Raw genomic sequence first — 49,345 nt, forward strand, 5'->3', positions numbered from 1 at the left:
GTGCCTTGGCGCTTTTTGGACGCCGGTCAGTTGACCCTGCGGAGCCTCCTTCTTGCCGGCGTCCAAAAACCAGCACAATAACAGACTCATGCACCGCAGCAGTGCGTCCTCGGCGGACACCGGTTGGGCGATCGAGAGCCCCAAACCCCTTAATCCATGACACGAGCGTTGAAGCCGACAACGAGGCTTTCGCCGATTGTGTCTGGCTCTCTGACATCAAGGCGGCGTCACGCTCGGCCTATCCTGGCGTTAACCATAAGGAAGCCTCTCGCACCGGCGGCCGTACGCTTAATGCTCGTTTAATATTTTCGTACAAACATAGACGATCAGCGCGGAGATAAATACGCAGAGAGAATACCGGCAGAAATTTATCCTCTAGGGTGATTGCATGAGAGCGTCTCTCATCATCGCGCTGGCTGCGACCTTGGTTGGCTGTAGTCGCGAACCGCCGCGTCAAGCGGCCGCGGAAGTGTGCGCGGACGAACGAGAGTTCGCCTGCTCCAACAGGACGGCTGCCGATCAGCCGATGAAACTCGCGCCGTCCAAAACCAATCTCCCAATAAAATCGACCAAATCTACCATCGCAACGAAGACCGAAAAGCCGCGGCCTCATCGTGTCCATGACAGGGCTCACCTCGCCACCAAGAAGGCCGTCGTCGAGGCAAAGGCAGAGCGCCCGACAACTCCCGTCCCGCCTCCTGCGTTGGCGACGCAACCCGAGCCAAAAAGCAACGCCACCATCGGCGCGGGTTCTGGTACGACAGGGCTAAGCATCACGGATTCGCGGCCCACCGTGGATACCGCCCAGAATTCCAAAAGCAGAACGATACACGAGCAGGTGGCAGCCGCTACCGCGGTTGCGGAGCGAATGACCGTCGCGACCCGAACGGCAGCACGCGACGGTGCCGAACCAACCGTAGGTGCGTTTCCCGACGACGCGGACCCCCTTGTTGCCGTTGTAATGGTTCGTCCGGAGATGCCGTCGGTATTCGCTCTTACCGCCAAGAACGTTGCGATGGATAACAGGTACACGGCATCGAGCGCTGATATCAGGTTCGCGATCGTGGCAGCAGGAGGTCCAGTGTTCCAACTGAGCACAGGACAAACAGCGGCGATCGATCGACTGGTCAATGGTGAGGTGCCGGCTGCGCTCCTGGCGCTGGTGTCTCCGGACGCAGCGGAGGCATTTCCTGAGATCGCAGGTTTCAAGATTTACGCCATCCCGCTCTCGTCGCGCTATCTGAAGCCCAGGCCTTAATCAATGCGGCTGGGTCATTTTCACCCGACCGACCGGGATTGTCAGCTGGGTGAAGCGCGCCTTAAGTTATAAGCCGTCGATGACGATCAAGCGGGGCGACTTCCGCTTTGCCTTCGGAAACCGTTTATAGTGCTCGCCCTGGGGCCTCGTCACGGCGCGGGACAGGCCGCTCCGGTCTTCACCCAGGCTTCGACCAGCGCACCGGCCTGGGCCTGCGTGCCGGGCACCGGCGAGCGGCCGAAGCCGGGCTTCCAGGCCCAGCCGACCAGCGTATCCTTGCCGATGTGGTCGATCAGCTCCTCCACCTTGCGGCCGCCGTTGCGTGCGGGATCCCTGATCTGCGCGCAGATCTCGCCGATCGTCTTGCCTTCCCATGCCATCTCGCGCGGTGCAAGGTGCCATTCGGGATGGCCGGGGATGCGGCCGGGCTCGAAATTGGCCTTCTGGTGGCAGGTATGACAGCGCATCGCCTCCAGGCCGTGGCCGTCGGCGCCGCGCGTGACCGGCGGCTGATGGAGACGCGGATTGTCGCCTTGCCGCGGGCTGTCGCCGGCGGGATGGCAGTTGGTGCAGCGCGGATGCGTCAGCACCTTGCCGAGCTCGGTGAAGATCGCGGCCGAGCGCTTCTCAGTGTCGGCAATGTTGGCGAAGCTCTCGGGCGAGGCCAGAGCATGGCTCGCGGTCTCGGAGGCGGCAAAGCCAGCGCAAAGGCTGCTGGCGAGCGCCGCGATCGCAGCCATCATCTTGAAGCGCGCGTCGGAGATCATGGCTCGTGTCACTTGGTAGCCATCAGGTAGCGATTTGAATCGGCGAGGATCACGTCGCGCACGGCCTCGTGATACTTGACGTAGCCGGTACAGCGGCAGAGGTGGCCGTCGAGCGCGTCGGCGATCGTCTGCTCCAGCGCGTCGCGGGCGACCGGCTTGCGTGCCAGGCGCTCGAGCAGGACCTGGCCCTCATTGAGAAAGCCCGCCGTGCAGTAGCCGCACTGAAACGCGAAATGATCGATGAAGGCTTTTTGCAGGGCCGAGAGCTCGCCGTCTCTGGCATGTCCCTCGACGGTGCGGATCGACTTGCCGTCGAAATTCACGGCCGGCGCGATGCAGGTCGGGCTGGTGTAACTGTTGCCGTCGGGTTCGTCGACGATGATGGCACAGCTCAAACATTGCGCGGCGCCGCAGCCGAATTTCGTGCCGGTCATGCCGAGCATTTCGCGCAAGAAATCGTTCATCGAGAGGTCGTCGCGCACCTCTACCGGACCATGCTTCTGGCCGTTGATGGTGAGGCTGAGGATCGTCACGCGAGCACTCCCTTCAAAAGGCTTTGCGTCACCGGCAGCGCGCGGAAGCGGTGGCCGGTGGCATCATGGATGGCGTTGATGAGCGCCGGCACGATCGGGATCATGACGACCTCCGCCATGCCCTTCGGCTCTTCGTCCGGCGTCAACGGTTTCAGCATCTCGATCTCGAGATCGCGCAAGGGGAGGTCCGAGCCGCGCGCGACGAGGTAGCGCCCGAGATTCCATTCGCCGTTGCCCGGGCCGCCTTCGAAGGGCGGCAGCGTTTCGAGCAGCGCGTAGCCGACGCCCATCGCGAAGCCGCCATGGGCCTGGCCCATGACGACCTCGGGCACGAGCGCGGTGCCGCATTCGAACACGCTGTAGGCTTTTGCGATGCGCAAGCTGCCGGTCGCGCGCTCGATCTCGACACGGACGACCGTGCCGCACATCGAGGTGTAGGCGGTGCCGATGCGATTGTTGTCGGTCGGGGGAAACTTGACGCTGGTGCGGTTGATGCGTTCGAACTTGCCGTTGCCGCGGCGGATCGCGAGGGCGTCGATGTCGGCGCGGTATTGCTCGCCGAACAGCGGGAAGCGGGCGCGCGACCAGGCCCAGCGGGAAAAGCTGTGCGCGACGGCGCCGGTGACGTAGCCGCGCGCATGGGCGGTTGCGGCGAGCGTGGGCAGCGCCAGCGGCTCCTGGCCGGGCATGATGAGCTGGCCATTCTCCCAACGCGCGCTAGCCCATTGCCGTGCGCGCGGATCGGTCTTTGGGATATGCCAGAGCTCCAGCGCCGCCGGCCACAGGCCGAAGCGGAAGATGACGCGGGCAGCTTCCGCAGACGAATGCGTGCCGACATGCGCGCCGATCGAGGCTGATGTCGCCGAGCTGATCGAGGGCACCCAGCGCGGATTCCTTTCGGCTGCATCCTGAGTCTTCTGATCCATCGTGTAGGGATCGCCGGAGGTGACGAGCCCGAGGGCGTCGTAGCTGTCGACGCGGGCGACCGAGACCTCGTCGGCGATCGTGCCGAGATGGCTCGCCACCCGGTTCGCCAGCGCCGTGCCGATGCCGTTGCCCATCTCGACGTGATCGCAGAAGATCGCGATCTTGCCGTCGGCGGTCAGCTCGACGCGTCCGAGCGAGCAATCCGCGCCGGAGCCGTAGTCCTTGGTCACGCAGGCAACGCCGGTACCGATCAGCCGGTCGGATGAGCCTTGCTTGAACCGCGCGCGCTGTTGCCAGATCGGATGCTTTTCGAGCTTGTCGAGGATTTCGGGCGTACGGACCGAAACGATGTACGGATTTCCCGTCATGGTCCGGCCGTTCTGCTTCAAGGCATTGCGACGGCGGAATTCGATCGGGTCGAGCTTCAGCTCGCTTGCCGCCTCGTCGATCAGCACCTCCAGCGCGGTCATGGTTTGCAGCGTGCCGTAACCGCGCATCGACCCTGCGGTGACGCCGCGCGAATGCAGTGCCACGGTCGTGACGTCGACCTTTGGAATGTCGTAGATGCCGATTGCACCGGTGGCGGCAACCACGGCGACGTTGGCCGAAAAATTGGCGAGACCGCCGCCGTCGAGCACGTGATCGGCGGCGAAGGCCTTGATCTTGCCGGTCGTGCGATCGATGCCGATGCGCGAGCGCATCTTGATCGGGTGGCGCTTGATGCCGCCCTGGAATTGCTGGTAGCGGTCATGGGCGAGCCGCACCGGCTTGCCGGGAAAGCAGATCGCGGCGAGCGCGACATAGAGAATGAATGGCGTGTGATCGCGGCCGCCGAAGCCGCCGCCAACATGGGCGAACTGCGCATTGATATGCGCCGGCCTGTAGGGCGCACGGGCCTTGGCCAAGAGATGCGCGATCGACTCTGCCGCCTCGTAGGGTGACTGGACGCCGAGCACCAGCTCGAGATTGCTGGCCTTGTTGTCATACCAGGCGAGGCCGCTTTCGGGCTCGAGGAACATCGGATCGACCGACTGCGTCTCGAATTCGCGGTCGAGCACGAGCAGCGAAGCATCTTCCGCCGCAAGCTCCGCGCGGATTTGCTCGCCATGTTTGGCGGCCTTGGTGTAATCGGCCGGCATCTCCTTGGCGAGCGGCGACCACACCGGCAGCGCGGCGCTCTGGACCTTCTTGGGAGAGACCCAGCCGGCCTGGATCGGCGAGTAGATATCCGGCTTCTCAGGTGCGCTACCTGCCACGCGGGTGAAGCGGAAGGAGCCGTAATCAGGCGCGATCACCGGCCCGGTTTCCTCGCCGAATTTGACGAAGGTGCCATCGCGCAGCACGAGGCGCGCCTGGTCGAAGGCATCGAACTTTTCGAAGATGAGGAGCGCGACCGGCTGACCCAGATAGAGCGGCGTCTTGCCGACGGGACAGAAGAGATCACCGGCATAGAATTCGGGCACCTGCGTGCCGATCCGGTCGAGATCGAGGGCCGTAACGACAACGGACGGCTTCAGTGCGCCCGACAGGCGGGCGAGATCCATCCCGGTGTAGACATGCGTGGCGTCGTTGGCGCGAACCAGGATCGCGTGCGAGGTGGCTTTTGGCCAGCCCGGAAGGTCGTTGGCGCGGAAATCGGAGGCGTAGAGCTTTGCGCCCGTCACCTTGGCGACGCCGTCGACGCGGCCGGCACCCTTGATCGCAGGATTGAAATTGCCGCGTCCGGGAAGCGTCTCGTGCGAGGCGAAGGGAGACTCCTTCGCCAGACCGAGATGTGACAGGCTGACCGAGATGCCGCCTGCCGATAACCACTTCACGAGCTCGCGTCGCGAAGGCCGCATGTTCTGATCCTTGTACAAGATTTCGAGGACATCACGATGCTGACGGCATCGGTGCCCGGAGGGTACGCGCCAACGCTCGCGTGAAGCTGTCATGATTCGTCATGCAGGCATAGAAACGGCAGGGCGTTTACATCAGATGAAGACGCTGCGTGTCACATGTGCGCGGATTGAGAATTCCATTTCCGCTTGCCTAGCAGTCGAATCAAATTGATTGAGGGAATTGGATGACGAGGGGCGGGAACTCACATGCAGCAGAATTCGAACGATCTCTCTCCGGTTAGCACGTCGACCGGAATGACAAGGCGCCAACTGCTCGATTGCGGTCTCAAGATGGGCGCGCTGTCATTGTTCGCTGGCGCCGCGAACGCCCAACACGCGATGCACGACCATGCCGACGCCTCGCACGCCGCGGACATGTCGCCGACGACGGGCATGGTACCGGAAACGACGGTTCCGGCCATAGATCAGAAGCTGGTCGAGCCCGAGGTGCGCAGGTCCGTCAGTGGCGTTCTGAGCACCACCTTGCGCTGCGGCTACGCCTATCGCCAGATCGGCGGCGTCAGGCTCTATGTCAGATCTTACGAGGGCGGCAGTCCGGGACCGACCTTGCGCATGAAGCCGGGCGAGACGCTGCGGATCAAGATGATCAACGATCTGCCGCCGAACCGCGACGGGCTCCCCGCCGACATCAGCCACCCGCATCAGTTCAACAACACCAATTTCCATTTCCACGGCGCGCATGTCAGCCCAAGCGGCATCGCCGATAACGTCATGCGTTCGATGGCGCCCGGCCACAGCTACAATATCGAGATCACGCTGCCGGCCGACCACACCAAAGGCACCTACTGGTATCACCCCCACCACCACGGCAGCGCCGACATCCAGATGTCCAGCGGCATGGTGGGCGCTGTCATCATCGAGGGCGATTTCGCCGACGTTCCGGAGATCGCGGCCGCGCGCGAGCGCCTCCTGGTGCTGACCCAGGTCGTCTTCGATGCCAACGGCATGGTGGAGAATTTCGAGACGCTATTCCCGGAGACGGCGACTCGATTCCTCGCGATCAACGGCCAGCGGCGGCCGGTCGTCGAGATGCGCCCCGGCGAGGTGCAGCGCTGGCGGATCCTCAATGCCGCCTATCAGGACGACATGCTGCTCGCTCTGGAGCAGCATGATCTGCACGCGATTGCATATGACGGCATCCAGCTCGGCGCCGTGCAACCGTTGAAGCAGCTCCTGATCGCGCCGGGCCAGCGCGCCGACATCCTCGTGAAAGCTGGCAGCCCGGGTACCTATGCCTTCAACGCGGCGCCCTACGATCAGGGGCATCCGTCTCCGGTGGGGCCGCTGGCGCGCATCGTAGTGTCGGGCGCGCCGATGGACATGAAACTGCCGAAGGCTCTTCCGCCGGCGCCGCTCGCGACCATCAAGGACGCGGAAATTACCAACCGGCGCAAGGTGGTGCTGTCGGCGACCGCGCCCGAAGCCGATGCCGCGGGCCATTGGCAGGAGTTCGGCTTCTTCATCGACGGCAAGAAGTTCGATCCCGCCCGTATTGATCACCGGGTCAAACTTGGCGCGGTCGAGGAGTGGAGCATCGTCAACACGCACGAACATGACGACCATGTCTTCCACATCCACACCAATCCGTTCCAGATCGTCTCGGTCAACGGGAAAGCCTTGGCGGCGCCGGAATGGCGGGATTCCGTGATCGTGGAGCGCCAGGGCGGCGAGGTCGTGTTCCGCTCCCGCTTCCTCGATTTCACCGGCGTTTTCATGCTCCACTGCCACATGATGAACCATGAGGAGATGGGCATGATGCAGACGGTCGAGGTCTACAAGTCCTAAACCCAGGGGCGGCTTGCGGGAATTTGGTGTCTCGCGGGGGGAATCCGGGTGCGGCCGGGCTTCCCCTGGCGACCGGCATGGCCTATTTACGCTGCAACGCAAAACTCCCCCAAAAAAGACCCCATGATCCGCCTCGACAACGTCAGCAAGCAAGCCGGCCACCAGATCCTTTTCATCGAAGCCTCTGCAGCGCTCAACAAGGGCGAGAAAATCGGGCTCGTCGGCCCGAACGGCGCCGGCAAGTCCACCCTGTTCCGCATGATCGCCGGGCAGGAGCTGCCCGATGAGGGCCAGGTCTCGATCGATCGCGGCATCACCATCGGCTATTTCAGCCAGGACGTCGGCGAGATGAGCGGCCGCAGCGCCGTGGCTGAAGTCATGGACGGCGCAGGCCCGGTCAGCGTGGTCGCGGCCGAGCTGCGCGAGCTCGAGGCCGCGATGGCCGATCCGGACAAGGCCGACGAGATGGACGAGATCATCGCGCGCTATGGCGAGGTGCAGCATCGTTTCGAGGAGCTCGACGGCTATGCGCTCGACGGACGGGCGCGTGAAGCGCTGTCCGGCCTCGGCTTCAGCCAGGAGATGATGGAGGGCGACGTCGGCGCGCTTTCCGGCGGCTGGAAGATGCGCGTGGCGCTGGCGCGCATTCTCCTGATGCGTCCCGACGTGATGCTGCTCGACGAGCCGAGCAACCATCTCGATCTGGAAAGCCTGATCTGGCTGGAGAAGTTTTTGCGCGACTACGAGGGCACGCTGCTGATGACCTCGCACGATCGCGAGTTCATCAACCGCGTGATCTCCAAGGTGGTCGAGATCGATTCCGGCTCGCTGACTACTTATTCCGGCGATTACGAGTTCTACGAGCAACAGCGCGCGCTGAATGAGAAGCAGCAGCAGGCGCAGTTCGAGCGCCAGCAGGCGATGCTCGCCAAGGAGATCAAGTTCATCGAGCGCTTCAAGGCGCGCGCCTCGCATGCCGCGCAGGTTCAGAGCCGGGTGAAGAAGCTCGACAAGATCGAGCGGGTCGAACCGCCGCGCCGCCGCCAGACAGTCGCGTTCGACTTTCTGCCTGCGCCGCGCTCGGGCGAGGACGTCGTCGCGTTGAAGAATGTCCACAAAGGCTATGGCAGCAAGCGGATCTATGACGGGCTCGATTTCATGATCCGTCGCCGCGAGCGCTGGTGCGTGATGGGCGTCAACGGCGCCGGCAAGTCGACCTTGCTCAAGCTGGTGGCCGGTGCGAGCGATCCCGATCAAGGCACGGTGGCGTTAGGGGGCAGCGTCAAGATGGGCTATTTCGCCCAGCACGCGATGGATCTGCTCGACGGGGACCGCACCGTGTTCCAGTCGCTGGAGGACGCGTTCCCGACCGCGGGGCAGGGGTCCTTGCGCGCACTCGCCGGCTGCTTCGGCTTCTCCGGTGACGACGTCGAGAAACGCTGCCGCGTGCTCTCCGGCGGCGAGAAGGCACGCCTCGTGATGGCAAAGATGCTATTCGACCCGCCGAACTTCCTGGTGCTGGACGAGCCGACCAACCATCTCGATCTCGCCACCAAGGAGATGCTGATCGCGGCGCTATCGGATTTCGAGGGCACCATGTTGTTCGTCTCGCACGACCGGCACTTCCTCAGCGTGCTCTCCAACCGCGTGCTGGAGCTGACGCCCGAGGGCATCCACCAATATGGCGGCGGCTACACCGAATACGTCGCCCGGACCGGCCAGGAAGCGCCTGGATTGCGGTCGTAGACGCGGCCCTCGCGTCGAGTCTCTTGAAGCGCTTAGCGACCGATCTTTCCTAGCTTCTGAGCGATCGTCGCGATCGTCCCTCCTACCGCCGTGCCGATGAAGGTCACAGTTATTTCGGGAGGGAGTTTGCCCATCGCGGTGAGCGGTGCGAGCATCAGGATCACCACAGCGCTAAAAATGAGGATGCTGTAGATGACCTTTTCCGTCGCGAATCTCGGCGGGTTGAGCTGCGTCATCAAGAGGCGGGTTTCCTCGATCAGCTTGAATTTCTCATCGAAGGAAAGCTCGGCGATACCGATGGAATCGATGATCACTGCTCTTTGCCGCAAGAGTTCTTGGATACCCTGCTTGCCGGCCTCGCCGATTTTCTCTGTGCGGCCGTAATCTGGGGGCGAGGTTGAAGAGGGCGACTCCTCTTCTTCCATTCGAATTTGAGGCGGCCCCGGATAAAAGCCGATTCTCCATCTTGGTCCGAGTGGATCGCTACTAATCATGATCGGATCTCCTGATACTCAGGCCTGTTGGCCCATGTCGCCGCATCCCGAGTACACGTCGCTCGGGGATCATGAAGCGAGGAACTCCGTCACACGGATCGTCTTGATCAAGTGCTTCTTGATTTGAAAACGTGCGCTTCCGTCACGTGTGCGGGCGCCTATTGGTTGCAAAATATCGATCGTGCCATGTTAGTGCGAACCCGAGTTGCCGGCAATATGGATGCGGCGCCGCGGAGATGCTGATCAAGGTGCTGTCGGTATTGCGGAGCTAGCATTCCCGTACGTGCCTTGACGCGTTGATGGCGCTCGCTACGCTCGCGCCGCTTTTGGAATGCGGAGTAGCTCTAATGGGCGGCTTGGTGATCGCGGGTGGTCGGGTGGTCGATCCGGCCAGCGGGATGGATGCTGTCGGCGACGTGGCTGTCATGGATGGCCGGATCGTTGCCGTCGGCACCGCCCTTGGCGGCGCGGAGCGGACGATCGACGCGACCGGCCTGGTGGTGGCGCCCGGCTTCATCGATCTGCATGCGCATGGCCAGTCGATCCCCGCCGATCGCATGCAGGCGTTCGACGGCGTGACGACGACGCTGGACCTCGAGGCCGGCGTGCTGCCAGTCGCAGCCTGGTATCGCAAGCAGGCGGCGAAAGGGCGCGTGCTCAACTATGGCGCCTCAACCAACTGGGCTTTCGCACGCATCGGCGCGATGACGGGCTCCAACTCGGAAAGCTCGCTGGAGGCGTTCGGCAATGCCATGCGCGATCGCCGCTGGATCGACAACGTGGCAAGCGACACGGAGGTCAACGGCATCCTCGATCGTCTTGCGGGTGGGCTCAACGAAGGCGGCATTGGCATCGGCATCCTGAACGCCTATGCCCCCGGCGCCGGCGTGCAGGAGCTCACCGCGGTGTGCCAGCTCGCGGCCACCCAAGACGTTCCGACCTTTACCCACGTCGCCTTCATGTCGCGTGTCGATCCGGAAAGTGCGGCCGAAGCCTATATCCGCCTGATCGGCTATGCCGGCGCCACCGGCGCGCATATGCACATCTGCCACTTCAACTCCTCCAGCAAGACCGACATCGAACGTTGCGTGAAGCTGGTGGCCAAGGCGCAGGCGCAGGGCCTTCCGATCACGGTCGAGGCTTATCCTTACGGCACCGGTTCGACCGTGCTCGCGGCCGCGTTCTTCAGCGACCCTGAATTCGAGGCGCGCAACGGCACCGGCTACGACTCGGTGCAGCGGGTCGCCGATGGCCGTCGCTTCCGCGACCGGCAGGAACTGCTGGCGGCGCAGGCCGCAGAGCCCTCCACGCTGGTGCTCTGGCACATCCTCGATATCGAGAACAATGCGCATCATCGCGATCTCCTGGACATGTCGGTGCTTTATCCCGGCGGCGCGATTGCATCCGACGCCATGCCCTGGACGCTTTCCGATGGCCGCACCTACACCGGCGATGCCTGGCCGCTGCCCAAGGACGCACGTCCCATCCGCGCTCTGCAGGCTGCTTCACCCGCTTCATCCGTGAGTGGGTGCGCGAGCGCCGCGCAGTGTCGCTGCTGGAAGGCATCCGCAAATGCGCGCTGATTCCAGCGCAGATTCTCGAGCACAGCACGCCCGCGATGCGAGCCAAGGGACGGCTTGCGGCCGGCACTGACGCCGACATCGTGGTGTTCGACTACGAGACGCTGACCGACCGGGCGGAATTCTCCGCGATGAACCGTGCGTCGGAGGGCGTACGCCATCTCGTGGTGAGTGGCCATCTGCTGATCACCGATGGTGTGCTGGATGTGGCGGCAAGGCCCGGCCGGCCGGTGCGCCGGCCCGTCACCGAGGCTTGAGGCGTGTCCGTCCCGGTTCTGCTCGTGGCGGGCTTCCTCGGGGCGGGCAAGACCACGGTCGTGAACCATCTCTTGGCGCATGCCGGCGGACGGCGGATCGCGGCGGTCGTCAACGATTTCGGTGCGATCAACATCGACGCTGAGCTGATCACGGGCGCCGCCGACGGCGTGGTGAGCCTCGCCAATGGCTGCATCTGCTGCTCGCTCGAAGGCGATCTCTTGCGCACGCTTGCCGTGCTGCTGCGGCGTGATCCGCGCCCGGACGTGATCGCGATCGAAACCAGCGGCGTGGCCGATCCGGCGGATGTCGTGCGCAACCTGATGGACCCCCTGATCTTTCGCGAAGCGCCGCTGGAAACCGTGCTGTGCGTGGTGGACGCGACTATGCAGGTCACCATGTTGGACGACGCATTGCTGCGGTCGCAGCTACGGGCGGCCGACGTGGTGGCGCTGAGCAAGGTGGATCTGGCAGACAGCGCCGGCGCCGCGCAGATGCGGGATGCCATCCGCGCGATGCGCCCCTCGGCCGTCCTGGTCGATTCTGTCCATGGCGAAGTGCCCGCGGCGCTGCTGTTCGCGCCCGACGTCGATCGCGCGCCAGCGCCGCGCCAGCCGGGACCGAAACGACCGGCTGCCGAGCGGTTCGAGACCATGAGCTGGACGGCAGACAGGCCGATATCGCTGCCGCGATTGCAGGCGGCGATCGGACGCCTCGCGCCAAAGCTCGCGCGGGCGAAGGGGCTGTTCGAGACTGCCGAGCAGCCCGGGCGGCTGATGGTTTTTCAACTTGCCGGCGGTCGGGCGACGCTGGCCGCGGGCGGGACGCTGTCAGCGGGGACGCCGCGGACGCGGATCCTCTTCGTTGCCGAACTCGGCGTCCTCTCGCGAGAGGAGATCGATCGGATCATGGAAGGCTGCGTCGACGCTGCAGGTGCGTGACGGACTCCGGCGACCGTTTCAAGCGGGATGAGGTTGCTCAAAAACAAGATACGCCCGCGGTGGCGGGCGTATCGGGATCGAGGGTTAATCGCGCCGTGTCTTAAGCGCTCGTCTCGCACTTCTTCATAAAGCTGTTCTTGGCGGCACCGGCGAGCGGTTTGCCGTCCGAGCCAACCGCCTTGGGCGCGCACGCGTCTTCCTTGCACTTCTTCATGAACGAGGTCTTGGCGGCGCCGGCCAGCGGCTTGCCGTCCTTGCCGACGGCCTTGCTTTCGCAGGTATCCTCCGCGAAGGCCGAACCGGCCGCGAAGGTGGCGACGACGGCAGCCAGGAAAATCCGCTTCATGATGGGTGTCTCCCTAAACAATGGTTCGGGAATAGGAACTCCGAATCGTGGCGCAATCAAGCAAGATCAGGCGCTCAGCCTGGTGACCGTTTCAATTTTTCCAGCGTGCAACTGCGGCAATCGCCTTGGTCTGCACGTCGTTCAACGCGGCCTGGTTCGCGGCGACCGACTGACGCCGTGGCGAGGGATCGTCGAAGTCATGAGTCGCGCCCGGATAGACCGTGACGTCGATCTTGCTGCCGGCCTGGTGCGCCCGATCGGCGGCCTGCTGGCAGAACGTGGGCGACACCTCCTCGTCGTCGGCCCCCAGGAACATGGCAATCGGCGCGGTCGTGGAGATCGTCGGCTGCAACAGCGCCTTCGGCCCGCAACCCGGATAGAAGGCAAGCGCGCCGCGAAAGCCGGCTGCCGGGTTCGCGCCTTGCCGGATCATCACGTTCAGCGCGGTGCTGCCGCCGTTCGACCAGCCCTGGAGGAAGATCTGGTTGCCGATCACGTCGCCGCGGCTGCGCAAATAGGCAAGCGCGCCCTCGGCATCGAGCGGGCGCACGGTCTTCTCGTTGACGTCATCACGATCGGGATCGTCATGGGTGAAACGGCCAAAACCGTAGGCCTTGCCGCGCGGACCAAAACTGTCCGGCAGCAGCGCGAGATAGCCGCGTGCTGCCCAGTACTGGCCCCACATCGCGTGCCGTTTCGACAAGGTCGCGGCGTTGCAAGGCGAGGAGACCTTGGGGCCAACGACGGTGCAGTCCGCGTTGACGTTGCTGGAATAGGGGCCGCCGCGGCCGTGCAGCAGCACGATGGCGGGCGCGGGACCCGCCGCCTGCGGGCGGAATAAATAGCCGACGAGCTGCGTGCGGCCGTCGGCGCTTTGGAAATAGACAGTCTCCGGTGCGGCTGTCGCATCTGAGATCAGCCACAGTGAGGTGGTCGCGGCAAAGACAATGCGGGTGAAAAAGGCTGTCATGCTGGTCGGAATCCCCGGTCTTCCGGCAGGAGACGCTGGTAGAGGCGAAGATTCAACTCCGCCGCTCTCATGTGCCACGAACGAGCAAAGCCCTGAAATCGGCACGCGCGCGCTGGGCCTCGAGGCGCGCAACCTCGGAGGCTTCACCCATGCTGAAATAGCCGTGAATCAGGCCGGCGCCCTCGTGATGCCTGACGGGAACGCCGGCAGCTTCCAGCGCCCGCGCGTAGGCCGCACCTTCGTCGCGCAGCGGATCGAACCAGGCCGTCGTGACTACGGCCGGTGCAACGCCGGCGAGCGATTTGGCCCGCAGCGGCGAGACACGCCAGTCCTGCGCGTGCGAGGGATCGGCGAGGTAATGGCCAGCAAACCACTCCATCACCGCGCGTGACAGAAAGTAGCCATCCGCGTTTTCGATGCGCGAGGGAAAGCGCGCGTTCTCGACCGCATCAGCATAATTGCCGACCGCGTCGGTCGCGGGATAGACCAGAAACTGTCCGGCGAGCCTGATGCCGGCGTCTCGGCAGGCGATTGCGGTGACTGCTGCGAGATTGCCGCCGGCGCTGTCGCCGGCGACGCCGAGGCGCTTCAAGTCGCCGCCAAATTCCGCGATGCGCTCGAACACGTCGCGTGCTGCGGCAAAGGCATCCTCGAATGCGCCGGGAAAGCGCGTCTCCGGCGGACGCCGATAGTCGACGGAGATCACGACTGCGCCGGTCTCGATCGCGAGGAATCGCGCCTGCCGGTCATGGGTGTCGAGACCGCCTGCAACCCAGCCGCCGCCGTGGAAGAAGACCACCGTCGGCGATGTCGTCGAGCCGACGCGATAGACGCGTGCCGCGAGCGCTCCCGCGCCGCCCTTCACCTCGATATCGCGAACCTCGTCTACGGGCGGGGGCGGCACGGCCGCACGCGCCGCTGCGAGTGCAAGCAAGGACTCGCGGGCGCTCTGCGGTGTCATCGTCACGGGATCGCGCAGCGGCAGCGTCGGGATGATCTGGGCAATGACGGGATCGAGCGGTGCGGCCATCGGCAGGTCTTTCAAGGGGCTTGCAACGGTTCTTGGTCTTGCTTGCGCGCTAGCATAGGTTTCGAGCGCAGCTTGGGCAACCGGCGGCAACGTCACGACGACACGTTTGCCGCCAATGCCGTGCGATCCGATCGCGAGGAGAGCAGCGAGTTCGTGCGTTTCGTCGGGTTCGCTGACTAGAGGTTGTGTGCTCGAGACGCGCATTGCGGTTTGCAAACAGAATATTCTTCTGCCGAAATTTTTGGTGCGGACTCCCAACCGGCTCTTGCAATCTCGACTCGTCAGGAGGAACAATAAGCGCTGTGAAAGGTTTGTTGCTGGCGCGAGGGAATTCACATGCGGCGGCTGGCTAGCCTGGTGCGATGGTTGCTCGGACCGCGAGTGCGGTATCCCGTTGATGATGATCCAAGTCTCCCTTTCTCCCCCGAAGAATTCGGCCGGTTGATTTGCAGCGGCAAACATGAAGATATGAAGCGGCTGGCGGAGGGCTTGGCGTGCCGGTCGATCCCGCGTCGCGCCAAATATCGCGCGACGCATTGAGACCAACGCGCATTTAAGCCAACGCGCATTTAGACCAAAGCAATGAAGGCGGCGATGCGCGATCAGCGGGTCAGCGCGACCTGCTTGAACGAGGCGACCAGCGCCTTCTCCAGCTTACCCTGCATTCCCAGAAGAACGCCGTAGGCCTCCTCGCGCGGCATTGTCTGCCGGTACGACCGGTGCTCGATCAGCGCGGCGAAGATGTCGGAGATGGTGAGAATTCGAACGACATCCGTGATGCTATCGGCGCAAAGCGCGTCCGGATATCCGCTGCCGTCGAGATATTCGTGGTGATGACGGACCGCATCGAGGATCTCGGGCGAGATATTGGCGTAATCCTTCAGAACCTCGTATCCCGCGACCGGGTGGGTCTCGATCAGCGAGCGCTCCTCGGCGTCGAGGCGTCCCGGCTTGTCGAGGATCGCCAGCGGAATCTTTGCCTTGCCGATGTCGTGAAACATGGCCGCCGAGTACAGCCGTTCCAGGTCGTCTTTCCTGACGCCGAGACTTAGGCCAAAGTCGATGGCGACACCGGTGACCAGCAGGCAATGCTGGTAGGTTCCCTCGTGATGGCGCCGTACCGTCGTGAGCCATTCCGACAGGCCGTGTTCTGCGATGCGGTTGGCGATCTTGCGGCCGGCCTCTCTTGTTCCGTCGACGTCGATGGTCTCACCGAGCATGACCGAGCTGAACATCGAGCCGATGGCGGTCGCGGCCGCTTCGACGGCATCATCCGGCTGCGACTGGCCATCTGCGGACGTGGCATCGGACTGCGGCGTCCCGAGCAGCGCGGCAAGGAGCTTGGCCTGATTGGGCGCGCCCGGCAGGACGTGCGTGGCGCCGAGGGCGTAGGCCTGCGAGATGCAAACGTGGGAGGGCGGCTCGACCAGAAAGATGCGTTTGCCCGCCTTGGCCAGCCGTGCAGACCGTTTCTTCAGCGCAGCAATGTTGCCGACGTCGCGAAGATCTGCGCGCACGACGACGGCAAGCGGTGAGTGCGGCAGCCGTGCCTCGGCATCGAGCCGCTCACCCGCCACGGCGAATTTCCGTTCGACGATCGAGCAAATTCCGGAGAGTTTGTCCGAGCTGTCTGCCAGCACGTGCACGAAAGCCGCCCGAGACTCCGGGACGCTGCTTTGAGCTTTGACTGGTGCGACGAAACTGGAACCTGGCACGGCTGTGGCTTTCGGCGACGGCTATTTGCTCGCGCCCTTCGCCGCGTGTTCGCTGTCGACCTTCGTCGGTCCTTTCTTCGTTCCCCCCTTGATGAAGTGAATCCCAGCCATAGTTCCGTCGATCCAAACCAGTTCGCAGCGGCGATAGGCGAGGCCTGTCGAGGACAGCAGCATGAAGAATTCCCTCGCTTGCAGAACGTCGAGAGTTCCTTCGACCTCGATCTTGGCGCCGCTGTCCGAAACATCGAGCAGCACGCAGGCGCGGCGCCAGGTGCCGTCCGCTCCCATCAGATTGACGGGTTGCTTGTGATCCATCCGAACGCGGTGTGATTTGCGACCGTCAAATTTCATCGGCTGGCCCCCGATTTCCCGCGCTTGTTGTTGTCAGTGGTCACGGCGTCGGCGCTTGCGGCCATTTCGCCCCAGCGCACCGCCCACTGGCTTGTTGAAAGATAGAGCTCGTCGAACAGTTTTTGGGCGCGCTCGCGCTGCTCGTAGGAAAGGCGCGGACCGCCGCGATTGCAGAGGATGGCGAGCGTCGTCTGCCAGTTCAGGCGGGAGGCGCGGCAGGCCATGACCAGTGCTTCGCAATCCTCGTCGGTGATGATCTTTTCAATCACGTCCATCGGCGCGCCCGACAGCACCGAGAGCGAGGCGATCAGATTGGCTGCCTCGCCCCGGATCGCGAAGCGGTTGACGGTTGAGTCGTTGAGCTTCCCGACGCGGTTGAGCGCGACGACGGAGAGCCGTGCTTCCGCATAGTCGGTCGATGATGGAAGCTTCGGCCGTGCCGCGGGCGGTGTCGGACTGAGCACGGTCTCGATCCGCTCGCGCAAAGCGGGGGCGGCAGCATCAAGTATGGAGGCCCTCGCGTCCGGGCTCAGCCGGGGGAAGAGCCCGCGGACAATTTTGTCGGGCGTGTCGGACCGGAATGCCAGCGCCCTGGCGATCTCGTTGTCATGTTCGGCCCTGGCGATCAGCATGGCGTAGCCCGTGGCGGAAAAAGCGGCCCCCGGATTGTTCACCAGCGCGCGACCGACATTCTTGCCGCCACGCTTCAGCAGGATGTCCGTCAGGACCGGATCAACCGAGTTCCTTCCAGAGATCGCCAGCAGATGCTGCTCCCCGCGCGAGGTCGCAATCGTTTCTAGGTCGTTTGCCGAAATCGTGCGCGATTTGAGAAGGAGCGGGCCCGCAACCATCGGGTCGTCATGGAAGGCAAGACGGCGCGACGTTTCCCTTGGAGCCAAACTCAGATCGACCAGCGCTGTGCTCAGCTGTGTGAGTGCCTTCGGCTCGATGCGTTCCGCAATGCGAAGCAGGACCTCGTCCAACGCGCTGATTTCGGGCTCCTGAAGACGATCGCGACCTGCGACGAGCAGGTCGGTCGTCCGCCGGAGCATGCGGACGCGGCGCTCGTAGGCGCAGCCTGCAATGGTGCTCTCGAGCTCGGCAACAATATCGGCAGGCAAAATGGCATTCATGGCGGGCCTGATCCGCTAAAAAACGACGGTGCTTCTACGGAGGCAATTGCGCGCCAAAGTTGTTAAACATCGGTTATGGTGGAGGCGTCGACGGTGCCATCGCACCGTCCTCCGAATTTGAATCGATATCGAAATTCGGCAAACGCAACTGCGGTATTTTTGATTTCTGCGCGCTCAGGCAAGCGCGCCCGACGGAACCGAAGATACAGTTGAGCGAATAGCCGGATTAGGGGACCGTTGTTGAACTGATTTCTTGATTCGCGATGAATGCCATTTTTTGGGATGCCGATGTCGGCGCCAAAGATATTTCGATTTGACGATGTCGATGAATTCCGCAGTGCGATACGAACCCTGGATGTGGAGTTCACGCCGCTCGTGCGGAAGATTGCGGCCGAGCAGACCATCCTGAATCTGCCGGGTTGCGACGTCAACTTCACGAAATCCTTTCCACGTATCGTGGATGCGCAGCTCGTGAAGAACTGCACCGCGGTTGGCTTCACGATGGACGACCATGAGGTTCCCATCCGTTTCAACGGAGCGCACCGGGATCGTGCGGCCATCGTGATCGGCGGCGGTGGCGCCGTCTTCAACATGGTCGAGGAAGTCGAGCGGCAATACGCCTCTGTGATGTTTACGCCGGAGGTGAGCGGGCGCGGCTGGCCGGAGACGAGGGCAAACTTCCGCATCTACGAAACGAGCGCGTTGGCGCTGACCTGGCTGCGCAAGCTGATCAGGGAGGTGATCGCTGCTGCCTCGGAGCCTGTCGATGCCGTCGAATGGCCGATGAAGGCATCGGCGATGAGGGAATCCCTGCTCGCCGCGATCGATGCGGCGTTTGCTGGCGTCGTTCCAACACGCTGGACCGCGCGGGCCAATGACGAGCGGCACTTCAGGACATTCCAGGACATCCGCGCGCTCCTGCTGGATGATCTCGCTCAGCCGATCTACAGTGAGGAGTTGGCCAGGAAGCTCGGCCTGTCCGTGCGCAGCATGCACGATGCAGTCCAGCGCTATCGAGGCATGAGCCTGCACCGCTATTTGCGCCTGCGGCGACTGTGGCTCGTTCGCAAGCGATTGCTGGCCGGGCCCGAGAGCGTGAAGGCGGCGGCGCTTGCCTTCGGCTTCTGGCACCTCAGCGACTTCTCGAGAAGCTATCGGCAACAGTTCGGCGAAACGCCGTCACAGACGCTGGAGCGCGCCCGAAAGGCCTGACCTTTCGTCGCGGCTTTCGTGAATAGGTCGGCATAACGCTTCATGCTAGGATGCGCCCGTCATGGGCAATCGCATCCTCGTCCTCTACGGCTCCTACCGCGTCGACCGCATGGGTATTCGTCTGGCGCATTTCGTCGTCAACGGCTTGCGGAGCCGTGGCGATGAGGTCACCTTCATCGACGCCAAGGCGGTCGGCCTTCCCATGCTCGACCGCATGTACAAGGAGCATCCCAAAGGGAAGGCGCCGGAGGCACTTGAGAGGCTGGCGACGCAGATCCGCGATGCCGACGGTTTCGTGTTCGTCACCGGCGAATACAATTGGGGTATTCAGCCGGGGTTGAAGAACCTCACCGATCATTTTCTCGAGGAATGGTTCTGGCGTCCGGCCGCAGTCGTCAGCTATTCCGCCGGTCGCTTTTCCGGCGCACGCGCCGCAACCGCCTGGCATGGCACGCTGTCGGAAATGGGCATGGTGGTGATCTCGAGCACGATCGCGGTCGGTCCGATCGCGCAGACGCTGTCGGCGGAGGGCGAGCCGACGGGCGAGGGCGGCAAGGCGCTGGAGCGCTCGTTCCCGCGTTTTGCCGACGATCTCACCTGGTGGGTCGAGGCTGCCAAGGCGCAACGGGCAAGGAAGGCGCCGCCTTACTGACGTTACGCGGCCCTGACCTCGCTGAGGAAGCGGTTGACCTGGCCGGCGAGGTCGCGTGACTGCGAGGAGAGCTGTTCGGCAGCACCCAGCACTTGATTGGCGGCAGCTCCCGTATCGTCGGCGGCGCGCTGCACGCCTGTGATGTTGGAATTGACCTCCTGGGTGCCGCGCGCGGCCTCCTGGACGCTGCGGGAGATTTCCTTGGTCGCCGAACCCTGCTCTTCGATCGCAGCGGCGATCGCGGTGCCGATCTGGTCGATCTCGGCAATAACGTCGGCGACGTTGCGGATCGCGGCGATCGTCTCGTCGCTCGCGGACTGGATCGCGGAAATCTGCTCGGAGATTTCGGTCGTGGCCTTCGCAGTCTGCCCCGCCAGCGATTTGACCTCGGAGGCGACTACGGCAAAGCCGCGGCCGGCGTCACCGGCGCGCGCCGCCTCGATGGTCGCATTGAGCGCCAGCAGGTTGGTTTGCTCGGCGATGCTCTGGATCAGCGTGACGACGTCGCCGATCTTCTGCGCGCCCTCGGCAAGGCTGCGCGCGGTATCGCCGGTGCGCCGCGCATTGTCGACGGCGCGCGCCGCGATCTCGGTGGACTGGGCGACCTGGCGGCCGATCTCGGCGATCGAGGAACTGAGCTCCTCGGTCGCGCTCGCGACCGTCTGCACGTTGGTCGAGGTCTGTTCGGAGGCGGCCGCGACGACCGCGGCCTGGCTGTTGGTCGCGGACGCCGTCGAGGTCATCGACTGCGCCGTGCTTTCCATCGTTGCCGATGCCGACGACAGGCCACCGACAAGCTCTGAGACCTTGGCCTCGAAGGCGCGGGCGAGCTCGTCGAGGATCTGGGCCCGCCGCATCTTGCCGTCGTTCTCCGCCTGCTTCTCGACCGCGAGCTGTTCGGCCTTGAGCATGTTGTCCTTGAAGACCTGCACGGCGGCCGCCATCGCGCCGATCTCGTCGGAGCGCGCTGCGCCCGGAATTTCCTCCGCCATCTCACCGGCGGCAAGGCGCGACATCCTCCTGGTCAGGTTGACGATCGGCGCGCAGACGCGGCGGCGGACCATGACGATAAGGCCGATGCTTGCGACGAGCACGGCCGCAAGGCCGGTCAGCGCGATCGTGAAGCTCAGCCGCGCGTCCGCAGAGGCCGTGCCGAGGATCTGCTCGGCATTCTCGTAGAATGCCTCGCGGACGCCGATGATGGCGCCCAGGCCGCGCTGCGAGCTCGCATACAACGTGTCGACGTCGATGTCGTATTTGCCGCTCGCCGCGCCGTCCTTGATGAGCTTGAGGTCGCGACCAAAGCTCTCGACATAGTCGGAATTCATCTTCTCGAGCGCGGCCGCGACGTTCGCCGGCGTCGTTGGATTGCCGCGTAATTCCTGGAGCGACATCAGGATCTGGTCGTTGCGGCCCTGCGCGCGGCTGATGTCGATCTTCTCGGCCTCGCTCGCCACCTTCTTGGAGCCGACGAGGTTCTTGTACTGGCTGGCATTGAAGCCGCCGACGTCACGCAGCGTCCAGGCGACATTGGCGTAGCTTGCCTGGCGATAGGCATCTCCGTTGAGGATCGCCATGCGGCGAACCTGCTCGCTGAGGAGTGCGGTGATGCCGTTGTTGAACACGGCGTTGTCGGCGACGATTTTGCGCGCAGCGTCCTTGCGGGCGTCCGCAGGACCCTCGATCGCCTTGTCGATGGCCTCGCGCAGGGCGGCAAACTTCGCATTCAGGGCGTCGATGCTGCTGGCAATGGTGTTGCCGTCCTCGAGGCTGCCCGGAAGCTGCTCCTTGCGCAGCGCGTTCATCCTGTCGCGCGCGCCGTCCGTCAGCTTGCGCAGCTTCTCGTGCTCGGCGCGCATCGCGGGATCGACCGTCGCCGGGCCGTAGAGAATGTTGGTGGCGTAACCGCGCTCGGGATTGAGATAGCGCGGGATATCGCCGACCGCGCGCACGATCTGGAGCCGGCTCTGGGCCTCCGCGATCCGGTCCATGGTCTGATATTTGGTCACCGCGACATAGACGGCGAGGCCGCCGCCGACGGTCGACAACGAGACGATGGCGGCAGTCAGAAGCGTGTTGATTTTCATAGCGGGTCCGGAAAAAGAGCCGAGGCGTGAAATCGCGTGAAGGGTAGGTGGGCTCGCTTAACTCCGGGTTTATGCTGCCGCGGCCGGCCGGTTTTGCGATCAGCCGGCCCTGCGGTCCATTGCCGCGAGGATCTCGAGCGTCGCGCCATCGCGCGCGCCGGCAAAATAGCGGGCAAGCGCCTGGCCGAAGATCGCCTCATCCGACACGGCTTCGAACAGCGTCATCGACGAGTGGAATTTGACGTCGTCGGGCGCGCCGAGGATCGCGTTGATGCTGCGATCCTTCACCGCGAGCACGAGGCCTGTGCATTCGAGGAGGCGCGGTCCGAGCACGGGGTGGGCGAGGTAGGCCTCGGCCTCCACCCGGGAGGCGATGGCATAGCGCTGCGACATGGCGCTGGCGCCGAGCCCGGCTAGTTGCGGGAAGATGAACCACATCCAGTGGCTGTGCTTTCGCCCCGCCGAAAGCTCTCCGACGACCCCCGGATAGATGTCGTTCTGGGCCTGGATGAAGCGTTTGAGGTCAAAAGGATCGCTCATTAACCGCCTCCGGCTGCCGCCCCGGCCGCGATTATGCCTAACTTTTGGCTCCTGATGTGGTAGCTGGTATAGAATCTCGACGGGGTTGGGTACCCCGAGGGGTTCGAGACGGGGTTGGGCGGGTCGATTTGGGGATCTGATGGTTTCCGACGCAGCACGGGCCAAGAAGCTCTTGTCGCGCCGCCGTATTGGGCGGCCGGAAACGCTTTTGCTGTCTTTGGCCGCCGTGGCGCTGTCGGTCGGCGCGGTCGCCTGGATCGCCTACGGCAACGGCACCGCCTCTCTCGCGTCGGCCGCATTGCCACCTAGCGGCCCAACGACATCCTTTGAGGACCGATTCCAGCCCAGTTCGCCGCCGCGCGACGCCGGCTTGCGCTCCGTCGAACGCTCGGCGGTCAGCATGATCCAGCTCAAGCTCCGCGACGCCAAGGCCCTGCTCGCCCAGCAACTCGTCCGTGACGACTGGCGCTCGACCCTGACCGAGGACGACAAGCAGGTGGTCGAGGCGACGGCGCCGCCATTGTCATCGCAGAAGCCCGACGTCCCGATGCCCCGGTCGCGCCCGGTGCAGGCCGATCTCGCCTCCCAAGTCGCCTCCAGCCAGGCCTTCGCCGATTCCCTGCCGAAGGGCGACAACCGCAGCCTGCTGCAAAAATTCTCCGACATGTTCCCGGGCAAGGTCAGGCTTGCCTCGCTGACGCCCGACAGCGGCCTGTTCCGCCAGGGGCCTGACCTCGCCGCGCTCGGCTACAATTCGCAGACCGCGGTGTACGACATCTCGGCGAAGGCGGTGTACCTGCCGGGCGGCGTGGCGCTCGAAGCGCATTCCGGCATGGGCGCGATGATGGACGACCCTGACCATGTCGACCAGCGCATGGTCGGCGCGACCCCGCCGGCAACCTACGAGCTGAAGCCTCGCGAAAAGCTTTTCCATGGCGTGCGCGCACTGCGCATGACGCCGGTCGACGGGACCAGCGCCCTTGGCCGCGTCGGGCTGCTCACGCACAGCTACATGCTCGGGCCGCGCGGCGACTCCAATGGCTGCGTCTCGATCAAGTTCTACGATCGTTTCCTGAAGGCCTATGACGATGGCGAGATCAACCGTCTGATCGTGGTGCCGAACCTGAAGGGCGCCACGTCGGTGTCGCAGCGCGCATCGGCCTCGGACTCCTAAAAGTCTGAACAAACGGCGGGCGCTGCCGTTTTCCCTTCGTTAAGCCGTTTTCGTGCAGAAGCAGCCCATGACCGATCCAACCAGTTCCGACACCCCGCTGCGCACGACGTTCAAGATTCGCCTGAACGGTAACACGCTGGCGATCGCGACCGTCGGCCAGGCCTATCAATTCCTCACCAACTACAATTCGATGGAATGGATGGAATTCCGTTCGCTGCATGAGGAGGCGGTTGCCGCACTCGAAGGCGCCGCTGACAACGCGATGCTTGCCGTGCAGGCGACGAACACAGTGCGCGCGCTTTTCGTGAGCGCAAAGCTGCTCTGAATGGCGTCCTTCTCCACGTCGCCGTTGCCGTGCTCCACGTCGAAGCTGCCTTCGTGAGGCTCGGCAACGCTCGACCTAAAACAATCGATCTGCCAGGCGGTCGGTCTCCCAGGCCCTCAAGAATTCGACCTCGCGTGCGACCCACTTGACGGGTTCGCTGCCCCATTCCCGCGTGCGGCTTGCATACTCGCCCATCAGCCAGAAGTGCCTGACGATGACGAACGCATGCGCGGCCTCGAAATCGTCTGGAGCGATAGGGCGGATCGTCCGATAGCCATCGATGAAGACGTCCCACATGGTGTACAGCTTGCGGCCAAAGGACAGCTTCGCCCAGAGGAAGACCGACAGGTCGTACGCCAGATAGCCGGGACCGCCGTCGTCGAAATCGAAGAAGACCGCATCGCCGGCGTCGCTGATACGCGCATTGAAGCCGTGACAATCGCCGTGACAATGGGTCCAGGTCAGGTGATCCAACGTCTCGATCCGTTCGGCGGTTCTCGCTGCAATGGCCTCGAGATCGCCGATGTGCGCGCCTGCGATCTCCAGGATGTTGCTGTCGCGAATTCTCGCAAGCGGCCGGCGCAACAGATGATCGAGATCGAGTTTGTAAAGCGCAGCCGGAGCACTATGTGACTCCGCGGCGTTGTGCAGCTTCGCCAGGGTCACGCCGTTCGCGCGGGCATCGGCGGTGGATGTTGCCTCGGGCACGCGCCCCGCGAGCTCGCGAAAGAGTACGCCCTCCCGCACGCCTTCCGGGGCCTGTCCCTGTACGAAGAGAGAGCCTTCGCGCGTTTCAACGGGCGCGGCAACCGGCACGCCGGATCTGTCCAGGTGGACCAGGAAGTCCGTTTCGGTCCGCACATCGGCGGCGCCGCGCGCGCGATGATGCGACAGGCGAAACACATAGCGTTCATCGGTTGCCGTGACGATGAGGTAAACATCGTTGAACCCGCGATTGAGCATCCGGCACTGAAGCGGAGCGGGCAGGGCGTAACGTTCGGCGACGAAGCGCGCAACGGTCTCTGCCCGGGACGTGGTGTAGACTGGCTCGAAATCGACCAAAGGCGGTGCTCAGGATTGCGTGCCGATCCTAATGCGGAGCGGTCATCTGTGGAAGCGAGAGCCGCCTCGAAAAGGACGATGCTGCGCCCCGCGTAGACGGGGGTCCAGCATCTTCTCGAGCTCATTGGCGCGGGAATCGGCGATTAGCGCCTATCCTCACCACGACCATCATCGTCATCGCCAGAATCATGATCAGCGCTCGGACTGCTGCCGGTCGATGCGGGCAAAGGTCGCCGCGTCGTTGGTCATGCCGCTGCCCTTGGGGCCGAAATCTCCGGGAAATTCATTGCAATCCGCAGATCCAAAAGTCCCCAGTCGCGTAGGGCGAGGAATAGTGCCTAGGGCGCGCTCTCCGAGTGGCGTAACCCGCCGAGAAATTAACTGGCCATTAACCATCTCGGTCGCATCGTTAACCATTCAATAACAAGGACGAGTCGGCAGCCATGGAGGCAGCAGCAAGACCTCAACGCCAATTGGTGCGCCTGCGCGGCCGATCCTACGTCGCCTTCGTCTTCGTGCCGACGGTTCCGATCGTCGATTGGCTCCAGGAGATCGACGCCACGATCGCGCGCTCGCCGGGATTCTTTGCCGGCCGCCCGGTGGTGGTCGATCTGTCCTCGGTCGATCTCAGCCAGTCCGGCATCACGCATCTGCTTGGAAGCCTTCAGGAGCGCAATATCCGCGTGCTCGGCATCGAGGGGGTGGAGGAGGCGCGGCTGACGCCGAACATGCCCCCACTGCTCTTGGGTGGACGTTCCTGCGGGCTCGAGCCGACCCCGCCGAAGAAGGTCGAGGTCACGAAGCAGCCGAGCTCACTGCTGCTCGAAAACCCCGTGCGGTCGGGCCAGACCGTGATCTTCCCCGAGGGCGACGTGACGATCCTGGGCTCGGTCGGCTCCGGGGCCGAGGTCGTCGCGGGCGGCTCCATCCATGTCTACGGCGCGCTGCGCGGGCGCGCCATGGCCGGCGTCAACGGCCACTCCTCCGCGCGGATCTATTGTCAGAAGATCGAGGCTGAACTGCTTGCAATTGATGGATTTTACCAGACTGCGGACGACATCGACGCCGCCTTGCGCGGCAAGCCGGCGCAGGCCTGGCTACAGGGCAATACCATGCGAATTACAGCACTGAACTGACCAGCAAGGGAGATATTTGAGATGAGTAAGGTACTGGTCGTGACATCAGGCAAGGGCGGGGTCGGCAAGACCACGACGACCGCAGCCTTGGGGGCAGCGCTGGCGCAGCGCGGCGACAAGGTCGTGGTCGTCGATTTCGACGTCGGCTTGCGCAACCTTGACCTCGTGATGGGCGCCGAGCGGCGCGTCGTGTTCGACCTCATCAACGTGGTGCAGGGAGTTGCGAAGCTCCCGCAGGCCCTGATCCGCGACAAGCGGTTGGAGAATCTCTGGCTGCTGCCGGCCTCCCAAACCCGCGACAAGGACGCGTTGACGGAGGAGGGCGTCCGCACGGTCATCGCCGATTTGCGCAGCCGGTTCGACTGGGTGATCTGCGACAGCCCTGCCGGCATCGAGCGCGGCGCCTCCATGGCGATGCGCTTCGCCGACGAGGCCGTGATCGTCACCAACCCCGAGGTCTCCTCGGTGCGCGACTCCGACCGCATCATCGGCATGCTCGACTCCAAGACGGTGCGGGCCGAGAAGGGCGAGCGCGTCGAAAAGCACGTCCTGATCACGCGCTACGATCCCTCGCGTGCCTTGCGCGGCGAGATGCTGAACATCGACGACATCCTCGAGATCCTCGCAACGCCGCTGCTCGGCATCATCCCGGAGAGCCAGGACGTGCTGAAGGCGTCCAACGTCGGTACGCCGGTGACGCTGTCCAATGCGGACGGCGCGCCAGCACGGGCCTACATGGATGCGGCGAAGCGGTTGTGCGGTGAAAACATCCGCATGACCGTGCCTTCGGAGAAGAAGGGCTTCATGGATCGCCTCCTGCGACGGAGGGCAGCATGAGCATGGGTCTGCTCCGGCTTCTTCGCGGCAACAAGGCCACTGCTCCCGTCGCGCGCGAGCGGTTGCAGATCCTGCTTGCGCATGAGCGCGGCCAGCGCGGCCAGCCCGATCTGCTCGGCGTGCTGCGCGAGGAAATCCTCGCGGTCGTCTCGAAACATGTCACGCTCGACCCGACCAAGGTGATCGTGCGGCTGGAACGTGGCGACGAAGTCTCGACGCTCGAGGTCGACATCGAGGTGCCCAACGACATCGAGCGCAAGCGGGTGGCGGTCGGGTAGAGACCCGGCCGGGTCGTCTAACTTGGGGTGGATGAGAAGGCAGTCCGCTGGCGACAGCGGGCTGCCTTTGTTGCATTCGCAATGACGCGCCATTCAAATTCCGGGGCGTGCCGATGTGATGTGACGCGCGGGAACCGGGCTCGCGCTCGACCGTTTGAGAGAGGCCGCGGCCGCATCGACGTCGCGGCTGCGACGCGTCAACCGGGAGAGCGCCCATGATGTCCGAGGTCCAGGTTCACACCATCGCACGTCAGATGCTCGAGAAGCATGGCTTTGCTGCGATTGCTCAGGCCGCACAGTTGGCGCAGGCCTGCGAGAGCCGCGGCGAGGCCGAGGAGGCGAAGGAGTGGCGTCACATCGAGGACGCCATGAAGATCATGAAGGGCCCGCACCAGAGCTGAACCGGCGGCCGCGGCCTCAGTGCGCGTCCGGTTCAGTGCCCGGCGCCGGCGGCTTGTGCTGCGTCTGCGCCTGGCTGCTGTGCTCGCCGGTCTCCTTGCAGGGAAGCTGCGTCCAAGAGCCGTCCGGCGCCTGCTGATAGGCACTGCACGTTGACGCGGCCGATTTCTCTTCGGCCTGCTGGGTGTTGGAATTCCTGGCAAGCACGGGCGCGGTCAACGCGCCTGCGAGCACGCCTATAAGCACGATGTAGGCAGTCCGCATTGTGGGTCTCCTTGACGAAGCCGCCCGTATGCTTGCGAGGATTGTGACGATTGTTGGCCAAGGCCACCGGTTCCATCGCGGCATGGCTAACGTTGGCACGAGCGCCTCACTGCCCCGCGGGCTCGCGCCTTCCCGCGACACACCATCAGGCGAGGGCGTGTCCGTGCCGCCGACATCGTGCGTTTTCCTCAGCTTGAAGGATTGGACGAATGAGGGACCCGAAGTTCACCGGGCGCGCCGGCTGTGCTGTGAGATCATTACTTGGTGTGAATGAGCCCGGCGAGGTTGGTCTTCTGGGCTTCGCACCAGCCGCTCATTCCGAGCCGTCGCTGGTCGAGATCGGTTGATTGGGTCGCGACCGCGACCTCGGCCATGAGATCGTCGTCCTGCTTCTCGCCCATCTTGCCGCCGGTGTGCATGAAGGCGATGGCCTTGCGTACTTTCTCGGTCGTGCCGTCGGGCAGCTGCATATCCTGCGCTCGCTTCACCAGGTCCTGATAGACGAGATCGGTGCCGGGGCATTCGACCTTGGCGGCGAAGGCCTGCAGGACCATCGTCACATAGACCGATCGCGGCGCGGCCTGGGCGGGTGCAGCAATCAGAATCAAGCCCGCGATCAACCAACCATAGCCCATTCCAAAATCCTCCCTTTTTTGAGAGGCTAGCGCTAGGGGCCCCGCCGCGCAATGGGGGTGGAAGATCACGCGCACTCGCGCGGGCCGTGAGGTCGGTGCGCCTCACGCGAGGAATGCCGCCCCGTCATGCGATGGCGAATGCGGGTTGGCGATGCGTGACGAGCTAACCGGACCGTTGCCAGCTCGGAACGGGATCGAGCGGCGTCCGATAAACCTCGTTGTGATCGCGGTCGGTGACGCGCACGGCGCATCCCCTATGCTGAAGATCGGGATTCACCTGAGACAACTCGTTGGCCAGTTGCTCAGCGCGATCCGAGGCGACCTCGAGGTCTTCGAGGATAATACCGCCCTGGTTCTTGAACTCTTCACCAACCACGAGATCGAAGTAGTAGTAAGGCATCCGAGGTCCCCAAGTCTTGACTACAAAGTCTTGCGTACTCAAGTCCGACGACAAGTCTCACGCAGGAGATGGTACCACTGAGTCGATCTTTCCCGAACGAAGTGTCCGCGCAATCTCTGTGCTTATGGGGCAAAAATCATGTGCACCACGCGAGATCGTTAAGATTTTATTAAGTATGCGCGCGTCATGCTCGCAGCATGGAATTGCAACAGAACCGGGCTCCGGGAACCGGCAGTTGCAAGAGAAGGCCGGCGGCATAGATCCCGACGGCCTTTTCTCCTTCCGGTCACAGCACAAAAATTCGCAGGCCCGTAACCGCCCGGACTCAACGTCTCACGACGACTCAGACAGCGTCACCTCTGTTCGGCCTGCGCTCGCGCACGAGCGAGGCGAACGCGTAGATCAGAATCGCAAGCGGCGCGAACAGCACCAGCATCGCGAACAGCGTCATGACGTTGGCGACGAAGTCGTCCGAGACCTGCGGACCTGCGACCGTCGAAACGATCCGGCTTGCTGTTCCGATCAGCGCGAACAATCCGACGATCGCGAACAGAATGACCAGCGGCGTTGCCGCAAGCCATAGATTCGAAACGAAGCGTCTGATCGTCGGCATGGTTGTCAGCTCGAAGCGCATGTCCGGTCGGTGAGCGAACCGGTTCTGCGCTCTGGTCTCGGTGTGCCGTCGAAGGGTTCACGAGCCCGAGGCTAGTGCACCGGCATCGGCGGACGCACCACCGGTCCGTCGTCATCGGCGAGCTGCGAGGTGGAAGCAGGCGGTAGCGGCGACGGAACGGCAGCAGCTTGTGGTGGAGGTGCGACCGGCACTGGTGCGTAAGTTGGTGCATAGGTCGGAGCGGCGGCCATCGGCCTGGGTTTGCGCACAGGCGGCGCCGGCGGCCGCGGCGGCAGAGCCGAGAGCTTCGCGCGTGGATCGGCAATCCTGGCCTCAGCCGGCTTCGGCGGTGCGGCCTTCGCGATCTCGCGCGCGATCTGCTCCTGGCTCGCTTTCAGTTCGGCCATGTTGGCCTTGAGCTGCTCGATCTGCTGCGTCATCGCGGCAAGATCGCGCGTCATCGACTGGAGCGACTGCGCCGCGTCGGGCGCCGTCGTCGGCGGGCTCGTGTTGCCGTTGTCCTGCGCCTGAGCCGGAATTGGCGGCTGCGCGGCGGGTTGATCGGCCACCGTGGCCTGCTGTTCGGTTGTGGCCTGCTGTTCGGTTGACGCAGCCTGCTCCGTTGCCGGCGGTGTCGCTTGTGACGGCGAAGCGACCACGGTCGGCATCCATGCAGCAACCATCGCTTTTGCGGTATCGCCGTGGGTCTGCCAGGCGATGGCTGCGGCGGCGCTGCCTCCGGCAAACAGCAGGGTGACGAACGCGCTGCGAAGCCATCTGCCGACCGACGAGCGCTTGCGCGTGACGCGGAGATCGCTGGCGGCTGCGCGAACTGCGGTGTCGACTGACGGCGCCGCGGAGGAAATCTCTTTCATCAGATTGATCTTCAGATTGATCTTGGGCTCCGGACGCGTTGCGCTGTCAGGCACGAGCGTGGGCGTGGTCGCGGCCTTGTCCGGGCGCGCGGCGAGGACGATCTCGGGCGCGATATCGAGCGCGTCGTGCGGATCGTTATCCTTGACCGTGTCCTTCACGATTTCATCGACGATTTGCTTGCTGTTCAGCGTCGCGAGCATCGAAGCTCCTTAAACCTTGGTCGTCCGCATTCGCGCGAGCCGATGGAAAGAGATCAGTCGGTCCTCCACCCCCAGTGCGCACGAGTCCAGCCGGGTTTGACGAAAGCAAGGCGGCAGGAAGGAGAGTGTGGGGCTGCCCCCTTGCGGGCGTGCCGGCGGAACCCCTGGCTCCCGGACACTTGTCAGTTTTCCCGCCGTGCCGCCATTTTTTCAGCACGATTTGGGCAGCAGATGTAGAAGGTTGGGGGCGCAACCTGGGGCAGGCTGTGCAAAAATCCTCTATCGCAATACTGGTAGCCGCGTTGCTGCCACTGGGCGGTTGCATGCAGGCGACCCTGTCGCCGTCCAACAGCGCGAGCATGACGCCACGCGACCGTCAGTTGCTGGCGCATACGCCTTACGCGCAGGCGAACGTACCCGAGCAATATCTCCGCCATATCGTCGACTATTCGCGCAAGGAGCAGCCGGGCACGATCCTGGTCGATACCGACGCGCGCTATCTCTACTACGTTCTGCCCGATGGCAAGGCGATCCGCTACGGCGTAGCCGTCGGCGAGGAGGCGATGGCGTTCTCCGGCGTGGCACGGGTCGGCCGCATGGCCGCGTGGCCGGACTGGATCCCGACACCGGAGATCCAGGAGCGGCTTGGGCCCTATCCTTCGCGCGTTCCCGGTGGCGCGGCCAATCCGCTCGGTGCGCGGGCGCTTTACCTCTATGCCGGCAACAAGGACACGCTCTATCGCATCCACGGCACCAATCAGCCGGAATATATCGGCCAGGCGATCTCCTCCGGCTGCATCCGGATGCGCAACGAGGATGTGATCGACCTCTACGACCGGGTGAAGATGGGTTCGACCGTGGTGGTGCTGCCACCGGGACGGACGGCGCAAAGCGGGGCAGGAGACGGCTTGCGCGGGTAAGCAGGTAGCTGCGGAGATCGTTGAACTGGCGCGGGCTCGGCGAGCGTTGACCGGGCCCTTCTACGTTCTGGAACCGCAAAACGTGAAATGCCTCACAGCGGATGTGCTGCAGGTGAGCTATGCCTGACGCGCTAGCTGCCAACGGAGGCACCATGCAGAAATTCTTTTATGAATTGAACGAGCACGACCGCCGCATTGCGCGAAAGTGGCGGTGGGCAAGTGTCAGCTTTTACGGCTCGATTCTCGCAGGACTGATCCTGTACGCGGCGGTGCACTTGAATCCGGAGGTGAACTACGCTTCCGCCGATTCCGTGCCGCATGCAAAGGTCGCGAGCAGTTCGAGGCACTGAGCTTCGAGCGGCCTCGCTACTCGTCGGGCCGGGCGATCCGCCATTGCAGGGTCGTGGCGTTGCCATTGGTGTCGCCGGGCGCCTTGTCGGCGGGAGACGTGTAGAGCGGGCGATAGCGGTACGCCCACATCTTGCTGCCGTCATTGCGTGTGATCACGGTGAAGTCGCCGACCGCCTTGGCGTCGGTGGGCGCTGACAGCGGTGTCCAGATCTGGGCACATTTGCCGTCGCAGTTCGATGTCTTGCCGCTGGTGTCACGCTCATAATAATAAAGCGTCATACCTTTGAGATCGACGAGCTTTGGGCCTTGCTTGGTCAGGATCACGCGCGCCGGCGCGGTCGTGGCGTCGGGCTTTGGCGGCGGCGGAGCATCCGAGCCATGTCCGTTTGCGAGCGCCTGCCCGGAAAGGAGCAGTGCGGCTGCGGCCACCATGACGAACCTGAACATCCAAGGCCCCCGATCACAAAATTAATCGCGCGTTAAGCGCAGAATGGGGCGACGGTAACAGTCGAAAGTTAGTTCCAGGTTTCGCCGCGCTGCGACAAATGTGGGCACTGGTTGCAATCGGCGAGGATTTGCGGGAACTCTATCCCACGCGACATCCAAGCGGGGAGTTACGCCATGGCCTTTTCGCTCTACGACGCAACGGTTGCCAATTATCTCCAGATTCTGGGCGCGGTCGGCGGTTTCCTCGACAAGAGCCTGGTCCATTTCAAGGAGAAGGGCATCGATCCGGCCGAGGTCGTGGAGACGCGGCTTGCGCCGGACATGTGGCCGCTGCGCGCCCAGGTGGTGTCGGTCGCGCATCATTCGCGCGGCGCGCTCGCAGCGGCGAGGGACGGGGTGTTCGTCCCGCCGAGCATCAACCCCGATCACGACTACGCCTCGCTTCAGGCGCTGGTGACCGAGGCTCGCAACGAGATCTCCGCTCTGACACCCGAAGCCGTCGATGCTCTGGTCGGCCGCGATGTCACCTTCAAGGTCGGTGACCGCACGGTGCCCTTCACCGCGGAGGGTTTTCTGATGTCGTTCTCACTGCCGAACTTCTTTTTCCATGCGACCGCGACCTACGCCATCCTCCGTCACAAGGGCGCGCCGCTGGGAAAACGCGATTTCATTGGCCGGCTGAAGCTGAAGACGTGAGCGCACTCACGTCGGCGCCTCGCGCATCGGCGCGCGGCTAAGGTCATTGCCCGCGGCGATCGCCTTGCGCAGCAGCCGCATTAATTCATCGGCTTCCTTGTCGGTCAGGCCGCGGAGCATGATCCGCTGCGCCGCCTCGACTGCTGGTGTGATGGCACGCAGCGTCTTGCCTCCTTCGTCGGTGATCTCGAGTTCGCGCGCGCGCCGGTCGCGGCTGCTGGCGCGACGCTCGGCAAGGCCCTTCTGCACGAGGCGATCGATCACGCCGGTGATGGTCGTGCGGTCGTACGCGATCAGGCCTGCCAACGTCACCTGGTCGAGCCCGGGATTGGCCTTGATGGTCGCGAGCGCCGCATATTGCACAGGCGTGAGGTCGAAGCCTGCGTCCTCCACCTCGGCGAGGAATACCGCCACGGCAATCTGCTGAAAGCGACGGGCCAGATGGCCGGGCATGTCGTTGTTGTCTTTCACCGGACGCTCCTCGGATGACGGGCATTGACAAGTATACTGATAGTCAGTATACTGATCAATACTGAAGAAGGACCTAACGCGGTCCACTTAACGCGCAACAGGGGAGGAGCAGGTCTCATGCAGTTCCATCTCAATGGATTTTTGGCCGGCGACCCCGATATCGCCGACCCGGCAGAGCGCATTCAGGCCTCCGGCGCGGCCGGCTCCGTTCCGGACGAGGTCGACGTTTTGATCGTTGGTTGCGGCCCGGCAGGACTCACGCTCGCGGCGCAGCTCGCCGCGTTTCCCGACATCAAGACCTGCATCGTCGAGCAGAAGCCCAGTCGCCTTCTCGTCGGCCAGGCCGACGGCATCGCCTGCCGCACCATGGAAATGTTCCACGCCTACGGCTTTGCCGAGCGCGTGCTGAAGGAGGCCTATTGGGTCAACGAGACGACGTTCTGGAAACCCGACGGCAAGCACAGCGCAAACATCGTGCGCAGCGGCCGGGTGCAGGACGTCGAGGATGGGCTATCCGAATTTCCGCATGTCATCCTGAACCAGGCGCGCGTGCATGACGGCTTTCTCGACGTCATGCGCAAGTCGCCAGCCAAGCTCGAGCCGCACTACGCACGGCGTCTGATCGATCTCCATGTCGACCCCGCGGCGCGCTTCGAAGATCATGCGGTGACGGTGAGGTTGGAGAGGATCGATCCGGCTCACGAGGGTGGGATCGAAACCGTGAAGGCGCGCTATGTCGTCGGCTGCGATGGCGCGCGCTCCGGCGTGCGCAAATCCATCGGCCGTGAGTTGCACGGCGATTCCGCCAACCACGCCTGGGGCGTGATGGACGTGCTCGCGGTGACCGACTTTCCCGACATTCGGTTCAAGGCACTGATCCAGTCGGCCAACGACGGCAGCATCATCGTGATTCCACGGGAGGGAGGCTATCTCGTGCGCCTCTATGTCGAGCTGACGACGCTCGATATCGGCGAGCGTGTTGCGAACCGCAAAATCACCTCCGACGATTTGATCGCGAAGGCGCGCCGCATTCTCAATCCCTACACGCTCGAGGTGAGGGAGATCGCCTGGTGGTCGGTCTACGAGATCGGTCAGCGCCTGACAGACAAGTTCGACGATGTGCCGGAGGCGGAGACCGCGACGCGGCTGCCTCGCGTCTTCATCGCTGGCGATGCCTGCCACACTCACAGCCCGAAGGCGGGGCAGGGCATGAACGTCTCGATGCAGGACGCTTTCAATCTGGGCTGGAAGCTTGCCGCCGTGCTGCGCAAGCAGTGCGCACCGCACCTTCTGCACAGCTATTCGAGCGAACGTCAGGCGGTGGCAAAAGAGCTGATCGAGTTCGATCGCGAGTGGGCGACGATCCTGGCCTCGGCCAAGGGCGACGGCAAGGCCGCGGATGCAGCCAAGACCCAGGACTACTTTGTCCGCCACGGGCGCTACACCGCGGGGACAGCAACGCATTATCGGCCGGGGCTCCTGACCGGTAACACCACACATCAGCATCTGGCCAGCGGTCTCGTGATAGGCAAGCGTTTTCATTCCGCACCGGCGATCCGCCTTGCCGATGCAAAGCCCGTTCACCTCGGCCACGTCGCCAGGGCGGACGGCCGCTGGCGCATTTTTGCGTTTGCGGGCGCGGGCGACCCCGCGGCGGGCGACGGAGCGATTGCCTCGTTCTGCGATTTCCTGAGCCAGGGACGGGAGTCCCCGGTGCGACGCTATACGCCGGTAGATGCGGATATCGACTCCGTGATCGATGTACGCGCGGTGTTCCAGCAGGATCATCGCGAGCTCATCATCGGCGCGATGCCGCCACTGCTTCTGCCGGCGAAGGGGCGGTACGGACTTCGCGACTACGAAAAGATGTTCTGCCCCGATCTCAAGAGCGGTCACGATATCTTTGCCATGCGCGGGATCGGTCGCAATGCAGGATGCATGGTCGTGGTGCGGCCGGACCAATACGTCGCACATGTGCTGCCCCTCGATGCGTATGCAGAGCTGGCGGCATTCTTCGACAGCTTCATGTTGCAAGTGAATTGAGGGTCGCGCGATGAATGGCGGATGAATATTGAACCCGTCTGCCATCGGCCTCTTCATCTTTCGGCCAGTTCGACGCGGTGGCGCGGAACGCTCGCTCCGCTCGAACGTTCCTGCTCGCATGAGGAGGATCACGCTATGAAGCTTAGACTTGCGTTTGCCGCAGCCATGCTGCTCGCGCCGACCGCCGCACTCGCGGCGCCCGGCATCGTCACTGCGTCCGTCGGGTTGAGGGCGGGGCCGGGTCCCGGCTTTCCGATGGTCGATCGCATTCCCGGAGGCTCCCGCGTCAATGTCCACGGCTGCCTTGACGGCAAGGCCTGGTGCGACGTGAGCTGGTCGAACGACCGCGGCTGGGTGTCGTCGCAATATCTCGAATATCTCTACCGCAACCACTACGTCTATCTGCCCGACTATGTCGACGAGGTCGACGTGCCGGTGGTGCCGTTCGCGCTGAGCTCGTACTGGTCGAGCTACTATGCCGGCCGGCCCTGGTATCACCGCCGCGACTACTGGGCGAACTACTGGACATCGCATGAGCGCAATGCGACGCGGATGACGCTCGATCCGCGAGCCGCGCGCATCGGGCGAGCCGCGACGCGCGAAGGTGCGATCGCGGTCGGAGGCGGGCGCGCCGGCGAAGCCGCGCGTGTGACGCGCGAGCAATCGCAGGCTCGCGAGATCCGCGGTCGCCCGGCGGATGCACAGGCGCGGATGACGCATGAGAACGCGGTACGTGCGACGCACGAGAATGCGCGCGCCGCTGCCCATGAGAACGCTCGCGCCGCGGCCCGCGTGCAGCCAATGGCGCGCCCTCAGCCGCAGAATGCGCGCAGTCACGAGGCGCCGCGCGTCTCGGCGGCGCCCGCGGCACGTCCCGCGATGCCGCACGTCGCGCAGCCCAATGTCAGTCATGGCGCGCCGATGAACGCGCATGCGCAGATGCCGGCTCCGCGCGCAGCAGCGCCCGCGACACCCCATGTCGGTGGTGGTGGTGGCGGCGGTGCGCCGCATATCAATGCCGCGCCGCATGGCGGCGGTGCGCCCGCCGGAGGCCCTCCGGGCCGTGAGCGGCACTAACAAGAGCGAAAGCCCGGCCAAGAGCCGGGCTTTTCCTTTCCGGCCTGCACAATTTGAGGCAATTACGCAGAGGTAGATTTCATCGAACGTAACAACTTCACCGGATGCTCCCTTTGTCCACTCGGGGCAAGGGGCTTACGGGAGGATGACGATGAGACAGCCAGGCCATTCGGAGACGCGCCGGCAAAATGTCGCGATGAAGTCGATGTCGAAGGAGGCGAAGCAGCTCGCGCGTGTGATCGCCGGCTATCGCGGCTCGCTTCTCGATCTCGACCAGCAGCGGACGAGGACGAAATTGTCCGACGCCGAAAAGGGTATTTTGGACGAGCGGCGCAACAATTTGCTTGTGACGATTGCAGCATTGGAAGACCGCCTCTCGGCGGTGCAAGGATTGATCGACCTCGGCCGGCCGCACGTCATTCGCGTGCATTGACCGCCGCCAGCGCGTCCGACATCCATGACGTGATGGTTTCGCGTGCCGCGGCGGCGGTCGCGAGGCTGCACGATGCTCTGGACGGCACCAAATTGCCATGCTCCCGGCGAATTGCCGCCAAAGCCCGCTGGCACGTGAGAAGCGGGAGCAGGGGACGTGCGATGGGGACGACAGTGGCTTACAAGATGGTCGCAGAACGCGACAATGAGACGTATAGGTTCGAGCGTGAGAGCCGGCTCGTGATCGTGGCGAAGGCGCGCGTGTGGGCGAGCGAAGGCTGGCAGGTCGTGATAACCGACCAGGATGGCAAGGCCTACGCGCCGGCCGAATTCGAGGCGTTGCTGGCGGCCTGACCGGCCGCTTGATGGGGACAGGGGACAATTTTGACGTCATCTGATCGATCGGGGCGCGGGCTAATCGCGCCCCTGTTTGGCGTGGCCGCAGCAGTCCTGCTGACCGCGACCATTGCGCGCGCGCAAAATCTCGACGAGGGCAAGCCGCCGCAAAAACTGTTTGCCGATGGCTGCGCGAGCTGCCACCGCAGCCCGCGCGGTCTCGCCAAGGGGCGCTTCAGCTTCACGCTCTATTGGTTCCTGAAGGACCATTATGCGAGCAGCGCGGATTCGGCGAAGGCGCTCGCCGCCTATCTGGAGAGTGTCGACAGCCCGCCCGCGGGAAAGTCGCGCGCGGCGGCGAAATCGTCGAAGCCCACCGGTGCACCTCGGTCGTCGCTGCGACCGCCAGCGTCAGTGCCGCAGAGGTAACGGGTTACGCGGCTACCCGCTCAGCTCGTGCGCACTTTCGAAGCTCTGGCCGCCTGCGGCTGTTTCGCGGAGCCTCGCGCATCGCGCGCAACGGTGTGCCGGGCCGAGCGTGCGGCCGCGAGCTTCCTCGCAGCAATCTTTTTGTGCGGCTTCGCCTCAGCCGTGGCCTGCCTGGAGGTCGCGCCGCCCCGGCGAGACACATATTCCTGGCCGTCGATAGGGCCAACATGCGGCGGATCGTGGTCGAGATAGGGCCGGCCGATGCCGAGCGCCTTGCCGTTGGCATCGACCCACTTCCATAGCAGTTCGGTGGAGACCCAACGCTGCGCGCGGTTCTCGCCCTTGACGCTCACGATATCGGCGGCGAGCCCATGGCCATAACCGCCACGGGTGCTGCCGCCATGATACGACCGGTTGGAGGCGGCTTTCAGGCCGCTCGCGATCGATTGACGATAGTCGTCGCGGAAGGCGCTGGTAATGCCGGGCTCGAGACCGGCCGCCTGCGCGGCGTGAAGCGCGTGGAACAGCTTGAGCTTGAAGCTGCGGTCCATGCCGCCGATCACGTAATCCATCAGCGACATGCCGGCCTTGTCCGCGGCCTTCGGATCCTTCCAGGCAAAATCCTCGTCGACCAGCTTGGTGAACGTCCTCATGACCGTCACCATCTTGCCGCGACGCTTCACCGTCACGCTACGGCGCTCCTCCTCCTTGATCGAATCCTCCTTGGGCGTGCGCTGATAGAGCGCCCAGAGATAGCGGTCGATGCAGACGTCGACGACGAGGCATTCGTCGGCGACTTCGAGCGGATCCGGACCCTCGCGCGTGACGGCTGTCGCGTCGGTCGAGACGGGCTCCGCGCTCGCTGCGGCGAGTGGCGGCGTCTCCGCAGGCAGCACATCCGTCGGATCTGCGGAAGCAAGCTTGACGGTCGGCTCGTGCGTCTCCGTGGCGGTGATGCGCTCCGGCGTGCTTGAACTTGCGGGCTGCGGCGCTGTTTCCGCCGGCAGCATCTGTGCTGGATCGGCCGATGCAAGCTTGACGATGGGATCCGATGCGGTCGCGGCTGGCACCACGTCGGTCGTCGTCGTGCTCACCGCCGGCAGTGCGATCGTCGGCACGTCGATCACGGCGACGGGCTCGCTCACGGTCGCAGCGCGCGGGACGTCGGCAGGTTCGCCGCGCGCGGCGAGAGCAGGTGCGGAAGAGTCTGCAGCGACGTTGGCGCTGCTATTCTGGATTGCCCCAGGGGCGACTGTGGTGAGCCAAAGTGCAAAGGAGCCCGCGAGTACCGCCACGGGGCACGACACCGCCACGATGAGAGAGCGCTGATCGTTCATCATCCCAGCCTCCAAAGGCTCCCGCCGGAACCCGATTGCAACAGCCAAGCATGCGACGCAGCAATTGTTCGGGCGATGATATGGCGGCGCAATGGCACAAAAGACGGTTGCGGAGCTTTTCAGCGTGAGTGTGTCCCGGTGGACACGCGCGGGTTCCCTGCAGTTCCCATACGCCTCGCTGAGCGTCGCACGATCACGACGCTGAAAACAAAAAGGCCGCCCAACGGGCGGCCTTTGAAGTCATAAGCGCAGAGCCAATCAAAGTAGGTACCGCAAAGCCAGCCCCGGGATTCTCAAAATCGGCACGAGCTGAAACATTCTGCCCGGTCGCGTCGACCTTAATAGAAAATTGTTTCACGCGAAATGAGGAACTATGACTTCGCTTAATGCAAACCCTTAACGCGCGATGCAGCGTGAAAAGTCATGACTGGAGCGCGCCCGGCCAGGCCGATATGCAGATAGTGCCAAGGCGCGCCAGCATCGCGCACCATTACCGGCTCTACTTTCCCGGCGGCGTGTAAGCGGCGGCGAGGCGCGAGGCCTTTTCCGCGACCGACTTGAACTCGCCCATCTTCCAGGCGCGCACCGTTTCGATTTTCGCGATCGCACCGCTCGCAGCAGCCGCCATGCCGACCGCGATGGCATCGGAGCCGTCGGGCATATCCGTGATGATCACGGCATCATGCGCGCCGGTGGTCATGAACGCGCCAAGCAACTTGCCGCCGGCCTTCTCGACCAGCGTGTTGACGACCTCGGTGCGGTCCGTCGGCTTTTCGACAAGTCCCTTCACGCCCGTGTTCGAATAGGAGACGTAGGTGATGAACAATGGCATCGTTCCCTCCGTTGGGTGACTGAGCGCACGATCAGCTTTTTGAAAAAGGCGCCCGCAAGGGCGAGGATCAAGCCTGCCGACGGCATGCAAGCTGCCTGAAAAACGAAGCGGACTTCGGCACGTCCAGTGTGGCGGCAGCGAGGGACTATAGTCCCTTTTTCCGACGCGACAATGCGTTCACCTCGTGCAAGCGCGGTTGGGCTCTTGCGAAAGGTATCATCTTGGTGGAGCAATTGATGAGTATCGCTTTCGCTCCATCCACCTCCAAATTAAATCTTCCAAATCAACTCCTGCAAGTCGCATCCTCCAGGTCAAATCGCGCACATGCTCGTCATCTCCATTCAAAGTCAGGTCGTTCACGGCCATGTCGGCAACTCGGCCGCCGTCTATCCCATGCAGGCGGAGGGCGTGAATGTCGCGGCGGTGCCGACGACATTGCTGTCGAACCACCCGCGCTATCCGACGCTGCGCGGCCGCGTGCTGGACGCGGATCTGGTGGCCGATCTCCTGCTCGGCGTCGAGGAGCGGGGCCTGATCGAGCGGGGAAGCGTCCTTCTCACGGGCTATCTCGGCTCGCCTGCAAATGCAGAGGTCATCGCCGATTTCGTCGAGCGCGCGCGGCGACGAAATCCAAAGCTTATCTATCTCTGCGACCCCGTGATCGGGGACGACGGCAAGGTCTACGTCGCGGACGGCATTTTGGATGTGATCCGCAAGCGGCTCGTGCCGTCTGCGACCATCATCACGCCGAACCAGTTCGAGCTGGAACTGCTGTCCGGTATTGCAGTGAAGGATGCGTCCAGCCTGCTGGCCGCGAGCGTCGCCCTCGCGGCGCAGGGCCCCCGAGGCGTCATCGCGACCGGTTGCACGCTCGCCGACACGCCAGCAGCGCAGGTGGAGACGACCCTCTGGCAGGGCGAAAAACTGTCGCGCTTTGCGACAGCACGGCTGCCGATCCGGCCGTGCGGGACCGGCGACCTGCTGTCGGGACTCGTGGCGGCGGGGCTTGCGAAGGGAGTGACGGCCGAGACGGCGGTTCAGCTGGCAGTCGATGCTGTGTTTGCGGTGCTCGGACACACACATCAAGCCGGGTCGGAGGAGCTTTGCCTCGTCACACCTACAGATTGAGTAAGTGCTATTGTAATTATCTATGGATGCTAAACGTGGCGGTTCGGAAATGCGGCAAACTTCGGGCCGTCAACAACACATACAGTTAGAAGCCCTATTGTCCCCGTAATACATTGTGTGGGTTGGGGTTGTTCGGGCGCGTATCGGGAGAACCTATCCATGGCAAGTGTTGAGCAATTGCGAAGAAAGGACTCGGTAAACTTGGTTCAGCTAGAGGCGGACATTGCGTCGGTTCGCCCGGGAAGTTCATTAGCTTCAATTGCATTACCTGATTATGTCGAGCACACGGAGGGGGTCACGCGCGTAGGGGCCCTCAGCGCAGAGGCGGTCATTCGCGACTACGAGTCCGCCGCAAAAGAGATCGAGGCGATGGGGGCCGAGCTGATCGGCGCTGCGCGAAAATGCGAAGAGCTGACGGCCCAGGTGCACGATGCGATCGCGTATATGCGCGAAACGGCTGCGGGTTACCGGGAAGAAGGACGCAAGATCTTCAAGAGGATCGAAGAATGCGCCCTGTTCACCGAGGACGTCCGCAAGACATGCGAGCAGGTGAAGCGCAGAATGGAAGCCTCAGGCCGTGTTTCCTCCACGGAGGAGAATGAGCCGGCCGAGCAGGAGCAGGTCTCCGAAAGCGCGTAGATCCCTCTGGATCTGGTCCCCTTGATCCGAGGGATGTGAGACCGCCCTCGGGCGGTCTCTTTTTGCTTTTTTCGAGAGCTTCGCGATCTGCCGCATTATCGGCTAGTGGCGCGTTGCACGGACTTCCAGCGTGGTCTGGGTGATCCTGGCCACGAAGCCCTCAAAATTTACGACCCTCTGCTTGACCAATTGTTCGTGCAGGCCGGCGATTTTCTGCGATTCTGCGACGAAGCTATCATACGCCTGCTTGGCGAATTCCATCTGAAGCTCGAACGCCTCCGCAGGTGAGCTAGCGCTCGCAAGCTTCCCGACGAAAGACCAGGCGTGTTCAAACGACCTCCTGGTGTAGTCGCCATAGGCATCTGTGATCGCCTGAAGACTAACCGGTACGAGTTCCATCGAAGCGGCTGGCACGTCTGCTGCCTCGGTGGTTGAAATCTCGGTCGACGGGAGCTGCAGATTGAGGTCGACATCGGCCTCCAGCTCGGTCGCTTGACTGGTTTCCGGCTCGGCAGCCGGCAACTGATCCGTTGCGGTCGCGTGTTGCTCGTCGGCCTTGGTCTGCTTCGTCTTTTTCTTTCGGTTACGCTGGCCGGATTTTCCGGTCGGCTTGGTCTGGTCCGCGCTCAACATTACAAAATCACTCCCCAAATCGATGAAGCCACAACCCTCCGCCGTATTTGCGCTAAAATCGCGATTACGGCTTGTCGCGGGCGTGGCAGGCATGTGATGAGATTTGGCAGGATGAACGCCGGGCCCGGAGGTATCAGCTTCCGTGGCACCTGCGAAATCTGCATTGTTGCAATGCAGCAACACGGGCTACCGCACTGCAGCATAAGGACATAGCTCCGGATCTCAAATCTACCCAGGAGATTCGGTGTGAAGACAATTTCGTTAACCATTGCAGCTGCCGCCATGTCGGTTGCTGCTGCCACCGCAGCGTTCGCCGCGGAACTGCCGAGCTATGAAGCCAATGGCTTTCCGGTCTCGCCGGTGCAGGTGGGCCTGCTCGGCGCCGCGCACGTGAACCAGCAGGCGGCCGCCACCACCGCGCCATCTCCGCAACAGGTCAGCGTGCTGACGTCGCGCGCCAAAGTGACGACCGCAACGACCGCGCCGGTGACAACCGGCACCGCGCGCTGAGCACGATCCGAGAGAGCAGGGTGGGCCTGCGCCGTTAGCCAGCCCATCCTGCCGGCTGATCCCGCGACCACGGTCCAGGTGCAGCCCCGGGCTCGCGTATCGTCAAATTGACAGACCTAAATTAACTCAATCGTAGATTGCGCACACTATCCGGTTGCGCGCAGGCCAAGCCTGGCACAACCGGAAAGGATACGATCTTGAAGCGCATTTTCGCAAAATTTATCGCTGACGAGTCCGGCGCGACCGCGATCGAGTACGGACTGATTGCCGCCGGCATCGCGCTTGCCATCATCGAAGTCATCTATGCGCTCGGCACCAATCTGGTTGAGAAACTCACCGCGCTGGCGACCGCGTTGAAGTAGAGCGCTGAACGCGTGGCCCCGGATGGAGTGAAAGCGTAATCCGGGACCATGCCGCAGGGCCGAAGTTCCGGTTTGCGCTTCGGCCTTCGCTCGTTGAGCTACGGCGGACAAGTCGCTCCGTCCGGCTACTGAACGCTTTACCGATCGCGTTGATTGATAAATACCGCAAATCAGAAATTTTGTAAACGGGGAATCTGTCGGACCGTTGGGGCCGATCAACCGAACAGCGCGGCGTAGATCACGTAAATCCAGCCCAAGATGCCATGGATGATCGCCCACAGGATCGAATGGTTCTTGGTGTAGGAGATCGCGATGGCCAGCGCCGAGCCGAACCCGACGCCATATTTCGCGCTCTCGACCCGAACTCCGTAGTAGCGATTGCCGTTCATGGTCGTCCTCGCTTCGCTGGTCGTCGTGGTGCGGCTTTACGCCTTCCGCACGAACTCCGATTTCAGATTCATCGCGCCGATGCCGTCGATCTTGCAGGCGATGTTGTGCCCGTCGCTGGCGTCCTGGAGGCGGATGTTCCTGACCTTGGTGCCGCCTTTGACGACCGACGACGATCCCTTGATCTTGAGGTCCTTGATCACGATGACGCTGTCGCCATCGGCAAGCCCATTGCCGTTGGCATCACGCGCGCCCGCCTCCTGCGCCGCTTCCGAGGCCGCCTCAGTCGACGTGCTCCACTCATGGGCGCATTCCGGGCAGACCCAGAGACCGCGATCCTGGTAGGCATGCTCCGAACGGCAGTTCGGGCATTTCATGGCGTCGTCCATCGTCAAACTCATCCCCCTTCTCAGGCGGGCGCACCGTAGGGGCCGGGGAGGGGAAAGCAAGGGAAATCCGGGCCGTTTCCCTCCCATCATCGTGACGCAGCATTTGGCTGATACGGCTTGTGGCCTGCCTCACGAAGCATAGCTGATGGGGAGCGGATTACCGCTTGCGCCTCTTTCAGGTAACATCATTGCATGAGCGAAATCGAAACCCTGTTTGGTGTGTTGCGCCAGTCGGCTGACGAAGGCGTCGTCGACATGCTCGAGCGCATGGTGCGGGAGGCGCCGGACCATGCCTTGAACCGCATGAACGCGCTCGACCTTGCGGCAAATGCCGGCCTCGACGAGGAGCGCGTCGTCGCAGGCCTGCTGCACGCGGTGCAGCTCGGCATGGCCGAGCTGACCTGGAGCGTGATCTGCCCGAGCTGCGCCGGTGTGCTGTCCGCCAACAAGAGCCTGAAGACCCTCAACAGCCCGCACTATCATTGCGCCTTCTGCGCCGCGGGCTATGAGACGACGCTGGACAATCTGGTCGAGGTGACCTTCACGATCAGCCCGCGGGTGCGCAAGATCGCGGCCCACAATCCCGACGAGCTGTCGCTGGCCGACTACTATCGCCAGATCTTCTGGAGCTCGGCGATCGATCTCCCGGGCGACGTGGAGACGCTGCTGCGCGAGGTGACGCTCGAGACCTTCGACCTGCCGCCGGGCGAGCGAGCCATCCTGTCCCTGCACGCGCCGGAAGGCACGTTGATCGTCTTCGATCCCGTGACGCACACCGCCCAGTTCCTCGAGATCAAGGGCGAGGAGACCAGCGAGCGGCAAAACCTCTCGATGATCTTCAGCAAGGCCGAGACGCCTGCCGAGGCGGTCACACTGCGCCCGGGGCCGTTGCGGCTGGCGCTGGACAACCGCACCGATGGCCGCGTGCTGCCGGCGGTGTGGGTCGCAAACAAGGCGCTCGAGGATCTCCTGACGCGGCGCAAGCCGGCGCTGACGGCAAAACGCCTCCTCACCAACCAGACTTTTCGCGATCTCTACCGCACCGACACACTCGCCATCGGCCAGCGCCTGAAGATCCTCAGCCTGACCTTCCTGTTCTCGGACTTGCGCGATTCGACGGGGCTCTACGAGCATGTCGGCGATCTCGTCGCCTTCGATCTCGTCAATGAGCATTTTCGCCTCTTGCAGGAGATCATCGTCTCCGAACACGGCGCCATCGTGAAGACGATTGGCGATGCCGTGATGGCGACCTTCGAGACGCCCGACCGTGCCATTGCCGCCGCCATCCGCATGCGCGAGGCGATGAGCGACCTCGGCGCCGAGCGCCAGCATCAGGGCCTGCTGCTGAAGATGGGCATCCACGAAGGCTCGTGCCTCGCGGTCACGCTCAACGGCCAGCAGGACTATTTCGGCCAGACCGTCAACATCGCCTCGCGCGTCCAGGGGCTTGCCGCCTCACGCGCGATCGTGGTGACGGAGCCGGTGGTGGAGCACGCCAGCGCGCGGACCCTGCTCGAGGCCGGCGGCTTGCAGCCGACGCGCCGCAGCGTGGCACTGAGCGGCATCGCGGACCGGGTGTCGGTGTACGAGATCCCCTGAGGCGGGCAGGGCCGGGTGGGGACAAAACCAAAAACGCGAAAACAACCCCATGCAAAGTAGCCGGTGGCCGGGTGGGACGATCTACGGATTTGACGAATTCGGTTGACGCGTCGGGCAAATCACCGGCATGATGTCATCATCGCAGTTGACGGTCCGCAGCCCGGATGGAGCAAAGCGAAATCCGGGACTGGAGCCCACGGGACAATACCCGGATTGCGCTGCGCTCCATCCGGGCTACGCGACTCCTTATGTACGGCCGTTCAAGACGGACGTGATCTCTTTAATGGTTGCTTTGCAGATCGCGCTGCTTGATGCGGTCGCCGCATCTTGCGCGGCCATTTCTGGAAATCATACTGGAGGCCGTCATGCCCGTTGCGCAGAAAGCTGTCATTGCCACCACCTCGCTACGTGGTTTCATTCTCAGGCATCTGGCGCTGTTCGCGGCGGCCGCGCTGTTCGTGTTCGTGCTGGGCTTGACCTATGGGCTGGATCTCAGCCCGGGATTTTTCTGAGCGAAAGTGAACTCGTAGCCCGAATGAGCGAAGCGACATCCGGGGAACGGAAGACCCGGATGTCGCTCCATCCGGGCTAGGCTGCTCTACCCGTCGTACAGGCTCACCAATCCGGATAGCCGTAAAGGTCCATCATATAGGGCGGGGGCATCCAGGGTCCTCGCGGCGGCCGGGCCCGCCGAGGTGCGGCTGCCTGTACGTGCTGGCGCACAGGCGCATCGTTCTCCTTCATCACGGTCCGCGCAACTGGTTTCGCGGATGACGCAGCGACCTGCGTTTGCAGCGCCTGCACCTGCGCAGCGAGGCGCGCAGCGTCCCCCGCATCCTTCTCCCGCGCCGTCTTGAGTTGTTGAATGGCGTCGGCCTGCTCGCGAAGCGTTTGCTCGTGACTGCTTTTCAGTTGCTCGAGCTTTTCGTTGATGCTCGCAAGCGACTGCGTGATGGTCTTGAGCGATTGCGCGAGCTCGGCGGCTGTCTGGTCGGGCGGTGTGGCGGGGGCTGGCGGAACACTTTCCGCTTGCTTCTCCACTTGCTTCTCCGGTTCCTTGGGGACCGGCGGTGCCGGCACGGACGTCGGCCCATCCGCAGCAGCTAGCTGGACTACCGGCGACGTCGGAGAATTGCGAGGCTCCGACACCTCCGGGGGCGCAACCGCGGCCGGCGGGGCCCATCGCGCCATGATCGCTTTGGCCTCATCGCGATATTGCGAAGCGAAGGCAGCACCAAGGATGCCTATCGCCAGCAGCAGGCCAACGAAGGCGCGCAGCATGGGTCGATCCCCTTTCAGGCCTTGATGGTTACCTTGCTGGCTAACCGGGCTCTGCGGCGCCGGCGGCTTATCCGGGGAAACGTCGCTGCGTTCCGCATCGGCCTTTGCTTGCGGGGCGGGCGGGCTATCGCTGCCGCGTTCCAATCCGGAAACCACTCGGTCCAGCCGCGCAAGTTCTTCGTTAGCGCTTTTGATCTGCTCATAGGCCCGCGTCAGCTCGCCATCGGCGTGCGGTTCAGCAGGCTTCGGATCATCCGGCTTCGGGTCGTGCGTCTCAGCCACCGATGCGCTCTCCATTCAGCCTCGCGTCAACGGAACGAGTGCGGCAGTCCGATCAAGAGGATAGTTCTCGCCGCCGTCCAAGACAACGCGGGCGCGAGGGAGAAATTATGGCGACCGTCATCCGGGCTGCGGGTTGACTACAGGAGCTGTTCCCCGATCGCCTTGCAGCCGCGCGTTGTCCCCTAGGCATCCGTGCGACGTGCTATGTTATGGCGGGGAGGATGATCAATGAGAGTCCTGACAGCGCTACTCGCCCTGCTGCTTTCAAGTCCGGCCGCCGCCCAGGACTGCCAGACATGCTCGATGGCCGACGCCTGCATGAAGGAATACGGCAAGGCGACCTCGGAAGCCCAAAGGGCCACCAGGCAAGCCATCCGGGATTGGAAGCAGAATCTGGACAGAAAGGCCTCCGCGGAATTGTCCAGCAGGGGCATAGCCGCACTGCAAGACACAATGGAGACGCAGGTTCGTTCGGAGCTGGAGCGCCTGAAGGAATGCCTGGCGAAGATCAGGTAGCGGGGAAGCTCTCGACCCATCGCAGGGGCTTCGCACCCCAAATGTCGTGACAAGCCGGTTTGGTGCGCGCGGTGGCCGAAATCCGCCGGCGGCAACGGCGGTCATTCGAGCATGGCGAGAGCGAATTAGCTTGCCTTGCTTTGTGTCCTTCAGCACTCTTCGCGGGAAGGAGACTGACGCATGAAAATGATGACCGTCGCATGTGCTCTCGGAACGGCCCTCGTTGTGTGTAACCTTGGGATATCAGGTGCTGAAGCCCGGGCACGGAAGGCCCAGGTAGTTCGCGAACCACAGCAGAGGCTTGTTGTCACGGTGCCCGTGCTCAGGCCCACTCCGTGGGATTATAATGTTGTTCCACGCTATCGTTATCGCCCTGAGGACGACCGGGTCGATCCGTACGGTCCGCCGCTGGTGCCGTCGTGGGTCCGCTATGAGGGGTGGCGGTGGCCATACTGGTGGTGAACAACGATCGCATGATCGGCCACCGTACGCTCTCTACGCTCATCCGGGCTACTGTAGGGTGGGCAGAGCGAAGCGTGCCCACCTCTTTGGTCGCCACGGGCAGAAGTGGTGGGCACGTCGCTTACGCTCCTTTGCCCACCCTACGCGTTGCTACGCCCTCTAAGACTTAACCGCCGTCATCCGCCGCGAGGCGCAGGAATTGCCGCTTCATCGCGTTGACCCTGGAGATATAGCCCGCGACGAGATGATCGCCGCAGCGCTCGCCGGCCATCATCTGAAAGTGACGGCGTGCGTAGGCTAAGGCGGGGCCCGCGCCGCAGAGATGGATCAGAGCGGCCAGATCCTGCTTCTGCTGCGCGCTTGCCTTCACATCGCCCGCGAGGCCGAGAACCGCAACCACATTGCGGTCCAGATACACCGATGCCAGCTCGATCGCGTGGCTCGGGATTGCGCGGATATGGAAGCTGGTGAACCCGCAGCCGGTCTCCGTGACCGCGTTGCCGCGGATGCAGAACCGCGCGGCCTCGGCATAAGCCGGATCAGTCATCTGGTAGAGGCCGACGGCGCTCGAGGCGGGCCGGTAAATCGCGAGAGGATTGAGGCTCCATCGCCAGCGCCAGTAGGTGCGCGCCACCGGATTGCCCGAACTCTCGACCTGCGCCAGCGCGGCCAGCAATTCGGGCGTGATCGTAGCGGTGGAATAGGTGCGGAACAGCGGCCCGTATTGCCGCCAGTTCTCGGCCGGCTCCTTGTCGAGGGTGTTTCCGACAAAGACGAACAGCTCGGTCGGCTTGCGCATCACGTGATAGGCGATGTTGAAAAGCGCGATGGCCGCAAGCAGCATCGCGACGCCACACGCGATCCGAACCATCCGCGGTGCGCGCGCGAATGTCTTTCGCACCCACCGGGCGCCCCGCCGGAACTTGCGCAGGCGAGGGAGGAGGCTGTTGCTTTTCCTTGGCATGGCTTTTGGAGCTAGGGTTAATGCGGCTGGCGCTTGCGACCATCACCCGGCGAAGTCGATGGTATTGCCGTGAAATCTGGCGTCACCGCCCTCCGACTCCGTCTCATTGAATCCCGGCTCTGCGCTCACCCGGCCGATCGGGTTCTTGCGAGAAACAACATGCGTCTGTAGGTTGCGCCGCAGTAGCGTTAATTTTCCGTAAATGGATCGAGTGAAATGACCGCAATTCGGAGCGTGGCGTCGGAAGAAGGTTTGGACCGGAAAATGCCACCGGGTGTGCTTCTCGAAGGTCCGGTGGTCGACGCCAAGTTTCTCGATTCCTATATCGCGTTCGGCTTCATGATCGGCGGTTCGATCGCTGCGCTGATCTGGGGAGTCTGGCAAGGCATCGGCCGGGTGC

Annotated in this window: 54 protein-coding genes and 2 pseudogenes; 29 read left to right on the forward strand and 27 right to left on the reverse strand. The window is 63.6% G+C overall.

Annotated elements, in window-relative coordinates:
* Positions 1-526 precede the first annotated feature (526 nt).
* Entirely contained in the window at positions 527-1,258 is a 732-nt protein-coding gene (locus SO139_RS28865) for a hypothetical protein (protein WP_498541045.1), read from the forward strand.
* A gap of 149 nt (positions 1,259-1,407) precedes the next feature.
* On the opposite strand, the gene SO139_RS28870 is transcribed toward SO139_RS28865, so the two are convergent.
* From SO139_RS28870 to SO139_RS28880, 3 genes are read right to left on the reverse strand one after another with little or no spacing between them, the layout of a single operon-like run.
* Complete coding sequence (locus tag SO139_RS28870) at positions 1,408-2,025, reverse strand: Isoquinoline 1-oxidoreductase subunit (protein ID WP_449382151.1); 618 nt, start codon at positions 2,023-2,025, stop codon at positions 1,408-1,410.
* An 8-nt stretch (positions 2,026-2,033) separates the two neighbouring features.
* Entirely contained in the window at positions 2,034-2,558 is a 525-nt protein-coding gene (locus SO139_RS28875) for a (2Fe-2S)-binding protein (protein ID WP_449382150.1), read from the reverse strand.
* A complete protein-coding gene (locus SO139_RS28880; protein ID WP_498541046.1) occupies positions 2,555-5,326 on the reverse strand; it encodes a xanthine dehydrogenase family protein molybdopterin-binding subunit in 2,772 nt (923 codons plus the stop codon). Before SO139_RS28880 ends, SO139_RS28875 begins: the two co-directional genes overlap by 4 nt.
* Before the next feature lie 246 nt (positions 5,327-5,572).
* On the opposite strand from SO139_RS28880, the gene SO139_RS28885 reads away from it, so the two are divergent.
* Together SO139_RS28885 and SO139_RS28890 are read left to right on the forward strand one after the other, a co-directional pair.
* On the forward strand, positions 5,573-7,171 hold the full coding sequence (locus SO139_RS28885) for a multicopper oxidase family protein (RefSeq protein WP_449382148.1): 1,599 nt from the start codon (positions 5,573-5,575) through the stop codon (positions 7,169-7,171).
* 123 nt (positions 7,172-7,294) lie between these two features.
* A complete protein-coding gene (locus SO139_RS28890; RefSeq protein WP_449382147.1) occupies positions 7,295-8,917 on the forward strand; it encodes an ABC-F family ATP-binding cassette domain-containing protein in 1,623 nt (540 codons plus the stop codon).
* 32 nt (positions 8,918-8,949) lie between these two features.
* Here the strand turns inward: SO139_RS28890 and SO139_RS28895 are convergent, their stop codons facing one another.
* Positions 8,950-9,411, reverse strand: coding sequence for a hypothetical protein (locus SO139_RS28895; RefSeq protein WP_449382146.1), 462 nt, complete (start codon positions 9,409-9,411; stop codon positions 8,950-8,952).
* Positions 9,412-9,758: 347 nt separating this feature from the next.
* On the opposite strand from SO139_RS28895, the pseudogene SO139_RS28900 reads away from it, so the two are divergent.
* Both SO139_RS28900 and SO139_RS28905 read left to right on the forward strand, forming a co-directional pair.
* Positions 9,759-11,248 (forward strand): annotated as a pseudogene (locus SO139_RS28900) (amidohydrolase family protein).
* A gap of 3 nt (positions 11,249-11,251) precedes the next feature.
* Positions 11,252-12,187: a CobW family GTP-binding protein gene (locus SO139_RS28905; protein ID WP_498541047.1), complete on the forward strand. Its 936-nt coding sequence runs from the start codon at positions 11,252-11,254 to the stop codon at positions 12,185-12,187.
* Between the two features lie 100 nt (positions 12,188-12,287).
* On the opposite strand, the gene SO139_RS28910 is transcribed toward SO139_RS28905, so the two are convergent.
* The 6 genes from SO139_RS28910 to SO139_RS28935 all read right to left on the reverse strand — a co-directional run bounded on the left by SO139_RS28910 (position 12,288) and on the right by SO139_RS28935 (position 17,732).
* A complete protein-coding gene (locus SO139_RS28910; RefSeq protein WP_498541048.1) occupies positions 12,288-12,533 on the reverse strand; it encodes a hypothetical protein in 246 nt (81 codons plus the stop codon).
* A gap of 91 nt (positions 12,534-12,624) precedes the next feature.
* Positions 12,625-13,503, reverse strand: coding sequence for a dienelactone hydrolase family protein (locus tag SO139_RS28915; protein WP_498541049.1), 879 nt, complete (start codon positions 13,501-13,503; stop codon positions 12,625-12,627).
* A gap of 67 nt (positions 13,504-13,570) precedes the next feature.
* Positions 13,571-14,533 (reverse strand): alpha/beta hydrolase, encoded by a 963-nt coding sequence (locus SO139_RS28920; protein WP_449382156.1) that lies wholly within the window; start codon positions 14,531-14,533, stop codon positions 13,571-13,573.
* Positions 14,534-15,135: 602 nt separating this feature from the next.
* Positions 15,136-16,179 (reverse strand): HD-GYP domain-containing protein, encoded by a 1,044-nt coding sequence (locus tag SO139_RS28925; RefSeq protein WP_449382141.1) that lies wholly within the window; start codon positions 16,177-16,179, stop codon positions 15,136-15,138.
* Positions 16,180-16,269: 90 nt separating this feature from the next.
* Complete coding sequence (locus SO139_RS28930; protein WP_449382140.1) at positions 16,270-16,599, reverse strand: PilZ domain-containing protein; 330 nt, start codon at positions 16,597-16,599, stop codon at positions 16,270-16,272.
* A complete protein-coding gene (locus SO139_RS28935) occupies positions 16,596-17,732 on the reverse strand; it encodes a DUF2336 domain-containing protein (protein WP_449382139.1) in 1,137 nt (378 codons plus the stop codon). Before SO139_RS28935 ends, SO139_RS28930 begins: the two co-directional genes overlap by 4 nt.
* 288 nt (positions 17,733-18,020) lie before the next feature.
* Here SO139_RS28935 and SO139_RS28940 point away from each other — a divergent pair, with 288 nt between their 5' ends.
* A complete protein-coding gene (locus tag SO139_RS28940; protein ID WP_449382138.1) occupies positions 18,021-18,944 on the forward strand; it encodes a helix-turn-helix domain-containing protein in 924 nt (307 codons plus the stop codon).
* 61 nt (positions 18,945-19,005) lie between these two features.
* Positions 19,006-19,596 (forward strand): NADPH-dependent FMN reductase, encoded by a 591-nt coding sequence (locus tag SO139_RS28945; RefSeq protein WP_449382137.1) that lies wholly within the window; start codon positions 19,006-19,008, stop codon positions 19,594-19,596.
* Between the two features lie 2 nt (positions 19,597-19,598).
* Here SO139_RS28945 and SO139_RS28950 read toward each other — a convergent pair whose 3' ends face one another.
* Both SO139_RS28950 and SO139_RS28955 read right to left on the reverse strand, forming a co-directional pair.
* A complete protein-coding gene (locus tag SO139_RS28950; RefSeq protein ID WP_449382136.1) occupies positions 19,599-21,683 on the reverse strand; it encodes a methyl-accepting chemotaxis protein in 2,085 nt (694 codons plus the stop codon).
* Between the two features lie 99 nt (positions 21,684-21,782).
* Entirely contained in the window at positions 21,783-22,223 is a 441-nt protein-coding gene (locus SO139_RS28955) for a DUF1810 domain-containing protein (RefSeq protein WP_449382135.1), read from the reverse strand.
* A gap of 139 nt (positions 22,224-22,362) precedes the next feature.
* Between SO139_RS28955 and SO139_RS28960 the strand changes: the two genes are divergently transcribed.
* Both SO139_RS28960 and SO139_RS28965 read left to right on the forward strand, forming a co-directional pair.
* The gene (locus SO139_RS28960) at positions 22,363-23,397 is read left to right on the forward strand and encodes a DUF2778 domain-containing protein (protein ID WP_449382134.1); all 1,035 of its coding nucleotides are present in this window, start codon (positions 22,363-22,365) and stop codon (positions 23,395-23,397) included.
* Between the two features lie 67 nt (positions 23,398-23,464).
* Complete coding sequence (locus SO139_RS28965; protein WP_449382133.1) at positions 23,465-23,722, forward strand: hypothetical protein; 258 nt, start codon at positions 23,465-23,467, stop codon at positions 23,720-23,722.
* Between the two features lie 75 nt (positions 23,723-23,797).
* On the opposite strand, the gene SO139_RS28970 is transcribed toward SO139_RS28965, so the two are convergent.
* A complete protein-coding gene (locus SO139_RS28970; protein ID WP_449382132.1) occupies positions 23,798-24,784 on the reverse strand; it encodes a phosphotransferase enzyme family protein in 987 nt (328 codons plus the stop codon).
* Positions 24,785-25,227: 443 nt separating this feature from the next.
* Between SO139_RS28970 and minC the strand changes: the two genes are divergently transcribed.
* The 4 genes from minC to SO139_RS28990 all read left to right on the forward strand — a co-directional run bounded on the left by minC (position 25,228) and on the right by SO139_RS28990 (position 27,436).
* Entirely contained in the window at positions 25,228-25,920 is a 693-nt protein-coding gene (gene minC, locus SO139_RS28975) for a septum site-determining protein MinC (protein WP_449382131.1), read from the forward strand.
* A 21-nt stretch (positions 25,921-25,941) separates the two neighbouring features.
* The gene (gene minD, locus SO139_RS28980; RefSeq protein WP_449382130.1) at positions 25,942-26,757 is read left to right on the forward strand and encodes a septum site-determining protein MinD; all 816 of its coding nucleotides are present in this window, start codon (positions 25,942-25,944) and stop codon (positions 26,755-26,757) included.
* Positions 26,754-27,035, forward strand: a complete 282-nt coding sequence (minE, locus tag SO139_RS28985; RefSeq protein WP_449382129.1) for a cell division topological specificity factor MinE — start codon at positions 26,754-26,756, stop codon at positions 27,033-27,035. The genes minD and minE overlap by 4 nt, the downstream gene beginning before the upstream one ends.
* 215 nt (positions 27,036-27,250) lie before the next feature.
* Entirely contained in the window at positions 27,251-27,436 is a 186-nt protein-coding gene (locus SO139_RS28990) for a hypothetical protein (protein ID WP_449382128.1), read from the forward strand.
* A gap of 16 nt (positions 27,437-27,452) precedes the next feature.
* On the opposite strand, the gene SO139_RS28995 is transcribed toward SO139_RS28990, so the two are convergent.
* From SO139_RS28995 to SO139_RS29015, 5 genes are all read right to left on the reverse strand, one after another.
* On the reverse strand, positions 27,453-27,698 hold the full coding sequence (locus tag SO139_RS28995) for a hypothetical protein (protein WP_449382127.1): 246 nt from the start codon (positions 27,696-27,698) through the stop codon (positions 27,453-27,455).
* A gap of 257 nt (positions 27,699-27,955) precedes the next feature.
* The gene (locus tag SO139_RS29000; protein ID WP_449382126.1) at positions 27,956-28,333 is read right to left on the reverse strand and encodes a hypothetical protein; all 378 of its coding nucleotides are present in this window, start codon (positions 28,331-28,333) and stop codon (positions 27,956-27,958) included.
* Positions 28,334-28,496: 163 nt separating this feature from the next.
* Positions 28,497-28,733 (reverse strand): DUF6894 family protein, encoded by a 237-nt coding sequence (locus tag SO139_RS29005; RefSeq protein WP_449382125.1) that lies wholly within the window; start codon positions 28,731-28,733, stop codon positions 28,497-28,499.
* A gap of 343 nt (positions 28,734-29,076) precedes the next feature.
* The gene (locus tag SO139_RS29010) at positions 29,077-29,346 is read right to left on the reverse strand and encodes a hypothetical protein (protein ID WP_449382124.1); all 270 of its coding nucleotides are present in this window, start codon (positions 29,344-29,346) and stop codon (positions 29,077-29,079) included.
* A 92-nt stretch (positions 29,347-29,438) separates the two neighbouring features.
* Positions 29,439-30,422 (reverse strand): hypothetical protein, encoded by a 984-nt coding sequence (locus tag SO139_RS29015; RefSeq protein WP_449382123.1) that lies wholly within the window; start codon positions 30,420-30,422, stop codon positions 29,439-29,441.
* 323 nt (positions 30,423-30,745) lie between these two features.
* On the opposite strand from SO139_RS29015, the gene SO139_RS29020 reads away from it, so the two are divergent.
* Together SO139_RS29020 and SO139_RS29025 are read left to right on the forward strand one after the other, a co-directional pair.
* Positions 30,746-31,342, forward strand: a complete 597-nt coding sequence (locus SO139_RS29020; protein ID WP_449382122.1) for a L,D-transpeptidase — start codon at positions 30,746-30,748, stop codon at positions 31,340-31,342.
* Positions 31,343-31,494: 152 nt separating this feature from the next.
* Positions 31,495-31,692: a hypothetical protein gene (locus tag SO139_RS29025; RefSeq protein ID WP_449382121.1), complete on the forward strand. Its 198-nt coding sequence runs from the start codon at positions 31,495-31,497 to the stop codon at positions 31,690-31,692.
* Positions 31,693-31,708: 16 nt separating this feature from the next.
* On the opposite strand, the gene SO139_RS29030 is transcribed toward SO139_RS29025, so the two are convergent.
* Entirely contained in the window at positions 31,709-32,140 is a 432-nt protein-coding gene (locus tag SO139_RS29030) for a COG4315 family predicted lipoprotein (RefSeq protein WP_449382120.1), read from the reverse strand.
* A gap of 174 nt (positions 32,141-32,314) precedes the next feature.
* On the opposite strand from SO139_RS29030, the gene SO139_RS29035 reads away from it, so the two are divergent.
* Positions 32,315-32,836, forward strand: a complete 522-nt coding sequence (locus SO139_RS29035) for a DUF1993 domain-containing protein (RefSeq protein ID WP_449382119.1) — start codon at positions 32,315-32,317, stop codon at positions 32,834-32,836.
* Positions 32,837-32,842: 6 nt separating this feature from the next.
* Here the strand turns inward: SO139_RS29035 and SO139_RS29040 are convergent, their stop codons facing one another.
* On the reverse strand, positions 32,843-33,307 hold the full coding sequence (locus tag SO139_RS29040; RefSeq protein WP_449382118.1) for a MarR family winged helix-turn-helix transcriptional regulator: 465 nt from the start codon (positions 33,305-33,307) through the stop codon (positions 32,843-32,845).
* A gap of 117 nt (positions 33,308-33,424) precedes the next feature.
* Between SO139_RS29040 and SO139_RS29045 the strand changes: the two genes are divergently transcribed.
* The 5 genes from SO139_RS29045 to SO139_RS29065 all read left to right on the forward strand — a co-directional run bounded on the left by SO139_RS29045 (position 33,425) and on the right by SO139_RS29065 (position 37,624).
* Positions 33,425-35,350, forward strand: coding sequence for an FAD-binding monooxygenase (locus tag SO139_RS29045; protein ID WP_498541050.1), 1,926 nt, complete (start codon positions 33,425-33,427; stop codon positions 35,348-35,350).
* 135 nt (positions 35,351-35,485) lie between these two features.
* Complete coding sequence (locus SO139_RS29050; protein ID WP_474797170.1) at positions 35,486-36,427, forward strand: SH3 domain-containing protein; 942 nt, start codon at positions 35,486-35,488, stop codon at positions 36,425-36,427.
* A 151-nt stretch (positions 36,428-36,578) separates the two neighbouring features.
* Positions 36,579-36,860 (forward strand): hypothetical protein, encoded by a 282-nt coding sequence (locus tag SO139_RS29055; protein ID WP_474797172.1) that lies wholly within the window; start codon positions 36,579-36,581, stop codon positions 36,858-36,860.
* 161 nt (positions 36,861-37,021) lie between these two features.
* Positions 37,022-37,213 (forward strand): hypothetical protein, encoded by a 192-nt coding sequence (locus SO139_RS29060; protein ID WP_474797175.1) that lies wholly within the window; start codon positions 37,022-37,024, stop codon positions 37,211-37,213.
* Between the two features lie 30 nt (positions 37,214-37,243).
* On the forward strand, positions 37,244-37,624 hold the full coding sequence (locus SO139_RS29065) for a hypothetical protein (RefSeq protein WP_449382116.1): 381 nt from the start codon (positions 37,244-37,246) through the stop codon (positions 37,622-37,624).
* 20 nt (positions 37,625-37,644) lie between these two features.
* Here the strand turns inward: SO139_RS29065 and SO139_RS29070 are convergent, their stop codons facing one another.
* Both SO139_RS29070 and SO139_RS29075 read right to left on the reverse strand, forming a co-directional pair.
* Positions 37,645-38,961: a hypothetical protein gene (locus SO139_RS29070; RefSeq protein WP_449382155.1), complete on the reverse strand. Its 1,317-nt coding sequence runs from the start codon at positions 38,959-38,961 to the stop codon at positions 37,645-37,647.
* A gap of 499 nt (positions 38,962-39,460) precedes the next feature.
* Complete coding sequence (locus SO139_RS29075) at positions 39,461-39,793, reverse strand: GYD domain-containing protein (protein ID WP_449382115.1); 333 nt, start codon at positions 39,791-39,793, stop codon at positions 39,461-39,463.
* A gap of 324 nt (positions 39,794-40,117) precedes the next feature.
* On the opposite strand from SO139_RS29075, the gene pdxY reads away from it, so the two are divergent.
* Together pdxY and SO139_RS29085 are read left to right on the forward strand one after the other, a co-directional pair.
* A complete protein-coding gene (gene pdxY, locus SO139_RS29080; protein WP_449382114.1) occupies positions 40,118-40,921 on the forward strand; it encodes a pyridoxal kinase in 804 nt (267 codons plus the stop codon).
* A 159-nt stretch (positions 40,922-41,080) separates the two neighbouring features.
* Complete coding sequence (locus SO139_RS29085) at positions 41,081-41,560, forward strand: hypothetical protein (protein WP_449382113.1); 480 nt, start codon at positions 41,081-41,083, stop codon at positions 41,558-41,560.
* A gap of 102 nt (positions 41,561-41,662) precedes the next feature.
* On the opposite strand, the gene SO139_RS29090 is transcribed toward SO139_RS29085, so the two are convergent.
* Positions 41,663-42,286: a phasin family protein gene (locus tag SO139_RS29090; RefSeq protein WP_449382112.1), complete on the reverse strand. Its 624-nt coding sequence runs from the start codon at positions 42,284-42,286 to the stop codon at positions 41,663-41,665.
* Between the two features lie 153 nt (positions 42,287-42,439).
* Here SO139_RS29090 and SO139_RS29095 point away from each other — a divergent pair, with 153 nt between their 5' ends.
* Positions 42,440-42,703, forward strand: coding sequence for a hypothetical protein (locus SO139_RS29095; protein ID WP_498541051.1), 264 nt, complete (start codon positions 42,440-42,442; stop codon positions 42,701-42,703).
* 197 nt (positions 42,704-42,900) lie between these two features.
* Complete coding sequence (locus SO139_RS29100; RefSeq protein WP_449382110.1) at positions 42,901-43,065, forward strand: Flp family type IVb pilin; 165 nt, start codon at positions 42,901-42,903, stop codon at positions 43,063-43,065.
* Positions 43,066-43,280: 215 nt separating this feature from the next.
* Here the strand turns inward: SO139_RS29100 and SO139_RS29105 are convergent, their stop codons facing one another.
* Positions 43,281-43,454, reverse strand: coding sequence for a hypothetical protein (locus tag SO139_RS29105; protein ID WP_498541052.1), 174 nt, complete (start codon positions 43,452-43,454; stop codon positions 43,281-43,283).
* A gap of 36 nt (positions 43,455-43,490) precedes the next feature.
* Positions 43,491-43,841, reverse strand: coding sequence for a zinc ribbon domain-containing protein YjdM (locus SO139_RS29110; RefSeq protein WP_449382154.1), 351 nt, complete (start codon positions 43,839-43,841; stop codon positions 43,491-43,493).
* A gap of 192 nt (positions 43,842-44,033) precedes the next feature.
* On the opposite strand from SO139_RS29110, the gene SO139_RS29115 reads away from it, so the two are divergent.
* Positions 44,034-45,440, forward strand: coding sequence for an adenylate/guanylate cyclase domain-containing protein (locus SO139_RS29115; protein ID WP_449382108.1), 1,407 nt, complete (start codon positions 44,034-44,036; stop codon positions 45,438-45,440).
* Between the two features lie 365 nt (positions 45,441-45,805).
* Positions 45,806-45,952: a hypothetical protein gene (locus SO139_RS29120; protein ID WP_449382107.1), complete on the forward strand. Its 147-nt coding sequence runs from the start codon at positions 45,806-45,808 to the stop codon at positions 45,950-45,952.
* 103 nt (positions 45,953-46,055) lie between these two features.
* On the opposite strand, the gene SO139_RS29125 is transcribed toward SO139_RS29120, so the two are convergent.
* A complete protein-coding gene (locus SO139_RS29125; protein WP_449382106.1) occupies positions 46,056-47,018 on the reverse strand; it encodes a hypothetical protein in 963 nt (320 codons plus the stop codon).
* 213 nt (positions 47,019-47,231) lie between these two features.
* On the opposite strand from SO139_RS29125, the gene SO139_RS29130 reads away from it, so the two are divergent.
* Complete coding sequence (locus tag SO139_RS29130) at positions 47,232-47,519, forward strand: hypothetical protein (RefSeq protein ID WP_449382105.1); 288 nt, start codon at positions 47,232-47,234, stop codon at positions 47,517-47,519.
* 628 nt (positions 47,520-48,147) lie between these two features.
* Here SO139_RS29130 and SO139_RS29135 read toward each other — a convergent pair.
* Positions 48,148-48,945 (reverse strand): transglycosylase SLT domain-containing protein, encoded by a 798-nt coding sequence (locus SO139_RS29135; RefSeq protein WP_449382104.1) that lies wholly within the window; start codon positions 48,943-48,945, stop codon positions 48,148-48,150.
* A 216-nt stretch (positions 48,946-49,161) separates the two neighbouring features.
* Here SO139_RS29135 and SO139_RS29140 point away from each other — a divergent pair.
* Positions 49,162-49,345 (forward strand): annotated as a pseudogene (locus SO139_RS29140) (acyl-CoA desaturase); the annotation flags it as partial.

This window comes from Bradyrhizobium sp. UFLA05-89, assembly GCF_059803475.1.

Coding starts and splice junctions, on each gene's coding strand:
- SO139_RS28865 (WP_498541045.1), top strand. CDS start 527: ATGAAACTCGCGCCGTCCAAAACCAATCTCCCAATAAAATCGACCAAA.
- SO139_RS28870 (WP_449382151.1), bottom strand. CDS start 2,025: ATGATCTCCGACGCGCGCTTCAAGATGATGGCTGCGATCGCGGCGCTC.
- SO139_RS28880 (WP_498541046.1), bottom strand. CDS start 5,326: ATGCGGCCTTCGCGACGCGAGCTCGTGAAGTGGTTATCGGCAGGCGGC.
- SO139_RS28885 (WP_449382148.1), top strand. CDS start 5,573: ATGCAGCAGAATTCGAACGATCTCTCTCCGGTTAGCACGTCGACCGGA.
- SO139_RS28890 (WP_449382147.1), top strand. CDS start 7,295: ATGATCCGCCTCGACAACGTCAGCAAGCAAGCCGGCCACCAGATCCTT.
- SO139_RS28895 (WP_449382146.1), bottom strand. CDS start 9,411: ATGATTAGTAGCGATCCACTCGGACCAAGATGGAGAATCGGCTTTTAT.
- SO139_RS28910 (WP_498541048.1), bottom strand. CDS start 12,533: ATGAAGCGGATTTTCCTGGCTGCCGTCGTCGCCACCTTCGCGGCCGGT.
- SO139_RS28915 (WP_498541049.1), bottom strand. CDS start 13,503: ATGACAGCCTTTTTCACCCGCATTGTCTTTGCCGCGACCACCTCACTG.
- SO139_RS28920 (WP_449382156.1), bottom strand. CDS start 14,533: ATGGCCGCACCGCTCGATCCCGTCATTGCCCAGATCATCCCGACGCTG.
- SO139_RS28930 (WP_449382140.1), bottom strand. CDS start 16,599: ATGAAATTTGACGGTCGCAAATCACACCGCGTTCGGATGGATCACAAG.
- SO139_RS28935 (WP_449382139.1), bottom strand. CDS start 17,732: ATGAATGCCATTTTGCCTGCCGATATTGTTGCCGAGCTCGAGAGCACC.
- SO139_RS28940 (WP_449382138.1), top strand. CDS start 18,021: ATGTCGGCGCCAAAGATATTTCGATTTGACGATGTCGATGAATTCCGC.
- SO139_RS28945 (WP_449382137.1), top strand. CDS start 19,006: ATGGGCAATCGCATCCTCGTCCTCTACGGCTCCTACCGCGTCGACCGC.
- SO139_RS28950 (WP_449382136.1), bottom strand. CDS start 21,683: ATGAAAATCAACACGCTTCTGACTGCCGCCATCGTCTCGTTGTCGACC.
- SO139_RS28955 (WP_449382135.1), bottom strand. CDS start 22,223: ATGAGCGATCCTTTTGACCTCAAACGCTTCATCCAGGCCCAGAACGAC.
- SO139_RS28960 (WP_449382134.1), top strand. CDS start 22,363: ATGGTTTCCGACGCAGCACGGGCCAAGAAGCTCTTGTCGCGCCGCCGT.
- SO139_RS28965 (WP_449382133.1), top strand. CDS start 23,465: ATGACCGATCCAACCAGTTCCGACACCCCGCTGCGCACGACGTTCAAG.
- minC (WP_449382131.1), top strand. CDS start 25,228: ATGGAGGCAGCAGCAAGACCTCAACGCCAATTGGTGCGCCTGCGCGGC.
- minD (WP_449382130.1), top strand. CDS start 25,942: ATGAGTAAGGTACTGGTCGTGACATCAGGCAAGGGCGGGGTCGGCAAG.
- minE (WP_449382129.1), top strand. CDS start 26,754: ATGAGCATGGGTCTGCTCCGGCTTCTTCGCGGCAACAAGGCCACTGCT.
- SO139_RS28990 (WP_449382128.1), top strand. CDS start 27,251: ATGATGTCCGAGGTCCAGGTTCACACCATCGCACGTCAGATGCTCGAG.
- SO139_RS28995 (WP_449382127.1), bottom strand. CDS start 27,698: ATGCGGACTGCCTACATCGTGCTTATAGGCGTGCTCGCAGGCGCGTTG.
- SO139_RS29000 (WP_449382126.1), bottom strand. CDS start 28,333: ATGGGCTATGGTTGGTTGATCGCGGGCTTGATTCTGATTGCTGCACCC.
- SO139_RS29005 (WP_449382125.1), bottom strand. CDS start 28,733: ATGCCTTACTACTACTTCGATCTCGTGGTTGGTGAAGAGTTCAAGAAC.
- SO139_RS29010 (WP_449382124.1), bottom strand. CDS start 29,346: ATGCCGACGATCAGACGCTTCGTTTCGAATCTATGGCTTGCGGCAACG.
- SO139_RS29015 (WP_449382123.1), bottom strand. CDS start 30,422: ATGCTCGCGACGCTGAACAGCAAGCAAATCGTCGATGAAATCGTGAAG.
- SO139_RS29020 (WP_449382122.1), top strand. CDS start 30,746: ATGCAGGCGACCCTGTCGCCGTCCAACAGCGCGAGCATGACGCCACGC.
- SO139_RS29025 (WP_449382121.1), top strand. CDS start 31,495: ATGCAGAAATTCTTTTATGAATTGAACGAGCACGACCGCCGCATTGCG.
- SO139_RS29030 (WP_449382120.1), bottom strand. CDS start 32,140: ATGTTCAGGTTCGTCATGGTGGCCGCAGCCGCACTGCTCCTTTCCGGG.
- SO139_RS29035 (WP_449382119.1), top strand. CDS start 32,315: ATGGCCTTTTCGCTCTACGACGCAACGGTTGCCAATTATCTCCAGATT.
- SO139_RS29045 (WP_498541050.1), top strand. CDS start 33,425: ATGCAGTTCCATCTCAATGGATTTTTGGCCGGCGACCCCGATATCGCC.
- SO139_RS29050 (WP_474797170.1), top strand. CDS start 35,486: ATGAAGCTTAGACTTGCGTTTGCCGCAGCCATGCTGCTCGCGCCGACC.
- SO139_RS29055 (WP_474797172.1), top strand. CDS start 36,579: ATGAGACAGCCAGGCCATTCGGAGACGCGCCGGCAAAATGTCGCGATG.
- SO139_RS29060 (WP_474797175.1), top strand. CDS start 37,022: ATGGGGACGACAGTGGCTTACAAGATGGTCGCAGAACGCGACAATGAG.
- SO139_RS29070 (WP_449382155.1), bottom strand. CDS start 38,961: ATGAACGATCAGCGCTCTCTCATCGTGGCGGTGTCGTGCCCCGTGGCG.
- SO139_RS29075 (WP_449382115.1), bottom strand. CDS start 39,793: ATGCCATTGTTCATCACCTACGTCTCCTATTCGAACACGGGCGTGAAG.
- pdxY (WP_449382114.1), top strand. CDS start 40,118: ATGCTCGTCATCTCCATTCAAAGTCAGGTCGTTCACGGCCATGTCGGC.
- SO139_RS29085 (WP_449382113.1), top strand. CDS start 41,081: ATGGCAAGTGTTGAGCAATTGCGAAGAAAGGACTCGGTAAACTTGGTT.
- SO139_RS29090 (WP_449382112.1), bottom strand. CDS start 42,286: ATGCCTGCCACGCCCGCGACAAGCCGTAATCGCGATTTTAGCGCAAAT.
- SO139_RS29105 (WP_498541052.1), bottom strand. CDS start 43,454: ATGAACGGCAATCGCTACTACGGAGTTCGGGTCGAGAGCGCGAAATAT.
- SO139_RS29110 (WP_449382154.1), bottom strand. CDS start 43,841: ATGGACGACGCCATGAAATGCCCGAACTGCCGTTCGGAGCATGCCTAC.
- SO139_RS29115 (WP_449382108.1), top strand. CDS start 44,034: ATGAGCGAAATCGAAACCCTGTTTGGTGTGTTGCGCCAGTCGGCTGAC.
- SO139_RS29120 (WP_449382107.1), top strand. CDS start 45,806: ATGCCCGTTGCGCAGAAAGCTGTCATTGCCACCACCTCGCTACGTGGT.
- SO139_RS29125 (WP_449382106.1), bottom strand. CDS start 47,018: ATGGAGAGCGCATCGGTGGCTGAGACGCACGACCCGAAGCCGGATGAT.
- SO139_RS29130 (WP_449382105.1), top strand. CDS start 47,232: ATGAGAGTCCTGACAGCGCTACTCGCCCTGCTGCTTTCAAGTCCGGCC.
- SO139_RS29135 (WP_449382104.1), bottom strand. CDS start 48,945: ATGCCAAGGAAAAGCAACAGCCTCCTCCCTCGCCTGCGCAAGTTCCGG.